At 61.7% G+C, this 57671-nt stretch carries 49 protein-coding genes and 1 other annotated feature (2 of these 50 cut by a window edge); of the genes, 24 read left to right on the plus strand and 25 right to left on the minus strand.

Going from position 1 to position 57671, the window contains the following annotated elements:
• Positions 1 to 249, plus strand: partial view of a GlcG/HbpS family heme-binding protein gene (locus GR212_RS20980; protein ID WP_163989013.1) — the 3' portion only. 240 nt of this gene lie to the left of the window's left edge; the window shows 249 of its 489 coding nt (coding positions 241–489); its start codon lies beyond the left edge, outside the window; the stop codon is at positions 247 to 249.
• A 62-nt stretch (positions 250 to 311) separates the two neighbouring features.
• Here the strand turns inward: GR212_RS20980 and GR212_RS20985 are convergent, their stop codons facing one another.
• The 11 genes from GR212_RS20985 to GR212_RS21035 form a co-directional block, all read right to left on the minus strand.
• Entirely contained in the window at positions 312 to 2498 is a 2187-nt protein-coding gene (locus GR212_RS20985) for a malate synthase G (RefSeq protein WP_348643495.1), read from the minus strand.
• A gap of 642 nt (positions 2499 to 3140) precedes the next feature.
• Positions 3141 to 3848 (minus strand): GntR family transcriptional regulator, encoded by a 708-nt coding sequence (locus tag GR212_RS20990; protein ID WP_163989017.1) that lies wholly within the window; start codon positions 3846 to 3848, stop codon positions 3141 to 3143.
• 674 nt (positions 3849 to 4522) lie between these two features.
• Positions 4523 to 5896 carry a serine hydrolase domain-containing protein gene (locus tag GR212_RS20995; protein WP_163989019.1) on the minus strand — a complete coding sequence of 458 codons (1374 nt, stop codon included), beginning with the start codon at positions 5894 to 5896 and terminating at the stop codon, positions 4523 to 4525.
• 116 nt (positions 5897 to 6012) lie between these two features.
• Positions 6013 to 7335, minus strand: a complete 1323-nt coding sequence (locus GR212_RS21000; RefSeq protein ID WP_163989021.1) for an amidase family protein — start codon at positions 7333 to 7335, stop codon at positions 6013 to 6015.
• A gap of 280 nt (positions 7336 to 7615) precedes the next feature.
• Positions 7616 to 8554 carry a transporter substrate-binding domain-containing protein gene (locus GR212_RS21005; RefSeq protein ID WP_163989023.1) on the minus strand — a complete coding sequence of 313 codons (939 nt, stop codon included), beginning with the start codon at positions 8552 to 8554 and terminating at the stop codon, positions 7616 to 7618.
• A gap of 22 nt (positions 8555 to 8576) precedes the next feature.
• Entirely contained in the window at positions 8577 to 9344 is a 768-nt protein-coding gene (locus GR212_RS21010; RefSeq protein ID WP_163989025.1) for an amino acid ABC transporter ATP-binding protein, read from the minus strand.
• 2 nt (positions 9345 to 9346) lie between these two features.
• Complete coding sequence (locus GR212_RS21015; protein WP_163989027.1) at positions 9347 to 10312, minus strand: amino acid ABC transporter permease; 966 nt, start codon at positions 10310 to 10312, stop codon at positions 9347 to 9349.
• Between the two features lie 273 nt (positions 10313 to 10585).
• On the minus strand, positions 10586 to 11116 hold the full coding sequence (locus tag GR212_RS21020; RefSeq protein ID WP_163989028.1) for a 2-oxo-4-hydroxy-4-carboxy-5-ureidoimidazoline decarboxylase: 531 nt from the start codon (positions 11114 to 11116) through the stop codon (positions 10586 to 10588).
• A 250-nt stretch (positions 11117 to 11366) separates the two neighbouring features.
• The gene (gene hydA / locus GR212_RS21025; RefSeq protein WP_163989030.1) at positions 11367 to 12827 is read right to left on the minus strand and encodes a dihydropyrimidinase; all 1461 of its coding nucleotides are present in this window, start codon (positions 12825 to 12827) and stop codon (positions 11367 to 11369) included.
• Positions 12828 to 12834: 7 nt separating this feature from the next.
• The gene (locus GR212_RS21030; RefSeq protein ID WP_348643496.1) at positions 12835 to 13686 is read right to left on the minus strand and encodes a GntR family transcriptional regulator; all 852 of its coding nucleotides are present in this window, start codon (positions 13684 to 13686) and stop codon (positions 12835 to 12837) included.
• Positions 13638 to 14708: an NAD/NADP octopine/nopaline dehydrogenase family protein gene (locus GR212_RS21035; RefSeq protein ID WP_163989034.1), complete on the minus strand. Its 1071-nt coding sequence runs from the start codon at positions 14706 to 14708 to the stop codon at positions 13638 to 13640. The genes GR212_RS21030 and GR212_RS21035 overlap by 49 nt, the downstream gene beginning before the upstream one ends.
• A gap of 522 nt (positions 14709 to 15230) precedes the next feature.
• Here GR212_RS21035 and GR212_RS21040 point away from each other — a divergent pair.
• The 10 genes from GR212_RS21040 (at position 15231) to GR212_RS21085 (ending at position 27942) form a co-directional block, all read left to right on the plus strand.
• Positions 15231 to 16157, plus strand: coding sequence for a transporter substrate-binding domain-containing protein (locus GR212_RS21040; RefSeq protein ID WP_163989036.1), 927 nt, complete (start codon positions 15231 to 15233; stop codon positions 16155 to 16157).
• A 75-nt stretch (positions 16158 to 16232) separates the two neighbouring features.
• The gene (locus GR212_RS21045) at positions 16233 to 17111 is read left to right on the plus strand and encodes an ABC transporter substrate-binding protein (protein WP_163989038.1); all 879 of its coding nucleotides are present in this window, start codon (positions 16233 to 16235) and stop codon (positions 17109 to 17111) included.
• Positions 17112 to 17192: 81 nt separating this feature from the next.
• Complete coding sequence (locus tag GR212_RS21050; RefSeq protein WP_163989040.1) at positions 17193 to 18536, plus strand: serine hydrolase domain-containing protein; 1344 nt, start codon at positions 17193 to 17195, stop codon at positions 18534 to 18536.
• Positions 18537 to 18960: 424 nt separating this feature from the next.
• The gene (locus tag GR212_RS21055; RefSeq protein WP_163989042.1) at positions 18961 to 20685 is read left to right on the plus strand and encodes a peptidoglycan D,D-transpeptidase FtsI family protein; all 1725 of its coding nucleotides are present in this window, start codon (positions 18961 to 18963) and stop codon (positions 20683 to 20685) included.
• Positions 20686 to 20932: 247 nt separating this feature from the next.
• On the plus strand, positions 20933 to 21931 hold the full coding sequence (locus GR212_RS21060; protein WP_163989044.1) for a LacI family DNA-binding transcriptional regulator: 999 nt from the start codon (positions 20933 to 20935) through the stop codon (positions 21929 to 21931).
• 42 nt (positions 21932 to 21973) lie between these two features.
• Complete coding sequence (locus GR212_RS21065; RefSeq protein WP_163989046.1) at positions 21974 to 23266, plus strand: ABC transporter substrate-binding protein; 1293 nt, start codon at positions 21974 to 21976, stop codon at positions 23264 to 23266.
• A 79-nt stretch (positions 23267 to 23345) separates the two neighbouring features.
• Positions 23346 to 24278: a carbohydrate ABC transporter permease gene (locus GR212_RS21070; RefSeq protein WP_163989048.1), complete on the plus strand. Its 933-nt coding sequence runs from the start codon at positions 23346 to 23348 to the stop codon at positions 24276 to 24278.
• Complete coding sequence (locus GR212_RS21075; protein WP_163989050.1) at positions 24271 to 25155, plus strand: carbohydrate ABC transporter permease; 885 nt, start codon at positions 24271 to 24273, stop codon at positions 25153 to 25155. The genes GR212_RS21070 and GR212_RS21075 overlap by 8 nt, the downstream gene beginning before the upstream one ends.
• 3 nt (positions 25156 to 25158) lie before the next feature.
• Positions 25159 to 26871, plus strand: coding sequence for a GH32 C-terminal domain-containing protein (locus tag GR212_RS21080; protein ID WP_163989053.1), 1713 nt, complete (start codon positions 25159 to 25161; stop codon positions 26869 to 26871).
• 18 nt (positions 26872 to 26889) lie between these two features.
• Entirely contained in the window at positions 26890 to 27942 is a 1053-nt protein-coding gene (locus GR212_RS21085; protein ID WP_163989055.1) for an ABC transporter ATP-binding protein, read from the plus strand.
• Between the two features lie 276 nt (positions 27943 to 28218).
• On the opposite strand, the gene GR212_RS21090 is transcribed toward GR212_RS21085, so the two are convergent.
• From GR212_RS21090 to GR212_RS21105, 4 genes are all read right to left on the minus strand, one after another.
• Positions 28219 to 28422: a cold-shock protein gene (locus GR212_RS21090; RefSeq protein WP_112804338.1), complete on the minus strand. Its 204-nt coding sequence runs from the start codon at positions 28420 to 28422 to the stop codon at positions 28219 to 28221.
• Positions 28423 to 28705: 283 nt separating this feature from the next.
• On the minus strand, positions 28706 to 30106 hold the full coding sequence (locus GR212_RS21095; protein WP_163989057.1) for an APC family permease: 1401 nt from the start codon (positions 30104 to 30106) through the stop codon (positions 28706 to 28708).
• Positions 30107 to 30165: 59 nt separating this feature from the next.
• A complete protein-coding gene (locus GR212_RS21100; RefSeq protein ID WP_163989059.1) occupies positions 30166 to 30651 on the minus strand; it encodes a hypothetical protein in 486 nt (161 codons plus the stop codon).
• 94 nt (positions 30652 to 30745) lie between these two features.
• Positions 30746 to 31936: a nitrilase-related carbon-nitrogen hydrolase gene (locus GR212_RS21105; protein WP_163989061.1), complete on the minus strand. Its 1191-nt coding sequence runs from the start codon at positions 31934 to 31936 to the stop codon at positions 30746 to 30748.
• A 310-nt stretch (positions 31937 to 32246) separates the two neighbouring features.
• On the opposite strand from GR212_RS21105, the gene GR212_RS21110 reads away from it, so the two are divergent.
• Complete coding sequence (locus tag GR212_RS21110; RefSeq protein WP_348643500.1) at positions 32247 to 32888, plus strand: response regulator transcription factor; 642 nt, start codon at positions 32247 to 32249, stop codon at positions 32886 to 32888.
• A gap of 62 nt (positions 32889 to 32950) precedes the next feature.
• Here GR212_RS21110 and GR212_RS21115 read toward each other — a convergent pair whose 3' ends face one another.
• Positions 32951 to 33931: an AraC family transcriptional regulator gene (locus tag GR212_RS21115; protein WP_163989065.1), complete on the minus strand. Its 981-nt coding sequence runs from the start codon at positions 33929 to 33931 to the stop codon at positions 32951 to 32953.
• Between the two features lie 149 nt (positions 33932 to 34080).
• Here GR212_RS21115 and GR212_RS21120 point away from each other — a divergent pair, with 149 nt between their 5' ends.
• From GR212_RS21120 to GR212_RS21130, 3 genes are read left to right on the plus strand one after another with little or no spacing between them, the layout of a single operon-like run.
• Entirely contained in the window at positions 34081 to 34584 is a 504-nt protein-coding gene (locus GR212_RS21120; RefSeq protein ID WP_163989066.1) for a flavin reductase family protein, read from the plus strand.
• Positions 34585 to 34637: 53 nt separating this feature from the next.
• On the plus strand, positions 34638 to 35423 hold the full coding sequence (locus GR212_RS21125; RefSeq protein ID WP_163989068.1) for an SDR family oxidoreductase: 786 nt from the start codon (positions 34638 to 34640) through the stop codon (positions 35421 to 35423).
• A 27-nt stretch (positions 35424 to 35450) separates the two neighbouring features.
• Positions 35451 to 36686, plus strand: a complete 1236-nt coding sequence (locus GR212_RS21130) for a styrene monooxygenase/indole monooxygenase family protein (RefSeq protein ID WP_163989070.1) — start codon at positions 35451 to 35453, stop codon at positions 36684 to 36686.
• A gap of 497 nt (positions 36687 to 37183) precedes the next feature.
• On the opposite strand, the gene GR212_RS21135 is transcribed toward GR212_RS21130, so the two are convergent.
• The 4 genes from GR212_RS21135 to GR212_RS21150 all read right to left on the minus strand — a co-directional run bounded on the left by GR212_RS21135 (position 37184) and on the right by GR212_RS21150 (position 43181).
• Complete coding sequence (locus GR212_RS21135; protein WP_163989072.1) at positions 37184 to 38467, minus strand: NAD(P)/FAD-dependent oxidoreductase; 1284 nt, start codon at positions 38465 to 38467, stop codon at positions 37184 to 37186.
• Between the two features lie 327 nt (positions 38468 to 38794).
• Complete coding sequence (locus GR212_RS21140; RefSeq protein ID WP_163989074.1) at positions 38795 to 39916, minus strand: siderophore-interacting protein; 1122 nt, start codon at positions 39914 to 39916, stop codon at positions 38795 to 38797.
• A gap of 18 nt (positions 39917 to 39934) precedes the next feature.
• Positions 39935 to 41056 (minus strand): ABC transporter substrate-binding protein, encoded by a 1122-nt coding sequence (locus tag GR212_RS21145; RefSeq protein ID WP_246725846.1) that lies wholly within the window; start codon positions 41054 to 41056, stop codon positions 39935 to 39937.
• Between the two features lie 10 nt (positions 41057 to 41066).
• Positions 41067 to 43181: a TonB-dependent siderophore receptor gene (locus tag GR212_RS21150; RefSeq protein WP_432444390.1), complete on the minus strand. Its 2115-nt coding sequence runs from the start codon at positions 43179 to 43181 to the stop codon at positions 41067 to 41069.
• Positions 43182 to 43438: 257 nt separating this feature from the next.
• Between GR212_RS21150 and GR212_RS21155 the strand changes: the two genes are divergently transcribed.
• Positions 43439 to 44026 (plus strand): TetR/AcrR family transcriptional regulator, encoded by a 588-nt coding sequence (locus GR212_RS21155; RefSeq protein ID WP_246725848.1) that lies wholly within the window; start codon positions 43439 to 43441, stop codon positions 44024 to 44026.
• 353 nt (positions 44027 to 44379) lie between these two features.
• On the opposite strand, the gene GR212_RS21160 is transcribed toward GR212_RS21155, so the two are convergent.
• The 5 genes from GR212_RS21160 to GR212_RS21180 form a co-directional block, all read right to left on the minus strand.
• Entirely contained in the window at positions 44380 to 45219 is an 840-nt protein-coding gene (locus GR212_RS21160; protein ID WP_163989078.1) for a ChaN family lipoprotein, read from the minus strand.
• A complete protein-coding gene (locus GR212_RS21165; protein WP_163989080.1) occupies positions 45216 to 45968 on the minus strand; it encodes a hypothetical protein in 753 nt (250 codons plus the stop codon). The genes GR212_RS21160 and GR212_RS21165 overlap by 4 nt, the downstream gene beginning before the upstream one ends.
• A gap of 23 nt (positions 45969 to 45991) precedes the next feature.
• Positions 45992 to 47707 carry an ABC transporter ATP-binding protein/permease gene (locus tag GR212_RS21170; RefSeq protein ID WP_163989081.1) on the minus strand — a complete coding sequence of 572 codons (1716 nt, stop codon included), beginning with the start codon at positions 47705 to 47707 and terminating at the stop codon, positions 45992 to 45994.
• A gap of 62 nt (positions 47708 to 47769) precedes the next feature.
• Entirely contained in the window at positions 47770 to 50025 is a 2256-nt protein-coding gene (locus tag GR212_RS21175) for a TonB-dependent hemoglobin/transferrin/lactoferrin family receptor (RefSeq protein WP_163989083.1), read from the minus strand.
• Between the two features lie 10 nt (positions 50026 to 50035).
• Positions 50036 to 50446, minus strand: coding sequence for a hypothetical protein (locus tag GR212_RS21180; protein WP_163989085.1), 411 nt, complete (start codon positions 50444 to 50446; stop codon positions 50036 to 50038).
• Positions 50324 to 50441, minus strand: a sequence feature (AL1L pseudoknot). (Overlaps the previous gene by 118 nt.)
• Before the next feature lie 176 nt (positions 50447 to 50622).
• On the opposite strand from GR212_RS21180, the gene GR212_RS21185 reads away from it, so the two are divergent.
• The 8 genes in view from GR212_RS21185 to GR212_RS21220 are tightly spaced (at most 58 nt apart) and all read left to right on the plus strand, a layout consistent with a single transcriptional unit that may run on beyond the window.
• A complete protein-coding gene (locus GR212_RS21185; RefSeq protein WP_163989087.1) occupies positions 50623 to 51711 on the plus strand; it encodes an ABC transporter substrate-binding protein in 1089 nt (362 codons plus the stop codon).
• A 1-nt stretch (position 51712) separates the two neighbouring features.
• Complete coding sequence (locus GR212_RS21190; RefSeq protein WP_163989089.1) at positions 51713 to 52765, plus strand: FecCD family ABC transporter permease; 1053 nt, start codon at positions 51713 to 51715, stop codon at positions 52763 to 52765.
• Positions 52762 to 53523: an ABC transporter ATP-binding protein gene (locus GR212_RS21195; protein ID WP_163989090.1), complete on the plus strand. Its 762-nt coding sequence runs from the start codon at positions 52762 to 52764 to the stop codon at positions 53521 to 53523. Before GR212_RS21190 ends, GR212_RS21195 begins: the two co-directional genes overlap by 4 nt.
• The gene (locus tag GR212_RS36870; RefSeq protein WP_204326689.1) at positions 53520 to 54824 is read left to right on the plus strand and encodes a hypothetical protein; all 1305 of its coding nucleotides are present in this window, start codon (positions 53520 to 53522) and stop codon (positions 54822 to 54824) included. The genes GR212_RS21195 and GR212_RS36870 overlap by 4 nt, the downstream gene beginning before the upstream one ends.
• Positions 54817 to 55329: a hypothetical protein gene (locus GR212_RS21205; RefSeq protein WP_163989092.1), complete on the plus strand. Its 513-nt coding sequence runs from the start codon at positions 54817 to 54819 to the stop codon at positions 55327 to 55329. The genes GR212_RS36870 and GR212_RS21205 overlap by 8 nt, the downstream gene beginning before the upstream one ends.
• 57 nt (positions 55330 to 55386) lie before the next feature.
• The gene (locus GR212_RS21210; protein ID WP_163989095.1) at positions 55387 to 56478 is read left to right on the plus strand and encodes an ABC transporter substrate-binding protein; all 1092 of its coding nucleotides are present in this window, start codon (positions 55387 to 55389) and stop codon (positions 56476 to 56478) included.
• Positions 56479 to 56536: 58 nt separating this feature from the next.
• Complete coding sequence (locus GR212_RS21215; protein WP_163989097.1) at positions 56537 to 57151, plus strand: hypothetical protein; 615 nt, start codon at positions 56537 to 56539, stop codon at positions 57149 to 57151.
• Positions 57148 to 57671: the 5' portion of a hypothetical protein gene (locus GR212_RS21220; protein WP_163989099.1), read on the plus strand. Its footprint extends 121 nt past the window's final position; only the first 524 of its 645 coding nucleotides appear in the window; it begins with the start codon at positions 57148 to 57150; the stop codon falls past the right edge of the window. The genes GR212_RS21215 and GR212_RS21220 overlap by 4 nt, the downstream gene beginning before the upstream one ends.

The raw sequence follows: 57671 nt of genomic DNA on the forward strand, positions 1-57671 counted from the left end.
ACCGCCAAGGCCTACACCTCCGCTTCCTCGCGCAACCCGACCAGCGGCATGGCCGAGACTGTTCAGAAGAACCCGGGCGCCGCGGGCCTGGCCAATATCCCGGGCTTCCTGGTGCTTGCCGGCGGCGTGCCGCTGAAGGTCGGCAAGGACACGGTCGGCGCCATCGGCGTCGGCGGCGCTCCGGGCGGCACCTTCGACGAAGCCTGCGCCATCAAGGCAATCGACAAGTTCGCAGACCGTTTGAAATAGGTTCTTGCCTTATAAAGATGAACGAGCCTGCCACTTGGCAGGCCCGTTCATACGGTTAGTCGCTAGTGTCGGCGTGCCTTGGCCTCGCGGCGGCGGGCATGCAGGATTGCCTCGGTATAGCCGTTGGGCTGCGTGCGGCCCTCGAATACCAGATCCTCGGCCGCTCTGAAGGCCGGGCCGTCGAAGGCCGGCGCCATCGGCAGGTAGTCCCTGTCACTGGCGTTCTGGCGGTCCACCAACTCCGCCATGCGACGCATCGCCTGCCGCACCTGCGTTTGGGTGACGATGCCATGCAGCAGCCAGTTGGCGACATGCTGGCTCGAAATGCGTAGCGTTGCGCGGTCCTCCATGAGCCGGACATCATGAATGTCCGGAACGGTCGAGCATCCGATGCCCTGATCGACCCAGCGCACCACATAGCCGAGAATGCCCTGGAGATTGTTCTCCAGCTCTTCCTCGATCTCCTCGGGAGAATAGGGGCGGGTGGCGAGCGGAAGGGTCAAAAGCCCCTCCAGCGTGCCGGCGCGCGGGCGGCCGCGCAGGCCGTTCTGCACCGCTGACACGTCGGCCGCATGGTAGTGCAGCGCATGCAGTGTGGCTGCTGTCGGCGAGGGAACCCAGGCCACGGTCGCGCCCGAGCGCGGATGGCCGATCTTTTCCGAAATCAGGTCTGCCATCCGGTCCGGCGCGGCCCACATGCCCTTGCCGATCTGAGCGCGGCCGGGCAGGTTGCGGGCAATGCCGACATCGACATTGTTGTTCTCATAGGCCTTGATCCAGGCGGCCTGCTTCATTTCCGCCTTGCGCACAACGGGGCCTGCTTCCATCACGGTATGGATCTCGTCGCCGGTGCGGTCGAGAAAGCCGGTGTTGATGAAGACGGTGCGGTCACGCACGCGGGACAGGCAACCGGCGAGGTTGAGCGAGGTGCGGCGCTCCTCGTCCATTGTCCCGATCTTCATCGTGTATTTGGGAAGGCGGACCAGCTCTTCGATGCGCTTGAACAGAAGGTCGGCAAGGCCGACCTCGTCGGAACCGTGCATCTTCGGCTTGACGATGTAGACCGAGCCGGCGCGGCTGTTGCGGATCCTGTTTTCGCCGCGGATGTCCTGCACGGCGCTGGCGACGGTGATGGCGCAGTCGAGGATCGCCTCGGGGACCTCCTCGCCGTTCTCGTCGAGGATTGCGTCTGTGAACATGTGGTGGCCGACATTGCGCACCAGCATCAGCGAGCGGCCATGCAGAGTCAGGTTGCCGCCGGCAGGGGTCGTGTAGTTGCGGTCGCCTTCCAGCGTCCGCTCGATCTCCGTGCCGTTCTTCTCGATCCGGGCAGTCAAGGCGCCGCTCATCAGGCCGAGCCAGTTGCGGTAGGCGGCCACCTTGTCATCGGCATCGACGGCGGCAACGGCATCTTCCAGGTCCATGATGGTCGAGACGGCGGATTCGACGATCACGTCGGCAATGCCTGCCTTGTCTGACCGGCCGATCGCACTTTCGGGATCGATGACGAGTTCGATATGAAGATTGTTGTTTGCGATCAGGATGGCGGTCGGCGCATGCCGCGGGCCGCGGAAGCCGGCAAGCTTGTCCGGGCTCTTCAAGCCGTATCTGCCGCCGTTCTCGGATATTGCCAGCAGCCGGCCGCATTCGATGAGGTAGGCGGTCGCTTCGCTGTGGCTCATGCCGTCGAGCGGTGCGGCCTCGTCGAGGAAGCTGCGGGCGCGTGCGGCGACGGCGGCGCCGCGCACGGGATTGTAGGCGGTGCCGCGCGCAGCGCCGTCAGTTTCCGGAATGGCGTCGGTGGCATAAAGTGCGTCGTAGAGGCTGCCCCAGCGGGCGTTGGCGGCGTTCAGCGCATAGCGGGCATTGGAGAGCGGCACGACGAGTTGCGGGCCGGCGAGGGTGCCGATCTCCGCGTCGACGTTCTTGGTCGCGACCTGGTAGGCGTCGTGCGCCGGCGGATCACGCAGGTAGTCGATCTCGCGCAGGAAAGCCTCGTAGGCGGCTGCGTCGTGCGGGTTGCTTCTATTCTGCCGGTGCCAGGCGTTGATCTTGTCCTGCATTTCGCCACGAACGGCGAGCAGTTCACGGTGTTTCGGAGCGAGGTCGCGAATGATCGAGGCAAGCTCCTGCCAGAATGGGCCGGGCTCGAGCCGGGCGCTGGGCAGAACCTCCTTCTCGACGAAAGCATGCAGGACGGGATGGACGGCGAGACCTGCGACGCGGTGATAGCTGTCGGGAATGGTCACGGAAGGAACTCCTCTGGTGGTTGCGGATGTCAATATCTGGCGCGCTGGAAGCGGGCCTACATCTGCTCCCGCGAAGTATGGCGCCCGCCGTTTGTGATCCATCTCATCGCAGATTTTGTATCCATTGACAATATAATCTCGATACAATATCGTATCCAAAATCGAAAACGGATGGGCTTCTCATTGCTTGCCGTGGAGGGTGGAAAAGGGCAAGCGAAGGAAGCGGACGAGGGTTGATGTCGGATCAACATGGATTTCGACGAGTGTGAGGCCAGCGCAGGCGAGGGCAGGCCCAGTCGCAGCTTGAATATGGCCGGTCGTTTCGACCGCACCGTCGGCACTCCAGGATTTTCCCAGCCTCTCCCGGCGCTCCTCGGTCGGGGGATGTTTCTATCCTGAGCGTTTTCTTGTTTCCGTCGGAGTTTTATTTCCGTCGGACAAGGAAACGCTCAGGAGCTTTTCTGCGCCCGTAGGATTCATTAAAAAACAAAGAGATAAAGCAGCCGGTCCGCTCCGGCGCCAGACGAGATCCAAATGAGCTTGGACTTAGAGGCTGGACAGGCTCAACAGCGCCACCCCACGCAGGCTCTCAACCCGAGCTTCCGGCGGTCGCCGAACCAACCCCCATTTGATCGGTGCAAGTCACGCGTAGCGCGACAGGATCTCGCTCAGATTGCGCTCGGCCCTCTTCCGCTGGCCAATATTGGCGCGGTCGAACACCTGTCCCAGGTGCTTGACGATAGCGGCGGCTGCGGCTGTCGGATTGCGGTCGCGCAGCGCGTCTATGATTTCGGCATGTTCGTCCACGCTGCAATCAGGCTCCTGATGCGTGCTGTGCTGGGCCAGAATCAGCGAGGTGCGCGAGATCAGCGTCTTCAGGAAACCGGCCAGAACCTCGTTGCCGGCCATGCGCGCCGCGAGAAGATGAAACTCCCCCGACAGCAAGATGGCGCGGGCATGGTCGTCGCCGTCGACCTTGTGTTCGTCCTCGAGATGCTGCTGCAGCGTTCGGAGTTGTTTGTCTGTGATTTGGGCAGCCAGCTTGTGGAAAACCTCCCGCTCGATGGCGTTGCGTGCCTCGAACACCTGGCGCGCTTCTTCCGGCGTGGTGGAAGCGACGAACGCGCCGCGGTTCTGGCGGAATTCGACCAGGGCTTCCGTGTGCAAGCGGTTGAGGGCCGCCCGCACGATCGTGCGGCTGACGGAAAAGAGCGTGCCGATGGTCTCTTCGCTCAGTTTCGTGCCGGGCACCAACTCCTGAGCCAGGATGGCTTGGAACAGGGCATTATAAACGGCATCGATCCTGGAGCCGCCTTTCTCATCCAGATCGGGGGCATTTGGGTTGTTCATCGTCGCATATCCTGCCGCGGCACCGCCATCGTGAATCTTTCTCTGTTCCCAATTGCCTTGGTGTTTTGAGAAAGACAAGGAAAATACGATAACGCAGGAGTTGTGGTCCGTATTGGCGCAAAAATGTGTCGGTTCGGCAGCAGCGCCGATACCGGAATGTATCCATCCGGCACCTTGTGCACTGCGCCTCGGCCAATAGCGACGCGAAGGGACGGCTCGCTGCTCTATGACAAACCGCCCGTCATCCTCTCGGGCGGGTGACGGGATGGGTACACTTGGGAATCATGGTTCTCGGCTTGCCCGAAAGAGTGCCGCCTCGCTGGTGTTGCCGGTCGATGGCGAAAACGGACATTTCGGATCAGTGATAAGCAGGCGCAGCAAGAGATATTTGAGAAAGATCGCTCAGCAGGATGGGCAAGCGAGCGTACACCGAGCCAGCTTGCCCATCCGCGGCCGCCTTTCTCGCAAACTTGAAATAGTCGCATAATGCGCCAATTAAGATTGTATCCATTTAATAAAATATTTGGATACATATTGGCGCGATATCGGCTTGAAATCCACCTGCACGATACTGCGCAGTTTTCGCAGGATCATCGATATCCCGCCTTGCGATGGTGACTATGCGGTGCCGGTGTTCAATGCCGGGGCAGCCGTTCGTGGAGTACAGCTCGATCTCAAGCCCATGGTCGCGGAGCGCGCACATTGGCGCGCATGCCGTTATGGACATAGAGGCGGGTGGAGTCGTCCGGATGCGACAGGAAATGAAGCTGCCTGGATGCGGACTCATAGGAATGCTGCCCGGCGCGCCGCAATTCGTCCCTGATGGGGCCGGTGCCATGTGGCGGTCTTCCCCCGAACCAGTTCTCTTCATCCTGGGGGGACGCGATTTCCTCGACGACGAGGCTGCCTTCCGAACTTGCCCGGACCTGCATGGTGGCGTTGAGGCGAAGGTAAGTTCCGGCGATATCGGTGCCGGCCGGCAGGCGCCATGCGGCGTAGCTGGAAAGGGCATCCGTCCGTTCGACGGGCTGAAGACGAACGGGATCGCTCAGCAGACCGGCGAGCACGTCTTCCGCCAGTTTTCCGAGCCGGCTGGCGGCCCAGACGGCATTGGTGGCGACGGACACCACTTGCCTGCGGCCTTCTGCGAGGCGAACGGCATAGGCTTGACCCGATGTCGTGCCATCATGTCCCCAACAGGCAAGGTCCGTGAATGTCCGGTACTTTGCCATGCCGAGACCCCAGCCGTCGTATCGCCAGCCGATCGTCGGTATCGTCGAGGAAGGTGATACCTCCGCCGCGCCGGCATCGAGCCCGAACCGATGCCGCATGGCACGCGTCAGCCGGGCGAGATCGGCCGTCGTCGCGACCAGGCCGCCGCCGGGCGAAAGTGCCAGCGGGGCATACCATCGCGCTGCTGCAACCGGCGCTCGACCGGCTTCAGGAGAAGCGACATAGCCCGTGGCCGACGGCTGCATCAGCACCTCCTCCGGCCGGGCGGTTATGGAGTGATCTCCAATATGGGCGGCGACGGTCATGCGCACCTGTTCTTCCCAGCATCTGCCGCAGAGCAGCTCGGTCAGGTAGCCGGCCAGGATGAAGGCCGGCCCGGAATAGGAAAACAGCTCGCCGGGCCGGGCAAGCAGAGGGGTCGCGGCGATAGCGCGGGCAGCCATCTTTCGCGCGCAGTCGCCACGCCCGAAATCCACCCACCATTGCGACTCCAGTCCGCTGGTGTGATTGAGGAGATGGCGGACCGTCATGTCGTGAAAGGCGCGCTCGTTGCTTGCCTTGAGGTCGGGGGCGATGGCGATGACGGGTGTATCGACCGAAAGGCCGCGGGCAGCCATCACCTCGAGCAGGACGAAGGCGGTAATCACCTTGGAGACCGAGCCGAGCTGAAACGTGGTTTCCTCGCCGACCGCGATGCCGGTGCGCACATCCGCCACGCCCGCGTTGAAAGAGCGGATGGTGTGGCCATCATCGATGGCGAGCGAAATGCCGGGGGCCTTGGTCTCTTCCAGCCAGTTCGTCAAAACATCCTGCATGGTGGTGCGGTCTCCTTGGTTGGTTTCGCAAGGTTGCGATGGATTTCTGCCCTTTCCCCGGCCGCCTTCTGCCCGCTGGGGACGGGAGGCAGAAGGCGGCCGCCCTGCGAGCCCGGCTATGCTGCGTCGGCGCGGCGCAGGTCGACGATGCTCGCGGTCGTCAGAAGGCGAGACAGGGGAACAGTGAGCCCTTGCAGCATGACGGAGCGTGCCCATCCGCCAGGCTCCCGCTCCGCCGGCACGGAGAGGCTGTCGAGATCGTAGATGTTCGAAAGCACCGTAAAACGCCCGCCTTCGGCCGATAGTGCCCGCGGTGGGCCGGCGTCACTGCGGATATCGGGCCAGGGGATGCTCGGCGTGAGCAGGATGTCGAGGCCTTCCGCATTGGCGCTGTCGAGGAAACGCCGCCGGTGTCCGGCCAGCCGCCGCCGCGCCGCGCCGGCCTCCTGCGGCTCTATCGACGCCCCGGCCTGCATCACGCGATAAACGTCGGGATGATAGATGTCGGCATGCTCGACCATCAGACGCCGATGGAAGAGCCAATTCTCGAAATTCATGACGAGGAAAAAATCCTCCATGGCGTCCGGCGTCAGCCAAAGCGCGGTCCGCACGACCTTATGGCCCGCATCTGCAAGCCGCGAGGCGGCGAGACGCAGGGCCGAGGCAGCTGCCGGATCGATATTCATCCAGCCGATCTCCGGAACGCCGATGGTCGGTCGATCCCGGTCGACGATCGCCCGGTCCTGTGGGGTGGCAAATAGCGACGGACATTGCTCGAAGACGGTGACGAGGTCTTCGGCGCTGCGTGCAAGCAGACCGGTGCTCTGTCCGGAGAGCGCGCCATTGACCTGACCTTCGTCGGAAAGCACGCCCTCGCGCGGCCGCAGCCCCGCGACGCCGGCAAGCGCTGCGGGATGGCGGATCGAGCCGGCGGCGTCGCTGCCGAGGGCAAGGCGGGTAAAGCCGGCGGCAACCGCCCACGCCCCGCCAACCGTCGAGCCGCCGGCAAAGAATTCCGCGCCGCGCAGGGATTGCGTCGCCGCCGGGCCGGCGCTGGAACAGAACTGATGCGTCGCCTGCTTGCCGACGATCACCGCGCCCGCCTCCTGCAGCCGCGTCACGGCCGGGCTTTGAGAAAGCCCGAGAATGTGCCCGACATCGGCTGACGTACCGGCTTTCGTGGGCAGGCCGGATACGACGATCGTGTCCTTGACCCCGACCGGCACGCCGAACAGGCCCGCCTTCGGCGGCGAAACCGAAATCTTGCCGATCCGGTCGAGTTCGCTTGCCAGCCATTCCCGATTGATGGCGCAGAAGGATTTTAGCGTGGCGTCTCGGCGTTCGATTTCGGCCAGCAGCGAGGTGTAGCGCGCTTGCAGCATATCCGGTCGGGATACCGCTTCCTGGATGAGTGCTGTCAGGGCCTGGTCAAAGAACATCGGGATAATCCGTCATCTGTCTCTCGGGAGGGTGGCGATGCCGTGCATGGACTGCGCTTCGTTGGCTCGCCGGGTCAAAACGCGCCGAGCCGGGAGAGGCCGCATCTGCCGCTTGTTATGTGCAGCGCTCATCCGCTCCGGCGAACCGCAGGACATGGATGCAACCGGCGGGGAGAAGATCGGCGTCGTTTCTGTCGAAGGCGCCGGTCGTATTCGCATCCGGTTGCAATCCGCCGCCCGTCGTGTAGTGGATGACGAGCGGCGGCACACGGTCAGGGCATCATTCGATATTGCCGATATCGCCGGCCGGGGCGGGCATGTTCACGACGATGTCGTCGATGATGACGTCGGGATAGCCGTAGTGAGCGGCGATAGCCTGCAGCGTGCCTTCGGCCTTCATCGACTTCAGCGCGGTTTCGATCGCCTTCGTGAGTTCCGTCTCGCCCTTCAGCACCGCAAAGCCGCCATTGGCGAGCTTCCAGCCGCGCGGGCTGTTGTCCGGGCGGATGATGCGGAACTGACCGGCATTCTCCTTGCTGTTGAGGACGGTCGTAGCCGAGACGAGGCCGGTGATTTCCGAATTCACCGATCCGCTCTTGACGGCCAGCAGCGCGGCGTTCGGATCGGGAAAGGTCCTGACATCGATCTTCTTCTTGCCGAGCGAGGCGCACTTCGGCTGCAGCTGCTCTTCGACCCAGGGGCCGAACACGTCGCCGTTGATGCGGCTCACGGACTTGCCGCAGAGATCCATCAGGCCGTTGATCGACGTATCGTTGTCGCGGACGAGCACGACGAGGCCAAGCGTGGTGTAGTTGACGAAGTTGAGGAGTTCCTCGCGCTTCGGGTTGTCGCCCATGCCGGCGGCGATCATGTCGTCCTTGCCTGCCTGCAGGCTCGGGATGGTGCCTTCAAACTTGAGGTTGTCGAAGGTGATGCCGACGCCCAGCTTGGCTGCGACGGCCCGTACGACGTCGATCTCGATGCCGGTGAGCTCGTTCTTGTCGTCGAAATACATCCACGGCGCATAGGGTGCGGAGACGGCGAGCCGGAGCTTGCCGTTGAACTTGGCGGGGACGAGGGCGGCTGCCGCCTGGTCCTTGGTGATGGTCTTGTCCAGTACGACCTGATCGGTCGTCTCGGCGCGGGCCACTCCGGCGAAGGCCGCGCAGGACAATGCGGCGGCAACGAACGGGGCGAGAATCGTTTTCGAAATATGCATGCGAGTGCCTTTCCGTGGACTGTTAAAGGAGCCTGCGAAGAAATTCCCGGGTGCGGTCATGCTTCGGATCGAGCAGGACTTCGCCCGGTGGGCCCTGCTCGACGATCTCTCCATCCGCCATGAAGATCACGCGATCGCAGACCTCCCTGGCGAAGCCGATTTCGTGGGTGACGACGATCATGGTCATGCCTTCACGCGCCAGGGTCCGCATGACTTCGAGCACGTCGCCGACAAGTTCGGGATCGAGCGCGCTGGTCGGCTCGTCGAAAAGCATGACGCGCGGCTTCATCGCCAGCGCGCGGGCAATCGCGATGCGTTGCTGCTGGCCGCCGGAAAGCTGCGCGGGATAATGGTCGGCCCGGTCGCGGAGGCCGACGAGATCGAGCAGGCGCCGCGCCTCCCGCTCCACCTCGGCGCGCGGCTGCTTGAGGACGAGGGTCGGCCCTTCCATGATGTTTTCAAGCACGGTCATGTGCTGGAACAGATTGAAGCCCTGGAACACCATGCCGATCGAGCGGCGCTGGAAGGAGAGGAGCTTGTCCGAAACCTCGTGCAGCTCGCCGTCCCGCAGCGTGTAGCCGACAGGCTCGCCGGCAACGAGCACGCAGCCGCTGTCCTGGCCCTCCAGCCGGTTCATGCAGCGCAGAAGCGTGCTCTTGCCCGAGCCGCTCGGCCCGATCAGCGCGACGACCTCGCCTTCGAGCACATCGAGATCAATGCGCTTGAGAACGACCTTGTGGCCGTAGGATTTCGTGAGGGTTTTCACCCGAACGAGAGGATGAACGGTCATGGTCAAGCCTTTCCGGCGATGGCAGCGAGGCGCAGGCCCTGGCGGCGGCCCGGCAGGCGGCGGACGCGAGGGCGGGCCACGGACTGGCCGAAGCGGCGCTCGAGCCACGACTGGGGAATGGTGAGAAGCGAGACCAGGGCCAGGTACCAGATGCTGGCCACGATCAGCAGCGGGATGATCTGGAATGTCTGCGAATAGACGTTCTGCAGGTTGGTCATCAGGTCGTTACCCGCAATGACCGAGACCAGCGAGGTGCCCTTCAGCATGGCGATCACCTCATTGCCCATCGGCGGGATGATGACCCGCAGCGCCTGCGGCATCACAACCCGGCGAAAAGCCTGCGACCGCGTCATGCCGACGGAGCGCGCCGCTTCGAGCTGCCCCCGAGGCACGGAAAGGATGCCGCTGCGCACGATCTCCGCCGAATAGGCGGCCGCATTGAGCGAGAGAGCCAGGACCGCAGCCACCATGGGTGTGACGACATCGGAAGTCGGGACGGAGAATATGGTGCCGAGCCACGGCAGGCTCAGCGAGATATCCGGGGTGAAGATGCCGAGATAGCCCCAGAAGATGAGCTGTACGAGCAGCGGCGTACCACGGAAGATCGAGATGTAGAGCCGCGCCAGGCTCGACAGAACGATATTGTCGGACAGGTTCATGACAGCAAGCAGGATCGCGCCGGCGATGCCGGCGACCATGGAGATCGCCGTCAGATAGAGCGTGACGCCGACGCCCCTCAGGGTCACGTCCTTGAAGAGGTACTCCCAGATGACCGCCCGGTCGACCACCGGATTCTCCAGGAATCGCCACAGGATGAATGCGAACAGAAGGATGCAGACGACGGCCGCCACCGGTGTCCACGGCTGCGGCCGGGGGATGACGGGTGCATCGTCGGGCAGGTCGGGAACATCCCAGCTCCGGGTGTCCGCGGGGGTGCCGCTCGGGCTGCCTTGTGCCGGTCCTATCATTGATGCGGCCTCCCCGATGCGTGAAGATTTGGATGTGGCCGTTCCATCCGGGCGGCTTTACTGGGGCATTGAAGCATCGGTATCCTCCAGATCGTCTGTGCGATATTGAACGCATTCAGCTTTTCCAATGAATGCAATTTTCAATATTTTTGTGTACAATATTTGTGTGTGGCAGACGCGCTTACCCAGGCGACGCAATCCGATATGGATGCGGCGCGTTCGCATGGTGTGTTGAAAGTCACATTGGAAGGCGGGCGGGTGTGCCGGCTGCGATTACGAGAGCCGCGACCTGACGAGGATCTCCGCCAGTTGCTCGACTTCCCGGTATGTCGTTCTCAATTCCGTCTCGTAGCTATCGAGTATGCGCTCTTCGAGCGAGGCGAGCAGAGAAGCGGTAGAGTAGTTGCGCACCACGAAGATAACGTCGAAGCCGAATTTTTCGGCATAGCGGGGCAGGAGGTCGAGCAGCCTCGCCTGCTGGCCTGCCGTCATGGCACGCAAGCCGGAGGATTGCTGTTCGTTTTCGACGATTTGCACCGCTTTTACGGCCGGATCGAGTGGCGTGTAAGCCTTCAGGACCTCCAGGCGCTCCGCAACGCTGGCCGCGTGAAACTGGTCCCGCAGGGCTGCATAGATGCTGTCCGGCTCCGTGAGAGGCACCGTCGCGCTATCGAAGGCTCGCCCGGCGAGAAATGCTCCGTTGCGAAAGCAGGCTCCGAAGGCTTCGATGAAGCCCGCCCGGTCGAAACCCGGGCTTTGCGACGCCTTGCCGGCGTCCGGCGCAGTCTGATCTATCGGCATCATGTCTCCTCCCTCGGCTGTAGCGCCCGTTGGGCTACCCCGATCCCTTCTTCTCACTGCAGCTCATAGCGCCGCGCATTGCATCCACCTCAGCCAGAAGTGTCGATGCACAATGCTCCCAAAGAGCCGCAAATATCGTATTCGGGTGTGACAGCCTCCTCAAGCTTGTCGACAATTATGTATACGATATTTGAAAGAAAATGTATAGTCATTATATTCGTAGTGGATACGATTTCTGTCGGCAGAGAGCCGGCTATCCATATAGGGGCGATACGCCCAGGTTCGACAGCTCGACCTCGGTCGGCGTCGGGGTTTTCGCGCGACTGCGCTTTTCGGCGGGCAGGAACTGGCCTGCGTCCGTCCTGCCGCAGAAAGAATGGTATTCCGCAATGACTTCGCCGCGCAGGATGGTCATCGCCGGCCAGCCCTTTATGAGCATCCCCTCGTAGGGCGTATAATCGACCGCGTGGTGGAGGCGGCTGTTGGCGATCGTCGTCTCGTACTGGTCGTCCCAGATGCAGAGATCGGCGTCGCTTCCGATGGCGATGGTGCCCTTGCGTGGATAGAGGCCGTATATCTTGGCGGCGTTGGTCGAATTGAGCGCCACGAACCGGTTGATGTCGATCCGTCCCTTGACGACACCTTCGGAGAAGAGAATGGGCGAGCGGGTTTCCACGCCGGGCACGCCGCTTGAGATGCGGTTGAATGGCACGTCGCTGCCATGCGGAAATTTTCCCGAGGAGTCGAAGCGGTAGGGGCTGTGATCGGAAGAGAAGACGTCGAAGAAGCCGTTCTCCAGTCCTTCCCAGATCGCCGCTTCATTGCCGGGCCAGCGCGGCGGCGGGCTGCACTGCGCCTTGGCGCCCTCCAGGCCGGGCCGATCGAGATTGGTCGAATCGAGGGCGATATATTGCGGGCAGGTTTCGGCGTAGACTTGAACGCCGCGGCGGCGTGCGCTCTCTATCAGGCCGATGGAGTCGCCGGCAGAGACGTGGACGACCATCAGCGGAACGCCGGTCAGTTCTGCAAAGGCGGTCATCCGGTAGATGGCCTCCTGCTCGATGATGGCGGGTCGGGCGGCCGGATGGTATTTCGGCGCGTGAAGATTGCGCTCCAGCAGCTGCTCCGTCATCCAGGCGACACCGGCGGCATTCTCGCAGTGAACCATCACCATTGCACCCTCGCGGCTGGCGGCAGCCATCGCATTCAGCAACTGGTGGTCCTTCAGCATCACGTCGTCATAGACGGTGAAGAATTTCAGCGACGTACAGCCGCCGGCGATGATGCCGGGCAGTTCCTCGCGCAATGCGGCCGTCGTCGGGTCCGCGATAATGAGGTGAAAGTTGTAGTCGATCGCGGTCTTGCCGCCGGCGCGCTCGTGATACTCCTCGATGGCCCAACGCAACGATTGCCCGCGGTTCTGCGTCGCGAACGGGATCATCGTCGTCGTCCCGCCGCAGGCGCCGGCAATGCTGCCCGTTGTGAAAGTGTCGGCCGTCAGTCCGCCGCTCGTCTGGCGCTGGTCGACATGGAGATGGCTGTCGACGCCACCCGGAAGCACCCAACGCCCGCCGGCGTCGATTTCCCGGCGGCCGGGCCCGATCGACTGGCCGAGCGTATGGATGCGACCGTCAACGATGCCGATATCGGCGACAAAAATATCCGATGCCGTTGCGCAGCGAGCGCCCCGGATGACGAGGTCGAATTGGGACATGGGAAACTTATTTCCGATCTTTTGAAAGAGGAATGATCTGCGGCGCCGTTCCCCCGCGTGGCACGATGTCCGCCGTCAGCTGATAGCGTTCGGGGTGGTAGAAGCCACTGATGAAGGCGACAGGCGCGCCGCGGTCGTCGAAATACAGCCGCTCGACGGCGATCACCGGCGTTGCCGGTGCCAGTTCGAGGTAGGCGGCGAAGTTTTCCGGTATCGCCGCCGCAATGATGTTCTGTTCGCCGGAAGCGATGCGGACGCCGGCGCGACGCAGGATGCGCTCGGTCGGCTGTTCATGGCTGGCAAAGTCTTCGGGGTTAATGGCGGAGACCAAGCTGGCCGGGAAATGGCCTTCGCCCACCATGAAGGGCTGATCGTTCTGGAGAATGATCGTGTTCTCATGGCAGACGCCGGCGCCGACAGGAATGCGCAGGCGCTCGGCGACCTTGGCGGAGGCGGGGATGGTTGCGGTGTTCAGCAGCTTGAAGCTCAGGTGCCGGTCCAGCGCGAGAATGTCCTCCAGATAGGCCCGCAGGCGGACCGATTGGAGCGCATCGCGCAAGGCGGCGACGAAGGTGCCGACGCCTTGGCGCCGCACCACGAACAGATCGGCCACCAGCCCGTCGAAGGCCCGGCGCAGCGTGATGCGGCTTACGCCATATTCGCGGCAGAGCTGCTCTTCGGTCGGCAACAATTCACCTGCCTTGAACTCGCCCGACGAAATACGGCGTTGCAGATCGTACTGCACCTGCATGTAGAGCTTTCCGGCTATCGGTGATCCCATCATTCGCCTCGTCCCAGTTTGATGCGGCGCTAGCCGGCAATTGTCTTCGTCACCGTCGGCGCCTGTTCGGCAATCCATTCGATTCCCAGTTTCTCCACGGTGCGCCCGGTCTCGCGAAAATTGCAACGGAATCCTGCGTTGACAAGATCGATCATCGCCGTCGTCAACGGTGTCGGGCAGCCGACGAGCCGCGCCAGATCCTCGAAGGGCACGAGGTCGCAGGGCAGGTCCTCGGTAAGGTAGCGCATCTGCAGTTTCGGTCCGAAGCGCAGCACCTCCTCCAGCCGTGTGCCGGGCGGATAGGCAAGAGCGTCGAAATCGGCGACCGGCAAAGGCGTGAGGCCGAGCGCCCGAACCACCGCCATGCGCTCCTTTTCGAAGGCCTGGGCAAGATTTACGATATGATCCGTATAGGCCTCACTGAAATGCAGCACCCCGCAGGTGAGGTCGCCGTGATCCGAATTCAGCAGGCCGAGATGGCCGAGCATGACCGGCAGGTGGCCGAGGCTGTTCGGATTGTTAAGGCCGCATTGCAGCGCGTTCGGACCGATTTTCAACTCCGGCCACAGGGAGCCGATCCGCTCGATCGCGAATTCCGCATCCCCGCTTGCGACCCCTGAAAGTTCCAGCCACAGCTTGTGGCTGCGCGCGACGACGTGGGCCGGGCTTGGGCGGCCTGAAAGATGGAGCGAGTTGATCGTCTCGACGATTTTCGGCCGGGCCGTGCAGCCGGCAGCGCGCAGGGCCTGCTGGAAGACGCGTCCTCCGCCGACATAGCCGCAATGCAGGACGACCAGGTGACGGTCGGTGAGCACGCTTGCCAGATAGCGCGCGACGTTCTCATGCTGATCCGCCGTCACGGAAACCATGATCGTCGTGGCGCGCGCCAACTCTCCCGGTTCGCTCGCCATGGGCGGCAGGGCCAGCAGGCCTTCGCCGAAAATACCGGAATAGAGGAAACCTCCTTGAGTGCGCACTGCCGCCTCGACGGCGGGATCAACGTCATACCACGCGTCGACGTGCATGCCGCGAAGCGTGGCATGTGCTGCAAGCCCCGCGCCCGAAGCGCCCATTCCAACAAACGACCATCTATCCTGCATCAAATATCCTCTTGCGGCCAGGTTTGATTTGTGATGTCATCATAACAACATGACAACTCGAGCTGTCAAGACTCGAAATAGGAGGAGGAACACGATGCAGCGGCGTCTTGAATAAGCTTGCTGACAGGAGTGCGAGGGAGGGCTCGCACGGCAGCCATGGCGAAAAATCGGGAGAGGCAAGCTGATGAACTGAAAGGTTCATAAGCGGGTCGCTGCTCGCGATGCTATTGCCGCACGGAAAGGAAATAGCCGGCCGACGCTCGGCGGTCTGTTTCCCCGAGCCGCTCCCCCTTCTTCCCCGGCACCAATCCAGTTCTTGCAGCGACCTGCCTCTTTGCCTTCGGCTTGCGCCTTGGGAGGTTCGCGCAGATTCCGGTCATCGACCGGGCTCTTCAATGTCTCTTCATGGCCGATGGGCAGGTGGTCGAAGAAAGTGTGTCAGGCGAGCTTCTCGCCGATCCGAAGCATGAGCCATCCAGGAATTTCTCCGCAGACTTCTCCAACGACCAGAAAGAAGCTCGCATGAAACTGCACAGACACGCATTCCTCGCCGTTGCCTTCGTGGCCGGGACTTCGGCCTTCGGCAGCGCCTTTTCAGCCGCGGCTGCCGATGCCACCGATCAGACCGTGGTCGGCAAGACCATAGCGAAGGACGAGGCGATCGCCGCCCTCGTTCCCGCCAAGTTCAAGGGCGCATTGCGCTTCGTCACTTCGGCCCCCTATCCGCCCTTCGAATATTATGACGAAACGAACAAGCTGGTGGGTATCGATATCGACGTGGCACACGCCATCGCCGCGAAGATGGGCGTAGCGATCACCTTCGACAATACGCAGTTCGACGGCATTATCCCCGGCATCCAGGCTCGCAAATACGAAGTCATCGCCTCCTCCATGGGCGATACGGTGGAGCGCGAGAAAGTGCTCAACTTCATTGACTACACCACGCTCGGCAATGTCGTCCTCGCGCGGGCGCATGACCAGTCGATCAACGATCTCACCGATTTGTGCGGCAAGATCGTCACCCGCCAGAGCGGGGACGTCTTCGCCACCTTCATCGACAAAGTTCAGCCCCAGTGCAGCAACGCGGGCAAGGCGAAGATCACCATCAAGACGCTGCCGGATTCCAACGCCGCGTTGCTTGCAATCAAGAGCGGCTCGGCCGATGCGCAGATCGTCAATATGTCGGCGGCCGAAAGCCTCGTTGCCGCCAAGGAGAATGCCGGTCTGTTCCGCATCGTCAAGTCCGCGAACAGAGCCTATGGCTGGAGCCCGCAGAACGGTGGTTTCGGTGTCCTGAAATCGGAAACCGGCCTTACCGCGGCCATCGAGGCGGCGATGAAGGCGATCAAGGCTGACGGCACGCTGGCGGCTATTGCCGAATATTACGGCCAGCCCAGCGTCATCATCGACAAGGTGGGCGTCAATACGCCGACAGACGGCGAGATGTGACCGGCTGACGGCGGAGTATCCCGCGGGAGGGCGGTTGCTTGCCGCCCTCCCGCAAATGGAGGAACAGGGCATAGAATGATGGATAGTTTGAGAATTTCGTGCGCGCACGATCTTGCCTATGTCCCGCAATATGCGGGTCTGGCGACGGGGCGGTTTGCGGGTCGGTCGATCGATCTGGTTTTCTACAAGAGCAACGGCACGGTCGAAGACACGGTCGGCGCGGTCAACAGGGGCGATGTCGATATCTTGCTCGGCAGTTGCGTCTACGGCTTGCGGCTGGCGGAAACCGGCATGAGCCCGGTTATCGTCGCGCAGAGCAACCAGCAGACGCGGCATGTGCTGGCGCAGCGCAAGGACGGGACCAAGGCGTTCGGCTGGTCCGACCTGCGCGGCAAGAGCATCGTCGTCTATCCGGGCGAGGCGCCGACGGCATGGGCTGCCTTTACCTATGCGCTCGCGCAGGCGGGCCTTTCGCTCGGGGACGTCAAGCTGATATTCGGCTTCACCGCCAAGGACGCCGTTGCCGAGTTCATTCGCGGGGTCGGCGATGTGTTCTTCGTCGATGGCGAGGTGGCGCTCCACGATGCGTTGCGCGTGGTTCTGCCCGTCTGCCAGCAGGCGGGGCGTCTTCCCTGGAGCGTCTATATGGCAGATCGCTCGCTGCACGAGCGCAAGGGGTCAGTCCTCGACCGCTTTGCCACGGCGTTGGACGATACGCAGAAATGGCTCGCCGCCCAGAGCGCGGATACGGTCGCCCGTGTCGTTGCGCCTTACTTCCCGCAATACACGCCCGAGCGCCTGGAAGCGATCGTCGCGTTCTACCAGTCAATCGGCCTGTGGGCGACGACAAGTACGGTGCAGCGCGATCAGCTGGCACGCTGGTCGCAGGCCCTGCAGCTCGGCGGACTTCTGGCATCGGACAGGCAACTGACGGATTATCTCGGTGTTGTCTGATCGACCGTTGCACGACCTTCACGCCTGCGTGCAGCAAACGAAAACCATCGCGCGCCGAGCGCCGGAAGGGAGCGTCTTTTCATGTTGAACCTGCTTCAGGATTGGCTTGACGCGACCGGCGCGCCCGGCGTTTCCGTCGCGATCGACGATGGCCAAACAATCCGCTGCTTCTGCGCCGGGATGGCGGATGTGCGCACCGGCGCAGCCGTCGTCGAGGAGACCGCCTTCCAGCTCGGCTCCGTTTCCAAGTCGATCACCGCTTTTCTCCTGGTGGAAGCCCTGTCGGACAAGGAAATGAAGCTCGATACGCCGGTCGTGGACATCGCGCCGGATCTCAGGGCGAGCAATGAATACGCCTTCCACGACACGACGGTCGGTCACCTCCTCAGCCATACCTCGGGTCTGGATTCCCAATGGTGGGTGGATATGGGGCAGGGGGCGGGCGCCCGCCGGGCCGCCGCCCGTGCGATCGTCTCTCTGCCCTTGATCGCGCCGCCGGGCGAGCTCTTCTCCTATTCCAACTCGGGATATGTCCTTGCAGGATATCTTACCGAGATCCTGACCGGCCAGCGCTGGGAGGAGTTCGCAGAGGATCGTATCGCCCGGTTCCTCGGGTCGCACTCCATTTCGGCGCGCCCTGACCGTATCCTGATCCGACCGATAGCTGCCGGATACGCCGCGCCGCCGGATGGCGGGGAAGCGCGCCATACGGCACATTGGTATGCACCCGCGGCGCTGTCACCCGGCGGAGGACTTGCCGGGACTCCCGCCGATATTGCGAGGCTGATGCGGCTCATACGAGCGCGTTTGATGGCGCCTCCGTTGCCCATCGTACCAACCGTAGGATGGCGTTACGCGGGCTGGGGACCGGGGTTGGCGCGCTATCGGCTTGGTGAAACATCTTATTGCCGGGGGCACGATGGAACCACTGCCGGCCAGGTATGCGCCGTGCGGCTGCGCGAAGATCACCCCGGTACGGTGGTCGTGGCAGCCAATGCCGTCTGGGCAGCGTCACAGATCGGCGCGCTGGCCGAAGATATCCTGCGAGCGACCTGGGGGCTTGCCGATCCGCCGCCTTTGCCGCAGTCCGATCCGCTGTCAGGCTATGCGCATTGGCAGTTGCCCGCGGACACGAATTTGGCGGGTCGATATACCCGCCTGAACGCAACGATGACCATAACGACTGCACCGGACGAGATCGCTGTCGAGGAACTGTATTCGCCGCAGGACGCCATGAACTGGTTCGGTGTAGAAGCCGGCGGCGGGACGAAGCCGGTCCGCGAGCGGTTGCGGCGAACGGCACCATATTCCTATGCTTCGACCGGCAAGGAGCTCCATTTCCTCCGTCATCCCGACGACCGCGCTCGGCTTTATGTTCATGATGGAATGCGCGCAAGCGTAAGGACCAATCGGTCCTGGACATAAGGCTTGAGCTGAAGCGTGCATTTTTGGCTGGCGACCTGTGACCATCGCAGACCCCCACGAGCCACCTCCGACGATGGTGACTTTCCGGATCGTCACGTCATGGCGGATGGTGCAGCCCCAGGCAAAACCGGCATCGCCGCCCAGATTGAAGACATGGAAGAGCCAGTGCCCGATTGCAGGCGCGCGGACGAGCGCAATGCGAGGCGGCAGCGTCGTTCTTGGGGGGCGACCGTTGCGCTAAGCGCGGATTTTGCAATCGAAAGGCCCCCGTTCCATCGGGGTGAACTCGGGCGGCAAAGCGCCTGTTTTTGAAGGTGCTGAAGCTAAGACGAACTTAGCATTAGGTGCTTGTTAACCAACTTAAGTTTAAAGATTCTTAATCGAAGGGCACACCGCTCTTCCAATCTTTGCGAACAAATCGGTAATGTCGATTATTCACGCTCTAAGTGCAAACAGCGGTCGCCTTGTAAGGCTCACCTTTGGTCCCGGAGGCCGCCAACGCCCGCCTGCGCGGGTCACAGGCAAATCCAAGCTTGCCAAGGCCCGTATCATGATGCTTGGCGGCGGACTGGTTGTTTGCTATGCGGCGATCTTCGCAAGGCTCACCTATTTCGATCTGGAGCCAAAGGCCGATACCTCATCGATCCCGCCCGATCATGTGACTGCCGCGCGTCCCGACATCGTCGATCGAAATGGCGAGCTGCTCGCGACCGATATCCGCACCGTCTCGATGTTTGCCGAGCCGAACCGTGTGGTTGATCCGGACGAAGCGGTGGAAAAGATCGCCTCGGTTTTCCCCGACATCGATCGCAAGTCGCTGTACAAGAAGCTTGCCGACAGCCGCTCGCACTTCGCCTGGCTGCGGCGCCAGCTGACGCCGAAGCAGCAGAGCGATATCCTCGCTCTCGGCATACCGGCGATCGGATTCCGCCCGGAAGTGAAGCGCTTCTATCCGGGCGGCCGCACCGCCGCCCATATCCTCGGCTATGTCGATATCGACAATCACGGCGTTGCCGGCATGGAGAAATATCTCGACATGCAGGGCCTTTCGGATCTCGATTCCACGGGCCTGACGAGCCGCGACACGCTGGAGCCGGTAAAGCTTTCGGTCGATCTGCGCGTCCAGAACGTCGTGCACGACGTCGTCACCAATGCGCTCGATCTCTATAAGGGCAAGGCGGCGGGCGCCGTGGTGCTGGATATCCATACAGGAGAGGTTCTGGCGATGGCCTCGGCTCCTGACTTCGATCCGAACGATCCGCAGGCGACAGGCAGCGACGGCTGGCTCAATCGCATGTCGAACGGCACGTTCGAAATGGGTTCGACGTTCAAGACCTTCTCGATGGCGATGGCCTTTGACGTCGGTGCCGTGAAGATGACGGATACGTTCGATGCGTCTGCCCCGCTGCACTATGGTGGCTTCATCATCCACGACGACCACGACGTGCCGCGCCGATGGCTGACCGTACCGGAAATCTTCCGCTATTCCTCCAATATCGGCACGGCCAAGATGATGGATCGCGTCGGCATGGACAATCAGAAGGCCTATCTCACGCGCTTCGGCCTCTTGAGCAAATTGCAGACGGAATTGCCTGAGGTCAAAATGCCGACCCAACCTCGCGTCTGGAAGAAGATCAACTCCATTACGATTTCCTTCGGCCATGGCGTCGCCACGACACCGTTGCAGACTGCGGTCGCAGGGGCCGCGCTTATGGATGGCGGCGAGCTGATCGAGCCGACCTTCCTGCCCCGGACGATCGAGGAGGCGGAAAAGGTGGAAACCCCGATCGTCAAGCCTGGCACCAGCGATATCATCCGCTCGCTGTTCAAGCTGAACGGCGAGGAGGGTTCCGGTAAGCCGGCTAACGTTCCCGGCTATCATGTCGGCGGCAAGACGGGCACGGCCAACAAGGTCATTCACGGCGTCTATTCCCACAAGCTGAGCTTCAACTCCTTCCTCGGCGCCTTCCCGATCGAGCATCCGAAATATGTCGTGCTCGCCTTTGTGGACCAGCCGCTGACCGGCGAGCATAACCTGACCTTCGCCACGAACACGGCGGCGCCGATGGTGCGCGACATCATCAAGCAGGCTGCCCCCATGCTCGGCGTCGAGCCGGATTTCGGGACGAATGTAATCGCCTCCTATTAAATTCGCCGCGCCCAATTAGTCCTTTGGAAATCGGCGTTTCCCCGTATGAAATGCCGGAGCCCGCTTTCGATGAACGGTCTGTAGCGGGCCCCAGGATTTCATCGGACAGCAGCATGGCGGTTCGTTGGTTGATACCCCGCGCGTCCGGTCGCCGAACGAGGGTAGAGCCGTCCCAAACGACAAAGATGGTTGACAAGGAAGTTCGGGTGAATGTATTGGGTAATCGATAACCCAAGGAGGGGTGCGGTTGGCAGCTTCATTATCGGATATAGCGGAAAGGGCGGGGGTCTCCATCAAGACCGTCTCCGGCGCGCTGCATGGCGGCACCGCCCGCATGTCCGAGGAGACGCGGGCGAGGATCAAGGAGATTGCCGAAGAACTCGGCTACGTCACCAACCTGGCCGCGCGCGGCGTGCGGCAAGGGTGGCTGCCGCTGATCGGCGTCGTTGCCGACGAGCTTATCACTTCACCCTTTGCCACCGAAATCATTCGCGGGCTGGATGGTGCCGCGCGAACGGCGGAAATGGCGGTATTTGCCATGAACCTCAGCGGAAACCGCGATGTCGGATCGGTTCTGGAAGAGGTGCGCCGGTTCCGTCCGCGTGCCATCGCCTATGCCGCAATGTACCACAAGACAGTCGAGCTGCCGCCGGAACTTTCCAAAAGCGTCGGCGTCATGATCAATTGCCGGGAAGCCAGCGGGCGGGTGATCTCGCTGGTGCCGGACGAAGAGGCGGCCGCGATCGAAGTGACGCGCCATCTGCTCGCGGCGGGCCGGAAGCGTATCGCCTTCATCAATCTGCCCGGTCTTCTGGCCGGCGAGTTGCGTGAGCAGGGCTTTCGAACCGTGTTGAATGACGCAGGCCTTTCGCCGCTTGCCGTTCTTCCCGCTGTCCGGCGGCCGACATACAGCGATCGCGCCCCCAGCCTGGTCCTGGCACATGTCACGGCATTGATGGCCGCGGCCGATCGCCCGGATGCCATTCTCTGCGGCAACGATCGTGTCGCCATGGAGGTCTATGCCGCGCTCCGGCGCGTCGGGGCTGCGATTCCGGATGACGTGGCCGTAGCAAGCTTCGACAACCAGGTCGAAATCGCCTCCCGCCTCGACCCGCCATTGACCACGATGGCGCTGCCGCACCGCGCGATGGGGCGTCTTGCCGCGGAAATTCTACTGACCGGACCAAGCAGCCCGGCCAGACTGCTGAAATTGCCGTTCCAGCTCATGGAACGGTCTTCCGTCTGAAAATTTAGCTGAAACTATACCTGTCAAAAGGAGGAGGGTACTATGGGTAAACGTTTACTTAGATTGCTTCTGGCTTCTGCCACGCTGATGGCAACTGCTGCGCTCGCCGATGCAAAGACCGTCATTCACATGATGCATCAGGGCGACCCGGGCTGGGTCAAGACCTATGCGGATGTCGCAAAGCGTTTCGAAGACGCCAATCCCGACGTCGATGTCGAGTTCATCTACGCGCCGCACGATGCCTACAACGAGAAGTTCAGCGCTGCCGTCATGGCCAAACAGCTTCCCGACATCATGGAGATCGACGCTCCCTTTCTCGCCAATTATGTCTGGTCCGGCTATTTGCAGCCGATCAAGCCGCTGATCGACAAGGACATCATCGACGACATGACGGCGTCCAATATCTCCCAGGGAACCTATCCGATCGACAAGGCTCTCTATGCGGTTGGCCTGACGGACTCCTCCGTCGTGCTCTACGGCAACAGGAAGTATCTGGAGGCGATCGGCGCCCGCATCCCGAAATCGGTCGATGATGCCTGGACCCGCCCGGAATTCGAAGGCTATCTCGAAAAACTCTCCAAGCTCGATGGCGTGAAATGGCCGATCGATATCTTCCGCGGTTATGGCATCAAGACGGAATGGGTGACTTATGCCTATGGTCCGCTGTTGGAAAGTGCCGGCTGCGATCTGATCGACCGCAAGACCTGGAAGGCGGCGGGCACGCTCGACAGCGATGCATGTGTCGGCGCGCTGACCATGATGCAGAGCTGGGTAAAGAACGGCTGGGTCGTTCCGGGATCGTCGGGGACCAATCAGTTTTATGCCGAAGGCCGTCCTGCCGCGCTCGCGCTCGGTGGCCACTGGTTCTATGCCGAAGCCGCCGCCGCCATGAAGGACGATATCGTCGTCCTGCCGCTGCCGAAGCTCGGCGACAAGGGCGCCAGCCCGAATGGCACCTGGATATGGGGCATTACCAAGACATCCGAACATCCCGATGTCGCCGGAAAGTTCCTGAGTTTCCTGCTGAAAGACAAGGAATACCGAGACTTTGCCAAGCAGGAATCGGCCTTTCCGGGGCTGAAAAGCTTTGCGGCGGACTCGCCGCTCTACGCACCGGGCGGCGCCATGGCGGTCGCCTTCGAGCAGGCTTCGAAGACGGCGGTTGCCCGTCCGCCGCACCCTGCCTACCCGGCGATCACCTCGGCCTTCATGACGGCCGTCGACAAGGCCTTCAACGGCGGTGACGTCAAGGATGCCTTGTCCGAGGCTGCCCGGAAGATCGACGAGGATATCGACGACAATGCCGGCTATCCGCCCTTCGACGCCCAGCAATGATCCCTGATACCCGGGGCCGGCGCTTCAAGCCGGCCCCGAAGAATGACGCCGTGAACCCGACCATTGCGAGGAGGAGACCATGACATTGCAACAATCGTCCGTTGCCGGTCGATCGCGTCCCGGCACGCGCCGCGATCCCGGACGGCTGACCCAGGAAATACTGATGATTGCGCCGGCGGTTCTGCTGCTGGCCTGCTTTCTGATTGCCCCTTTCCTGTTGTCGTTCTGGACGTCGATGACCAACCAGCCGCTGGTGCCGAGGCCGACGCCGGTCCGCTTCATCGGCTTGCAGAATTTCATCCGCATCTTCAACGACCCGTTGTTCTGGACCTCGCTGTGGAACGTGTCGCGGTTCACTCTTTGGGTGCTTCCGGTTCAGTGCGGCATGGCCTTCGCCACCGCATTGCTGCTGCATCAGAAGATTCCCTGCCGCAATCTGCTTCGCAGCATGTTCTTCCTGCCGGCCATCACCTCCATGGTCGTGGTCTGCGTCGTCTGGAGCACGCTATTTCAGTATCCGAGCGGACCGCTCAACCAGATCGTCGGCTTTCTCTCCGCCGGTCACATAAAGCCGATCGATTGGCTCGGCGATCCCAGCTGGGCGATGTTTTCCATCGTGCTGCTGTCCGCCTGGCAGGCTTACGGCTTCCAGATGATCATCTATCTCGCCGGGCTGCAGGGCATACCCGACGAACTTTATGATGCCGCAAGGATCGACGGCGCCAACGCTTTGGGCCGCTTCTGGCATGTGACGATGCCCGGCCTCAGGCCAACCCATGTCTTCGTCCTGGTCATCACCACCATCCAGGCCTTCAAGCTCTATACCCAGGTCGCGATCCTGACCCAGGGCGGCCCGAAGGGAAGTACGGAAACGGTCGTCCATTACATGGTGCGATCCGGGTTTGGCGAGCAGAAGCTCGGTTATGCCTCGGCCGTCTCCGTCATCCTGTTTGTCATCGTGCTCGCAATCGCGCTGCTCCAACGCCAACTGCTGAGGCGCTTCGATGTCTGATATCGCTCTTCCCCAGTCCCTGTCCGTCGTGCGTTCCGGCAGGAGATCCCTGCGCATCGTGCAGACCGTCTGTATCTTCATCATTGCGCTCGTGGTGATCTCGCCGCTGTTCATGCTGTTCATAGCCAGCCTCAAGGAGGATCGTTTCCAGATCCTCGCGGACATGGGCAGTTTCCGGGCCTTCTGGGTTTCGAAGCCGACGCTGGCGAACTTCCAGGAGATCGCCCATTTTTCCGGCGAGCTCGCATTCGGGCGTTATCTCGCCAATTCGCTGTTGATCCTCGTGGTCACGGTCGGCTCGGGCCTCGTCATCAATTCCATGGCCGGTTTCGTCCTGGCGTGGGGATCGTTGCGCGGAAAGGCGATATTGCTGTCGCTCGTGGTGGCGCTTTATATCATCCCGCAGGAGAGCATCATCATGCCGCTTGTGGTGATGATGTCGCGCGCCGGGATGACGGATACCTTCGCGGTGCAGATCCTGCCGTGGGTGGCAAGCCCGCTATACATTTTCCTGTTCTACCAGTTCTTCGCCCAGCTCCCGAAGGAGCTCTACGAAGCCGCCGAAATCGATGGTGCGTCGGTTTTTCGCATCTACCGCTCGATCTACCTGCCGCTCAGCCTTCCGGCGCTTGCGACCGTTTCCATCCTGATGGGCATCGAGAGCTGGAACCAGTATCTCTGGCCGACGCTGGTGACGCAGACGGACTATGCGCGGCCCATCTCCGTCGCCATCGCCACGTTCTTCGGCCAGGACAACATCTACTGGGATCGCGCCATGGCGGCCTCCGTCCTGATGATGCTTCCTATTCTTGCTCTCTATCTGGCGTTCCAGCGCTGGTTCGTGAGCTCATTTATCGGCTCCGCCGTAAAAGGTTGATTGATGACTAGCCAGGCAATAACCACACCACCCGCATTGAAGACGATAGACGCCGAACTTGGCGCAGGCTCCGTCATTCATCTTTGGCTGAAGGCGCGCCGATCTGATCGGACGGCCACGCTCTCGATAAATATCGACGGCGTGAGCATTGTCGATATCGTCGTGGTTCGAACGGAGGAGTTCGAATTCCACGAGGTCACGCTGTCTGTCGGAGGACGAGCCGAGCTCGGTTACAACAGTTCGGATGTCGCCATCTCGGTCATCTATGCCTTCCATCCGGCGCGGGTGCTCGAAGAGGGCATCGAGGTTCTCCATCATGCACCGGAAAATGCTGCGCCCTCCCTGGCAAACGGCTATCATTTCCGACCGCCTTTCGGCTGGATGAACGATCCCAACGGTTTTGGCCGCTTCGGCGGGCTGGCGCATCTCTTCTACCAGCATTATCCGCACAGCCTGCGCTGGAATACCATGCACTGGGGGCATGCGGTTTCGAAGGATTACCTTCGCTGGAAGCACCTGCCGGTCTTCCTGTTTCCATCGGCCGAGCTTTCCGAGCGTGCCGACGGCCGCGGTGGTGCCTTCTCCGGTTCCGCAATCCCTGTTGCCGGACAAGGCGGGGAGGCGATCCGCATCTTCTTCACCGAGCAGATGCGTGACCGCAAGCCGGAGGAGCAGATCCAGCTTTCCGCTCTTTGTAGCGACGAACTCTCGACGCAAACGCCCGCGATCATCCTGCCGGAGCGTCCTGAGGGATTGGGCCTCACGCAAGATTTTCGGGATCCCTATGTGTTCAAGGGGCCGGACAGCGTTTGGAAGATGTTGCTCGGCAGCCGCGACAAGGCAGGCGGTGTCGTGCTCCTCTATGAAACGTCGGACCCGCAGGGGGCGAATGGATGGGTCTTTCTGGGGCCGCTGCACCGCGAGGACCGGTATGGCATGACGGCGGCGGAATGCCCGTGCATGGTGCCGCTGGGCGCCGTGGATGCGGCGCAGACGCGCTGGGCGCTGATTTTCGGGCTTTTGACCAGCCGGGATCCGGCGACGGGCCGGCGCAACATGACGTCCGCGACGGTCGGCCGCTTCGACGGACGCAATTTCCAGCCGGAGCTGGAACAGGAGCTGGATTTCGGCTCCGACGCCTATGCGTTCCAGGCTTTCGTCGACGGGGACGAGCCGGTCGGCATCGCGTGGTTGGCGAACTGGACCGACGTTTCGAAGAGAGAGGACTTTCCAACAGCAATGACCTTGCCGCGCCGCGTCCTGTGGAACGGCGAAGCCGTCCTCACTCCGCCGGTCGAAAGCGCCGAAGGACTTCGTCAATCGTTGCTCGACGATCGCCGGCTGGCCGGCGGCGATCGTCTGGAATTCGAAAACGGCGCAATCGAAATCGAGCTCGACCTGTCCGTTGCCGGCGGGCCGTTCGAACTGCTCTTCGAACATCCGGAGGTCGATCTCGGATTGCGGCTCGGCGCCGATGGCCTGGAAATTCTCTTCGATCGCCGGAATGGCAAGACATCGCCCCGCTATCTGGCGGCCGGTGCGCGCCCTTCGCATCTGCGTATCTTCCTGGATGCCGGATCGATCGAGGTTTTTGCCGATAACGGCCGCTGGACCGGAACGAAGCGCCTGCCGGACTTTGCCGAGATGCGCGCCGCGCGCCTGTCGGCCGCCGAAGGCGTCGTCCTTTCTGCCCGCGTCTGGCAGCTCAAACTTTAACCGGGAGGAGATACTATCATGGCATCCGTCGCAATCGATCAGGTCCATAAACAATATGGCGCCGCATCCGTGATCCACGGCGTCTCCGTCCACATCGAGGATGGCGAGTTCGTCACCCTTGTCGGTCCCTCCGGCTGCGGCAAGTCCACCCTGCTGCGCATGCTGGCGGGACTGGAGGACATTAGCGGTGGCCAGATCATGATCGGGGGCCGCGTCGTCAACGATGTACCGCCCAAGGAGCGCGACATCGCCATGGTTTTTCAGAGCTATGCGCTCTATCCGCATATGACGGTTGAGGAAAACATGGGCTTCGCCCTGAAACTGCAAGGCCAGGGCAAGGCGGCGATTGCGAAACGTGTTCGCGAGGCGGCCGGCATTCTGGCTCTTGAGCCGCTCCTGGGCCGGCTGCCCAAGCAGCTTTCGGGCGGTCAGCGGCAGCGCGTCGCGATGGGACGCGCCATCGTGCGCCACCCGAAGGTATTTCTGTTCGATGAGCCCTTGTCCAACCTCGACGCCAAGCTCCGCGTGACCATGCGCGCCGAGATCAAGCAATTGCACCAGCGTCTGAAGACGACGACGGTCTACGTCACCCACGATCAGGTGGAAGCCATGACGATGGCCGACAAGATCGTCGTCATGCGAGCCGGTCGCATCGAGCAGGTAGGCCGGCCGCTGGAGCTTTACGATCGGCCGGCGAACACCTTTGTCGCAACGTTCATAGGCTCTCCCGCGATGAACCTTTTTGAGGGAAAGGTCGATGACGGGCGCTTCGTGCTCGATGACGGTACGGTATTTCCCTTGCCTGCCGGCACACACAATGCCCAGATCCGCAGCTATGGCATCAGGCCCGAACATCTGGCCATTTCCGATGGCGAACCGGGCGTTGCCGCGACGGTTCAACTCGTTGAGCCAACCGGCGCGGAAACGATGCTGGTCGCGAAAATCGGCAACCAGACCGCGACGATCGTACTTCGCGACCGCATCGACGTCCGATCAGGGCAGAACATCACGTTGAGCGTCGACCAGACAAAGGTTCATCTGTTCGATGGCGCTGGAGCCAGAATATCGTAGGCTATTGGAGCCTATGAGGCGTGAGCGGAGGAGTTTGGGAGAGGCTCCCTGAAATTCAGGAGCATGATCGATGCCTTCCGCAATGCTGAAGGCTGCAGGCCGGATTTGAAGAGTGTGAGTTTCATGCCGGACCGCGACCTGCGCGCGGATCGAGCCAACCGGCATATCTCGTCTGCAAGCGCGGTCTCTTGCGGAAAATCCCGGCAGGCGCTCCATGGCCAAGGCGCTTGCCCGAGAGCACTACCCGAGAATCGGGTAGTGCCTTGTCTACGGTAATCAGAGCGGCCTGACGTTTTCCGCCTTGGACTTGCCGGTCTTGCGATCCTGACCCAGATCGTAGGAAACCGACTGTCCCTCTCTCAGCACGTCGCCATATTGCAGTGCGGAGACATGCACAAAAACATCAGCTCCTCCGGTTTCCGGGGTGATGAAGCCAAAGCCTTTGTCGGTGTTGAAAAACTTAACCTTGCCAGTCGGCATGAGAATCCTCTTGTTCTTCTCGTTAATCGCGTCGGCAATCTAGCGGTCAGCTATCGATGGATCAAGCTGATCTGCGGCAGACGCCGGGGGAGATCTTAGGATTTATTGCATGAAATGGGTATTCGGGGGCATTTTTCTCTGTCGCTCCGTTGCGAGCATATTCAGTGCGCAACCCGCGCGACGGCGCTCGCCGCTCCTTTCCAGATCATATCGTGAAGGTCTCGTGTTGCTGCCGGTCGGGAGGATCGAGCCGTATCTTCATCCGTCCCCTCCCATTTTTCCATCAGCCTACGGCCGCCATCTTGCCTGTCTGCTTCGAGCCGCGGGCCACGATCATGCCGATCACTGCCGCGATCGGGATAAGCCAGGGCGCGTAGTCGAGGAAGCCGAGGCTGCCTGTGAGTGTCGAATAGTTGATGATGATCAACACTGCCGCCGCCACGAGGCCGGCGCTCGCAAGGATGGCGATCAGCAGGTTGAGCGTTGACCCCGGTTCCTTGCTCGTCCGCCAGGTAAACACGCAGACGGACACGGAGGTGGCTGCCTGCAGCAGGATGATGCCGAGTGCGGCAAGGCCGAAGGTGCTGGACAGCACGGTCATCAGCGGATCGGCCCCGCCGATCGCAAAGAGCGCGACCAGGAGCGATGTGATGACCGTGACCACGACGCTGGCTATATGCGGCGACTGCAGTCGCGGATGCAGGTTGCCGAGCATCCCCGGCAGCATGCCTTCACGACCGAGCGAGAAGAGATAGCGTGAGGCGGCGTTGTGAAGCGCGATCGTCGCAGCCAGCGCGCTGGTCACCATCAGAAATTCGACCGCAACGGTAAACACCGGATATGTGTATTGGCCGAAGGCCCTGAAAACGAGCGTGCCGGGATTTTCGCCGGCGGCGGCCACGACCTTGTCGTCACCGAAAGCGACAATGACGCTCCACATGGCGATAGCATAGAAGACCGCGATGAAGATGACGGCTGCGATCAATGCCCGGCTGACCGTCTTGTGCCCCTCGCGCGCTTCCTCGCTGTAGATGGCAGCGGATTCGAAACCCAGGAACGACACGAAAGCGAACATCAGGCCGACGCCGAAGGAGCCGCTGAAGATGGTGGAGGGGCTGAAGGACGTATAGGTGACATGCGCCGGGCTGCCGGGAGAAAAGACGGAAATGGTCAGAACCACCAGGATCAGCACTTCGAGCGTGAGGAACACCGCCAGCAGGCGGGCGCCGAGCGTGATCTCGCGATAGCCGATCAGCGCCACCACTGCCAGGGCAAGCGCTGCCCAGACCACCCAGGAAAGATCGACATGGAGGTTTTCGGCGAAAAATACATTGGCGAAAAAGCCGAAACCGGCGGCGCTGCCGACCACCATCATGCCGTAGACGACGATGGCGACGAAAGCCGCCGCACCGCCCGCATAGGGACCAAGCCCGTGCCGCACATAGGCGTAAAACGCGCCCGAATGCTGGATGTGCGGGCTCATGCGCACGAAGCCGACTGCAAACAGGATCAGCACCAGACCGGCGATGAGATAGGACCCTGGCATGCCGACGCCGTTCCCGAGCAAGACTCCGAGCGCGCCGTTGCCGGCGACGGCGGCAAGCGGCGCGGCCGCGGCGACGACCAGAAAAAAGATATCAAGCGTGTGCAAGGTGCGCTTGGGCGCAGTTGAAAATGTAGACATGACTTGGTGTCCGAATAGGGGCTGGGGGAACGGTTGGCCGCAGTTGGCGTGACATCTGCTCACGGCAGCGTGACGCGCCTTCCTTCGAGCGCGGTCGGAAAAGGACCGCGCAGCACCTTGTCATTTTCGTCGTAGAACTTGGCCGAGGCGGTTCCGGTCAGCTTGTCGCCGGCAACGTCGATCTCGTAGGAAATCTCGCCGCGGGTGGCAAATTTGTGCGTCGTGCGATCGGCGGTGATCTCGACGAACTTGCCGATCACCTTCTTGCCGTCCTTGCGAACCCATACACCCTTGCCGTCGCTGTCGCTGGTATTCTCGTCGCCGGCGTCGGGGTTGGCCTGCTGCATCGTGCCGTCGGCATTGAAGACGAACATGTGATATTGGAAGGGGGCATCGGGCGCCTTGACGATCCAGGTGCCGACGATGCCGTCGGTGTTGGCCGCAGCGGCCGGCGCGACCAGACCGGCGGCCGAAAGAAGTGCGGCGAAGGCCGGCGCGGCCAGCTTTCGCGGAAGCGGCATCGCGGAAAATTGCAAAGCAAACATGGTAGTCTCTCCCAGTTGAGTTTGGTGTTACCAGCGACGGTTTCCGTTCCGAAACCCCTTTTGTTTTCTGTCGGAACGGAGGGCGCCGATGAGATCAGCTGTTGTGCCAGGGTCGCCACATGACCTTGGCTTCATTCCAGTCGTCCTCGCCATCCGGTGAAGACGGCGTGTAGCGCGCGCCCGGCACCTCATGCGCGGGCAATGTCCATGATCCGCGCTCGACAAGCCTGCCGATATTGGCGCGGTAGACCTCATCCACAGCGGCATGGCGCTCCGGATCCTTGTCGAGCCAGAGGTTGCGCGGATGGATCGGCTTTTCATACATGCGAGCGAAGAGTTCGGTCCTCAGATCTTTCATCCAGTTGGAATTGAGATTCATGGTGCGGAACTGGCGCAGCGCCTCGATGTCGATGAGGCTGGCCACCATCGTGTTGGCGCCGCTGGCGGCATAGGATGCAATGTTGCCGCGATAATCGACGATGTGGCCGTTGCCGCCAGCAATGTCGATCGGATGTTTCGAGCTTGGCGACAGGTAGACCGGGCCGATATTGGGGCACAGCATGTAGACGCTGTTGAACTCCGCATGCGCCCGGTTCTGGATCATCCAGCTGCCGCCGCCGGGATAGCCCGAGCCGGTCATCGGCATGGCTTCCGACGGACGATAGACCACCTCGGCGCCGTTGAAGGCGAGTGCGCGCACCGCCTCCGGATATTCGCCGTCGGAACAGCAGATCGTGCCGATATTGCCGATGTCATTGGTGCGAAGCACCGGGTAGAAGGCCTCGATCCCGTCACCGAAGACTTCGACCCAGCGATCGTAGATATCGTGCGGCGTGCAACTGCGTTCGCGGCACCAGAGATGGTTCTTGGCGGCGCGGTGGACGATCTCGCCCTTGCGGTCTATGACGAACAGCGTGTTGAAGAAGCGGTCCTTCATGATATCGGGCCAGCGCGCCTTGCACTGGCCGATGATGTAGGTGTCATAATGCCTTGCCAGCTTGCCGAGGGCTTCCGTTTCTTCGCCCGGAAGGTCGATGAACATTTCCTTGGCGGCCGTCACATGCGGGACATCGAAAATTTCGTCGGTGAAGCCGGTGAGAGCGCCCTCGGCAAGTGCGATGACGCGCACCGGCGCATTGATCGAGCAGATCGACACGGATGCATGGATCGCTTCCTCGATCGTTTCGAGATTGTGGCGAATATGCCTCCGTTCGGCGATCCCGGTGACGATCGTCGAGAGACCGATCGCCATATAGGGGGCGACATATTCAGGACGCATGCTCATTTCGAACTCCGCTGGATGCCGGTGCAGAGGGCGGGGGCGATCGAAATCGACCGGTCATGCCCGCCCGCCGTACTCATGACAATTCAAGATCTGCCGGACGTTAGGAAAGTTGTCGGGTCATGGCTATGATACCGAGGTATTATGCCCTGGTGCCGCACAGGAGGCCGCCGCGCCAACGGTTCGGGCAGTTGACAATCGTCCACGGCTGCTGCTTCAATGCAGAAATGTGACATATTCATCGGCTTTTCCCATGGTTGGAGCAGCAAGCTCATTCGGATCGCGCAGCTTCGCGGAACAGTTCTTGGGTGTCGTGGCATCGGTCATGCCGCTGAGCGGTTGTTGCTTTTATCGGGTCAATGACGGCCGCCATGTCATGGACCATCAGCTGTTCAATCTCTCGCCCTACTGGGAGCAGCGCTACTATCATCATTTCTGGCGCATCGATCCGCTGCATCCGCGGCGCGTCACGGCCGGGACATCGCGGCTGCGGATGCTGAGCCGGGAGAATGCCGGCCGGGATGAGGGCGGCACGGAATATTTCGAGCAGTTCCTGCAGCCCCAGAACACATCCTTCCAGACGGAGCTCTACTTCTGGACCGGATCGCGGATCGTTGCGGGCGCGTCATTGCTGCGCAGCGACGCACAGGGGGCGTTCACCGAGCAGAATGCCAGTTTTCTCGACAAGCTCGTCGAGTTCACCGCGAGCAGTTGCATCATCGATGATTGCAACAGCACGGGTTGGAACGGACTGCAGACCATGACGCCCCGCGAGCGCGAGATTGCCTATCTGGTCGGCGAAGCGATCTGCAACAAGGAAATCGGCCGCCGGCTGAACATAGAGCTGCCGACGGTCAAGGCGCATGTCAGCCGGATCCTGGCCAAGACCGGCGCCAGCAGCAGAGCTGAATTCATAAAGAAAATGCAGTCGCGCCAGCTTGATGTCGTGAGCTGAACGCTCGCCCGGCACCTGAGTGTCCCGACATTTGACGGCATCGCGCAGCACCGGCGCCGCCGTCATTTGCGTCGGCGCAGCGTCTCGGACGGTGTTTCGCCGAAGCAGTCACGGTAGGCTGCGGCCGCGCGCCCGAGATGGCCAAGGCCAGCGGCAAAGGCGGCTTCGGCGACGGAGCCGGCACCCCCACAGGCAAGCAGATTGCTGCGGAACCGTGTAAGGCGCAGGGCCTGCAATCCATCGCTCAGCGTCATGCCCTTGGCCTTGCGGTAGGCATTCTGCAGCGAGCGCAGCGAACCACCCGACGCTTTTGCTATTTCCGCCATGGCGATCGGCCGTTCGGCATGGGCCTCCATGAAATCCTGCGCGCGCCGCACGGCGACCGGATCGGCCGATGGCGCGGGCCGCGACAACAGCATCGTCTTGTTGCTTGCAAGTCCCGTCAGCAACAACGTCGTTATGCCGTCGCGCAGGGTTGTCTTGTAGGCGTCGGCAATGCCGTGGCTTGTTTCTGCGGCGCCAAGCATCAGTTGCGCATGCTGCCAGATTGCCGCTCCGACGGGAATGGTAAGATCGACGGCGGCATCGAACTCTATCGCCCGGCAGGCCTGATGCGTCAGGCTTTCGAACTGCGCCTCCAGGGCCTCGCGCCGGATGAGGATGATGAGCTTCTGGCAGCCTTCGTTCCAGACCATGCGTGAGCCGAGCGTGGGCGATAGCACCGAGCCTCGCAAGCCCGCGCCGACATCCGCGATCTGAGTGCCACAACGCACCGTGGCCGCCCCCGCGATCGGCAACTGCAACAGGAAGAAGCGCGACAGCTCGCCCGGATCGATTTCCACCGCGGAGCCATAGGCGACGAAATTAACCGAATAGTCCGCCTGCTCCACCGTATGGTGGCGGGCATGGAACGAGACCGGATTACGCTCCAGCGGGTTGAGGAAATGCGGGCAGAATATCCGGCCGATCGCTTCGCGCGCCGCTTCGGGCGAGCGCGTATTCACGGCTGCGAAACGGGAAAGCGGCACATGCTCTGTCGGCATCGGGTTTCCTTACGCCCGGTGGAAAGCTTCGGCGCATTCTTGCCGAATCCGGATAATCCTCGCGCGATCCGGATTGTGAAAGCGCCTTTCCGAGCGGAACATCAACTTACTTTAAATCTAAAGCGAATGGAAGTCTGGGGAGTTTGACGATGGACAGGGATGAGTTCCGTTCAGCGATGCGCCAGGTGGTCGGCGCCGTGACAGTGGTGACGACGCGCGGCGTCAATGGCGAACCGCGCGGCGTTACGGCCACCGCCGTCTGTTCGCTCACGGTCGAGCCTCCCTCGGTGATCGCTTGCGTTCACCGTGACACCTGGGTCGGGCAATTCGTTCCCGAGAGCGGCAATTTCTGTGTCAATGTCCTGACGCGCGAGCAGCAGCCGGTCGCCGAAACATTCGCCGGCCGCACCGGCCATGCCGCCGCGGACCGCTTTCAGGTCGGCGCCTGGGCGGATCATGAAACCGGCGCACCCGTCCTTCAGGATGCGGTGGCCAGTTTCGACTGCGACCTCGACCAGGCCGTGGAATTCGCCACGCATGTGATCCTGATCGGCCGTGTCCGCAAGACGGTGAGCGGCGGCGGTAACGCCGAGCCCCTGGTCTATGTCGATGGCGGGTTCACCACGACGCAGATCGCGCCGGCGACGGTTTAGGTCTCGATATACCAGCTTGTGCACAATCCTTAAGAAACGGAGTGGGGACTATCATGCGGGGATTGAACGGAAAAACAGCGATCATCTCGGGTGGCGCGACGCTGATCGGCCAGGCCGTGGCCGAAATACTGATCGGCTACGACACCCGGGTGGTGATTGCCGATATCAACGAGGCGGATGGCGCAGCGGTCGCCGCCCGGCTTGGCGACAAGGCGACCTTCATCAAGACCGATATCACCAGTGACGAAGAGATCGCAGCGCTGGTGGCGAAGACGGTGGAGACGACCGGCAGGCTGGACTTCCTCGTCAACGTTGCCTGCACCTATCTCGACAACGGCGCCGAGACCAACCGATCCGACTGGCTGAAGGCGCTGGACGTCAATATCGTCAGCTCCGTCATGCTGATGCAGGCAGCGCACCCGCATCTCAAGGCCAACAAAGGCGCGATCGTCAATTTCGGGTCGATCTCGGCGCGGGTGGCCCAGACCGGGCGCTGGGTCTATCCGGTCTCGAAGGCGGCGATCCTGCAGCTTACCCGCAACCAGGCGATGGATCTGGCGCCAGACGGTATTCGCGTCAACGCCGTCTCGCCCGGCTGGACCTGGAGCAACATCATGGTGCAGCTCACCCATGGCGACCGGGAGAAGACGAACAGGGTGGCCGCGCCCTTCCATCTGCTCGGCCGCACCGGCAATCCGGAGGAGGTCGCCGAGGCGGTCGCCTTCCTGCTTTCCGACAATGCCAGCTTCGTCACCGGCACCGATATCTGCGTCGACGGTGGCTATACCGCGATGGGGCCGGAGCAGAATGTTCCGGCCATTCCGAAGCTGATGGACTGAACGACAACAAGAACGGGGAACAAAACAATGAGCAAACGCAAGATCACCATCGTCGGCGGGGGCCAATCCGGCCTGCAGCTTGGTTGCGGCCTGCTTTCCAACGGTTACGACGTCGAGATTGTCCAGAACCGGACGGCCGATGAAATTCGAGCCGGCAAGGTCCTGTCCAGCCAGTGCATGTTCGGCGAGGCGCTGGCAAACGAGCGCGAACTGGGCCTGAACTTCTGGGATGCGGAGTGCCCGACGGTCGATTCGATCAATTTCTGCGTTCCGGCGCCGGACGGCTCCGGCAACAAGGCGATCGACTGGAACGGCAAGTTGGACCGTGCCGGCCGGAGCGTCGACCAACGCGTGAAGATTCCGCGCTGGTTGACGGAATTCGAGCGTCGCGGCGGCACGATCACCATCCGCGATGCCGGCATCGACGACCTCGAGGCCTACGCGAAATCATCCGACCTCGTCATCGTGGCGGCCGGCAAGGGCGAAATCGCCAGGCTTTTCGAACGCGATGCGGAGAAATCGCCCTTCGACAAGCCGCAGCGGGCGCTGGCGCTGACCTATGTCAAGGGCATGCTGCCGCGCGCCGACCATTCGGCGGTCAGTTTCAACCTCATCCCGACAGTCGGCGAGTATTTCGTTTTCCCGGCCCTGACGGTAAACGGCCCCTGCGATATCATGGTGTTCGAGGGCATCCCCGGCGGCCCGATGGATTGCTGGAAGGATGTGAAGACGCCGGCCGAACATCTGGCCAAGTCGCTCTGGGTCCTCGACACCTTCCTGCCGTGGGAGGCCGAGCGCAACAGGAACGTGACGCTGACGGACGACAATGGCATCCTCGCCGGCGCCTTTGCTCCAACGGTGCGCAAGCCGATCGGCAGGCTTCCTTCCGGTGCGCCCGTGCTCGGCATGGCCGACGCCGTGGTGCTGAACGATCCGATCACCGGACAGGGCTCCAACAACGCCTCAAAGGCGGCCAAGGCCTATCTCGACGCGATCCTCGCTCATGGCAACAGGCCCTATGACGCCGCCTTCATGCAGGCGACCTTCGACGGCTACTGGAACTACGCGCAATACGTCACCGGCTGGACCAACGCACTCCTGCAGCCGCCGCCACCGCATGTGCTCAATATCATGGGCGCCGCGCAGGCCTATCCGGAACTGGCCAAACGCATCGCCAACGGTTTTGACAACCCACCCGATTTCTTTCCGTGGTTCGCCATCCCGGAAGAGGCCGATGCCTACCTGAAGAAGCTGGCCGCCTAGCTGTTCTGGCCCGGCATTTAGCGGTGTAAAATTGCTTTCGTGAGACCGGAAGAGCCTATGGCACCGGTTCTACACGCCGGCGCCCCGGCAACACGACGCCATTCGAGAAGGGCCGCAGCGACCAAAAGCTGCGGCCCCCTCAAGATCAGCCGCGCCATCGCTATCCGCTACGATCAAGGCACATTTTGTATAGCCAAATAGCCGGCTCAAATTCGTCCACACGGCCTAGCCGCATCCAAACTTGAATCATTATCCAAAGATGATGATGTGGGTCGGATAGGAAGTGCCTCGCGCGGAGAAAGGTGGCTAATGACCCATCATCCAGATACCTTGGCGTCCAAAGCAGCCGGTGGCCTTTGTCGGCGTTGTCGGGCTCCTGCGATGCAAGGTTGGGGGCTGCGGCGGTCAAGCCAGGGGCATTGATCGCAAATGTCGGAAATATCGCAAAACGAGGACATGACGGCAAGGAGCGGCGAGGGGTCTGCCCTCGCCTGTCCTTAGAATCGGGCATCCGCGAGGTGAGCGATTTGTGCGCCGACCTCGTAATATGCCTCCTTTACGGATCTGAACGTCTCGGTCTTCGGCTCGCTGACCGGCAGCGGCAGGCCGGCGTCGTTCATCTCGCCGGAAATGTAGGAGGCGAGAACCTTTCCGAAGGTCGTGCCTGGAGCGATGCCGCGTCCGTTATATCCGCTGAACCCGATGACGTTCTCGTCGAACTTGTGGAAGCGCGGAACCGCATCCGATGTCATTCCGATCTTTCCATACCAGGCGGTTTCAAATTCGACGTTTCCGAGCTGCGGAAACAAGCGCTTCAGCGATCTCTTCGCCCAGGATTGATGAATGGCGTGACCCGAGTTTCGCAGCGCTCCAACGCTTCCGAAAACCAGCCTGCCGCGCTGATCCATGCGGAATGACGAAAGGATCTCCTTGGTATCCCAGCATCCCTCGCGGTTCGGGAGGATCGTCCTGCGCAAATTGTCGGAAAGAGGGGCTGTCGCGAGATTGAAATAGGGCAGGTGAACCTGTTCCTCCCTGACGATTTTCCAAGGGCCTGTCGAATAGGCATCGGTGGCGACGATGATCCATTTGCTGGATACGGAGCCGCCGGCGGTCTTGACCAGCCATCCGGCGCCGCTCCTGTCCGCGGAGACGACCGGGCTATTGGTGAAAATCTTAACGCCTTCTCTGATCGCCGCAGTCGCGAGGCCACGAACGTAGGCAAGCGGCTGCAAAGTACCGGCCCGAGGGTCGAAAAGAGCGCCGGAATACGCGTCCGATCCCACGCGGCGGCGCGTCTCGTCCGCATCGAGCCGCTCCAAAGGTGCGCCGCGCGCAACCCATTGGCGGTGACGGGCATCAAGCTCCTCGACGCCGCCTGCGCCGACGGCAAGATGAAGGGTTCCGTTTCTCTCGAGCTCGCACGGTATGGCGTATTCATCGATGGTGTCGCGCACGACCACCGGGGCATCCGAGAGAAGCTTCAGGCACTTCTCGCCGTATTCGGCGCCCAGCACGCCGGGAATGTCGTCGGGCATCACCCACATGCCGCCATTGATCAGGCCGACGTTTCGGCCAGACGCTCCGAACCCGATTTCCACTGCCTCCAGAACCGTGGAGGTGATGCCTTTCCGCGCCAGGTGAAGTGCGGCGGACAAACCGGTGAACCCGCCGCCGACAATGGTCACTTCCGTCGTCGCTGCCGTGGAAAGCACTGTCGTTTTCGGCGGGGCTGGCGCAGTTTTTTCCCAAAGCCCATGGGACAGCGGATTGTTTTGCATCACGGTTTCTTCCAGGCAGACAGAGGATCAAGCCAAGATAAGCAAAATAGGGGCAATGAGAAATTGCGTGTTCCTCAACACGTTATTCCGAGACGGAATGAAGTGCCGTCCTGCCTTGGCGGCCGCCGTGCGGAGCCGGCGTTGCAAATCCCGATGCGTGTCCCCCGCCTAACGAGGTGCGCGGCCCGTAGAAATGGCCGCCGGCAGCCATGTTCATAAACCAGCACATACCGAGAGGGCTGGTCACGAATGGCGGATCAGACCAAAAGTCCATCGTGCATCCACCGTTCCGCCAGACGAAGCGAGCGGTTGGCTGCATGCGCCCTTTCATTGCGGCAGGTATGCCTCGGCGCCCGTTGCAATGATCTGCTCTTCGCTGAGGGATCTATGCCAATGCGAGTAGAGCACGAAGCGCTCTTTCGAAAGCTCGATTTCTTTTCGCAGATGACGATAGATTGCGCTGAACGCCTTATGCTCGCACCCGCCCCAGAAGAACGCCTCTCCCCGGTTTTTCGGCCATAGCACCGAACGGACGGCATCCGGCAGCAAGGTCGTCGTACCCGCAGTGGCGCCATTGCGGTGAAGCCAATGAACCGTCACGCCCGAAGGGCATTCCAACGGCAACTCGTCGGCCTTGCCGTCCACCTCGACAAACGCATGGCCCGTGGCGTCGCGGGAAAGAGATTCAAGGATTCTCGCAATCCCCGGCAAGGCCGTTTCGTCTCCGGCGAGCACATGGAATTTTGCGGGCTTCGGTCCGTTGGCGGCAGGTCCCAGAATGCCGACCAGGTCTCCCGCACGGGCATCCATTGCCCATTGCGTCGCGGGGCCTGCATGGGCATGGAGCGCGAAGTCTATTGTGATCTCCTGCCGGCCGGTGTCGATGCGCCGGATTGTGTAGACGCGTGTCGGAACGGCGGAGTTCCTCGGCCAGACGACATGGCCCAGATGGTCGAGCATCGGCCAATGCGGCGTGGCAATGCCGCGTGGCTGGAAGATGAGCCGACAGTGCAGCTGGTCGTCGCGGTCATAGCGCTCGAGGTTCTCGCCCTTGAAGGTTATCCGGCGGAAACGGGAGGTAATATCTTCGATCGATCTTACATGCAGCAGCCTGAGATCCTCGGGAAGAGTGGGCGCCGTGTGGTCGCCCTCCCACCGGATATCCAGTTTTTCGCGTGCGGCAATGAAACAGATCGGGCCGACCAGCGCGTGCTTCAAACGGTTGATCCCGCCGGGATCTGCGGCTTCGACCGTCAGTTTGAAACCGCCCTGCCTGGCCTCGAATGTGGCTTTCCCGAACGGCGATCGGATGTGGTGGACTGCGCCCCGCTTTTCGATGGTCATGTCGTGGGTTGCGATAGCCTCCACGATCGGATCGACATATTCGTCAATCCTTGCAAATTGCACCGCTGCGCTTGCGCTATAGCGTCTATTGGCAGTTGAACTCATAGAAACCGGCTCCATAAATCAGATCGAGACCCAAAGCGGCCCCTCGATCGGGAACGCCGCGAAGTCCTTGTTGATCGCTTCCAGCATCGCGTCGGGATCGAGGTCGGCGGATAGTTCGGGATGAAGCCATTTGGCGGCCAGGGCCACAAACAGGGCATTCAGTGGCAGATTGGAGATCAGCCCTGTCCAAATCCCGTACACGCGCTTGTTGCGGACGCTCGAGAGCTGGCTGAAGCCCGTTCTGCCATCGACCAACCGTTGCAGGCCCTCGCGGCCGAGCTTCGGATCGATACCGGGACCGATGGCGGGACGGCTGCCCGAGGCCCAGCCGCCGCCCGAAGCGATATAGACGTCATGCGGCGTGGCCAGGACATATTCAAGGGCGAGTTGCTGGAACCATGGTGCTGTCACGCCGGGCAGGGGTTGACCGCCGGCCCGCGCCAGCAACTCGCCCCAGACCTTGCGCCCTGCCGCCCAGCAGCAATCGTCCACTGTGGACTGGACTTCCAGATAGGTCGTCACCGGCGGCCTATTCTTGACGAGAGCAGCGATCTTGGTCAGCTCCTTGTCGAAGAAGGAAATGAAAGCCTCCGCCTTGTCCGGCGCATCGAGAAGCGTACCCCACATGCGCATGGACGCCGTGAGTTCGGCGACCGGGTCGCTTGCCTGCCCGCCGGTTTCGCTGTTGCTCGCGGCGTCGCTGTACGCCACCGCAATGCCCAGCTGCCTCAGCTGCTCCACCATAGGATTGTTGTCGCCGTCGGGCGTCATGAAGGCATTCGTCACCACGAGATCCGGCGAGAGACCGATCAGTCCTTCCAGGGATATGGTGTCGGGTGTCTGCTTGCCGACGACACTGGGCGAATGACCGTTCAGAAGGCGTGTCTGCAAAAGCTCGCTGTCGATTCTGTCCACAGCGGCCCAGCCGACCACCAGCGAGGCCGGATCGGGATGCAGCAGGGACATGGTCAGCAGATCGTGGGCTTCGAGCAGGATGATTCTTTTCGGCGGGGCGGCGAGCTGCAACTCGCGCCCCGCCAGATCGACGACCTTGAGCGATGGCTGCGCCAGGGCGGGCTCGATCCGCGAAAGGATCGCGGCGGCGGCAATGGATGTGCAGAACCGGCGTCTCGTTATCATCGGGGCCGCCTCACCACTTATACCGCAGGCCAGCCAGAACCGTCCGTCCATTGCCGTACTGGCAATAATAGTTGGAGCTGCAGCTGGAGTAATAGTCCTTGTCGAGCAGGTTCGTGACGTTCAGCGTGGCTTCGAGACCCTTGAACTTCGGATTCTTCGCGCCGAAATCATACTTCAGTGCCGCGTCGAGCAGGGCATAGCCTTCGGCTTTCACCTTGTTGGCATCATCGGCATAGCTGGAGCCGACGAAGCGGACGCCGCCACCGATGCTCAAACCTTCCAATGCTGCGTAATCGAAGGTGTAGTTTGCCCAGAGCGAGCCGTAGTAACGCGGCACGGCCTGGGGACGATTGCCGATGATCGACGTGTCGGTGGATTTCGAGACCTCCGTGTCGAGCACGGATATCGCGCCGATGAGTTCCAGGTTGGCGGTGAGGTTGCCACGCGCTTCGAACTCCAGCCCACGGGAATGAACCTCGCCCTGCTGGACGGAAAAGCCGGGTACGGTGCCGGGAGACAGGGCGTTTTCCTGCCTGATGTCGAAGGCGGAGAGGGTGAAAAGCGCATCGATATCGGTCGGCTGGTATTTGATGCCGACCTCGTATTGCCGCGCTTTCGTGGGCGTGAACGGATTGCCGCTGGCATCGGTGCCGATGACCGGCTCGAACGACGTCGAATAACTTGCGTAGGGTGCGATGCCATTGTCGAACAGATAAAGCAGACCGGCGCGGTAGCTCGTCGCATTGCTCGATTGATCGGACGAGCTATGTGCCAATAGATTGTCCGAATCCTGGTCCGTCCAATCGTGACGCACGCCCAGAACGGCGCGCAGTTGGCCGAATTCGATCTGGTCCTGAAGATAGATGCCGGTCTGACGGAGAGATTGATCGCTGTTGATCACGGTCGCGAACGGGCCGACGGGCTGGCCGTAGGCAGGGTTCGTGACATCGATGGAAGTCGCGCCGCCCATCAGGTATTCCCAGCTGCTGGTCGAGTGCTGGAGATCGACGCCGGCAAGTAAGGTATGTTTGGCGGCGCCCGTGTCGAACTTGAACTCGGCCTGGTTGTCGAAGGAAAAGCCCCTGGCATCCTCGATCGAATGGAGGGCATACCGGGGGATGAGGCCTGCGGCGGATATCGGGCCTGCCATCTGGAGCGAGCGCATGTCGACATCCAGGCCGGAATAGCGGAAATTCGAGCGGATCGTGACGTCATCGTTGAAGTTGTGCTCGAACCTGTAGCCGGCGCCATATTGCGTGCGCTCGAAGGAATCGTATGACGGGTCGCCGATGTTGAAGTCCGGCCCGAGGAACCGGCCCAGGTTTCCCGGAGCGAGGAACTTCGGGTAGACCGAGTTGAAATAGCCGCCTTCCGGATCGCGCTGATAATAGCCGGAAATGACCAGCGACGTATCCTTGTCCGGCTCCCATTTCAGCGATGGCGCAACGCCGATGCGCTTTTCATCGACATGGTCATAACGGGTGCCGGCGGAGCGACCGACGACCGAAACGCCGTATTGCCAGGCGCCGTCGCTCGTCAGCGGCCCCGTCGAGAAAAGCCCGCTTTGAATTCGTCCGTCGGTTCCGCCCTCGACGCGCAGCTCGTTCGAACGGACATCCGACGGTTCACGGCTGACCTGGTTGACGAGGCCGCCTGGGCTGATCTGTCCGTAGAGGAGGGCGGACGGTCCTTTCAGGACTTCGATACGATCGAGAAAGAACGGATCGATCGATGGCGTCCCGAAGGCTTGTCCGCGCGGCAGCTTCAGTCCGTCGAGATAGTTGACGAAATTGGTCGAGGTGCCAAATCCGCCAAAGCCGCGCAGGAACACGGAATCGTAGCGGGAGTTCGTATCCCTGTCCGAAAGGACACCGGCCGTATAGCGAAGCGCCTCGCTGGCGGTCTGCGGGTTTTGCTCATCGATCTGTCTGCGCGTGACCGTCGTGATCGATTGCGGCGTCTCGGCGACCGGTGTTGCGGTCTTTGTTGCGGTTCGAGCCGATTTCGCAACGATTTTCGTGGATGTGTCGCCGGCATTCCCTGCGCCCTGGACGACGATCGGCGCCAGTTGCGTGCTGCTCTCCTGAGCGGCTGCTTGTGTGACTGGAACGAGAAAAGTGGATATCAGCAAAATATGCTTCAATGAAAGGCTGTGCTTCACGAATTATCCCCATGGTCGAAGCTCTCAAGTTTTGATAGTTGATTAAATCAAACGGGTACGTCCTGTCCAGTTAATATGAATGCGTTCGTCAACTTTTATGTTGGCAAGGGCGTGCAACGTTTTAAGACTGGTTGGGAGGCGAAAAGACGGAGGAAATGATGGTTGCAAGAAGCGTGAGCACGGTTGCGAGAATAGGCCGCCCTCCGAAGGCGGACCAGGATATGGCGGCGGAAAGAATCATCGTTGCCGCTACCGAGCTCTTTGCCGGCAGGGGATTCGCCGGGACCTCGATGGAACAGGTCGCTTCACATTGCGGAGCAGGCAAGGATACCGTCTATCGCCGCTTCTCCTCGAAGGTCGCGCTGTTTGAAGCGGTCGTGGATCATGCGCACAAGCGGGCCGTTGCAAGACTTGAGAAGCTGCCACCGGTCACCGGAGATTCGCTTGAGCGCCTGAAGTCCCTGATGCTCGAGCTTCTTCGCGTCAACATGGAGCCGGAACTGATCGCATTGAAGCGCATCACCTTCAGCGAGGCCGTTGTTTTTGAGAAGAGCGGGCCGATACCGCCGCAGCCCGACCCGATCATGGCGAAGCTGGTCGAAGCGGTTGCGAACGCGCAGGAAGCGCGGGAGATTTGCGCGGGAGACTCGACGGCGATCGCCAGTCATCTGATTCACTGTATGGTCGCGTTGCCGACGGCCGCGGCAATGATGGGCAGCGACGCGTTCAACTCGCGGCAGAGTATAGAAGCGCATTTTGACAGGACATGGCACTGGTTGATCAACGGATTGAATGGGGAAAAGATCTAGCCGTCAACGTGCCGGCGCCGCGTTTGCATCGAAGTGACGAGCGTAAGACTTACATCGGCATCGAGGCTGGTATCCCGCTTACGGATGTGCGGGTTCGTGCGTGTGGGATCGGGCGCGACAGCAGGCTCAGCCATCCGCGCGGCGCGCCAGTCATGCGGGTCGTCTTAACGTGAGCCCGGTCGGCCAGCGGCTTATCGCTGCGGCTGGCCCCCGGATACGAATCTGATCACACGAGGATCGACAAGACGATTTCATGCCAGCTTGCATGGCGGCATTGTTCAGATGCAGGAACCAACTCTTTCTCCGATACCGGCCAAAGCAGGCAAGCCAGTTTCTCGCCCGTGACAAGCGGGTCAGTCCCTCTCGCGGCCGGTATCAAGCCGAAAGATCGCATCTGCAATCGCGCCGCGCGATGGATCGGCATCGGCCTGGAATGCGGCGTCGCTGGGAAGCAAAACCGCGACGTCTTCAAGGCCGAGGTCCGCAAGTTGAAACGGCGTGCCGTATCCATATTCCAGATGGCCGCGCCCGATGATCCCGACGACGAGGGGCATATTCGCCGTCCTGTGAGCTTCGGCCATATTGCATGCGAAGGCGCGGTCCCAGGTCTGCTGAGCGCGCACAAAGCGGTCGAACTCCGGATCGTCCGCCGAGGCGGCCTTTCGGTCCGGTCTGGCGCCACCCGTTATGTCGAACAGATACTGGCGATAGGCCGGCGTTGCAGGTTTGGCGGGGGAAACGCTATCGCGATCCGTCAAGGGAATGGCATCCCAGCCAAGTTTTCCAACCTCCGTCACCAGCGCGCGCTGGCAGTTGAGAGCCTTCATCGGCAGCTTGAACTGCCGGCAGAAATGAAAGATCGGCAGGTAGAGCTCCGGCGCGAACCCCCAGACCGATTTCCATTCCACCTCCTCAAGAAAACTCTGCGTATCGAGCCCACCGGCGACCCATTTGTCGAGAACCGGCTGGCACCGGCGCGGAAACATCTCGAAGCCGACGACGATCGCGCTCTTGTGGGCGTGAAGACCGGCAAGTATGTGCAGTTGCCAGCGGTGAATGTCGTATCGGTCATGGGTCTCCCCCAGGAGCACGGCCTGCTTGCCGGCCATGCCGCTCATCAAGGTGCCATGTTCGATGGCCACACCTGTTGCCGGCACCAGCCAGCTTCCCGCCGCATGAAATGATCCGCTCATGCCAATTGCTCCGAGGCCGTCGAATGTGCCGAGAACGCCGCGGCGGTTTCGGAGGAGAGGGTGAGCCCGGTCGGCCTGCCCTCTGGGTCGAGCGCTCGCATGAGGGCGCCATCGCCTCGTCTTTCCTCCTGCCAGCGGCCAACCGTCGAACCCAGCAGATGCAGATGAAAATCCTCTGTCATGACGTTGATGAAACCCATGCCGGGACTGACCTTTGGTACCACGCCAGTCCAGCGTTGGGAAAAGCCCGTCGCCTCGAACGCAATCGTAATCGGTGCTCCTGACGAAAGCGCGGCGTTGAGCGGCGCCAATGCTGGATCCTCCGGCGAAACCGGAGCACGCTCAGGCCGTTGCGGCCTTGTCGGGATGCTTGCGTCCGCAGTCATGACCAGTCCTTCCAGCGCGGCCTCGAACGGCTCCAGGCCGCCGAAGCCGACCACGGCGAAGACGGGCAGTCCGTCCGCGCCGTTGAAATCGATGCGGGGATAGACCTTTTCGTTCATGATGCTCGATGTGTCGATTACGATCTTCGTGATCGACGCCGGGTCGATGCAGCTGTCCTGAGCCACGCCGCCGCAGCGCAGCAGGCCATTGTCTTCGGTCACGCTTTCGACAGTTCCAATCCGCTCGTGCGTCGCGCCGTGGCGCTTGCCGATAATCATCAGATTGCCGATCCCCGGCAGTCGAAGGATGACATCTTTCGGGTCGTTGTCGATATAGCGGCGAGCCGGTGTCGGCGTCTCGGTCATGTCAATCGTTCCTGCTGTTCGGTTCATGCGGTTGCAACGAGCTTTTCGGTGTCGTTGTCGAGATTGATCAAACGCGCGGCTGCCAGCTTCTCCGGCAGGCGATGCGTTATGAGGATGAGCGTGGTGTTTTTCAGCCGCTCTCGAACCAGAGAAAGGAGTTCGGTCTCGGCCGCGTCGTCAAGGGCGCTGGTTGCCTCGTCGAGCACCGCCCAGTCCGGCCGATGCAAGAGCAGTCTGGCAATCGCCAATCTCTGCAGCTCTCCGCCGGACAAGCTGTCGGTGCCGTCGCCTTGAGCGCCGGGCTCAGGGCCCTCGCCGACGAGGCGGGACAGGCCGACAGCGCCCAGGACTTCCGCGATCGCATGCCTGTCGAAGCTTGCGACGGGATAGGGATAGGCGGCACCCGCGAAGGGGCCTCCTTCCGGCATATAGGCTTTTTGAGGCAGGAACATCCATCCGCCGGCGGGGAAGGCGACATCGCCGCTGCCGTGGCGCCACAGGCCGGCAAGTGACTTGGTCAGTATCGTCTTGCCAATTCCCGACGCGCCGCGAAGGCAGACGGTCTCTCCCGGCCCGATCGTCAGTTCACGCAGTGACAGTAGCGGCTTGCCGTCGGGGGTCCGCAGAAAGACGTTTTTAAGACGGAGCGCGTCGCCGCTCTTCGACCGGCGGAAGCCGGCCCGGTCGTGTGCCGCCTCGGCCTGGGCCGCCTGCATGAATCTGTCGAGACGGGACGACGTCGCAACAAGCTCCGACAGATCGCGATATGAGAAGATGAACCAGGAAAGGTCGGTCACGACGTTCGAGAATGCCATGCTCAGCTGCATCAAGCCGCCGAACGCGACATGGCCGGCAATATAGCCCGGCAAGGCGACGAATAGCGGGATGCGCAAGACCGTGTGCTTGAATGGAAAGGTGAATGCTCCAAGCGCGAGCTCACGTCTCATCAGCTTCAGCCAGTTGTCGGCGATATCGTCGAAACGCGCGCGAAGCGTCGCCTTCTCCGCCGCTTCCCCATTCGCGAGCGCAACCTCGTCGAAGGCCGTACGCCATCGGGCCATCGAGAAGCGAAAATTCGCCTCCCGGCGCTGCTGCTCGGAGAGCAGGCGTTTCAAGGGCTGGCCGAGAAAATGCGTGATGGCGGTCGACAGGGCAACGTAGATGAAAGCCGCCCAGATCATGTATCGCGGGATCTGGAGATCGATACCGATGAATCCCAGTGACAGAGGAAAATTCGAAAGGCTCCACAGGATTGCGAGATAGGAAGCCAGGCCGACGATCCGGCTGATGAGATCCAGCGCTTCACCGAGGATTCTGTTGATGAAGATGCGGCAATCGTCGGCGATACGCTGATCCGGGTTGTCGATACGGTCGGTCGACGACTGCGCCAGATGCCAGTATGCCTTGTTCGTGGTCCAAAGATCGATGGCGTGATCCGTAAGAGCGCCGCGCCAGGCGATTTCGAGTTTCTTGCGCAGGTAGTCCGCCGTCAGTCCGCGAACGGAGTTCAAGGCGACGATGATCGCGAAAACGCCGATCTGCCGCACCGTTTCCGGCCCGTCGATCTTCTGGATAGCGGCATAGAACGCGCCGGTCCACTGGACAAGACGGACGCCGACATAGACCGAACCGAGTTCCAGGGCGACGATGATGGCAAAAAGCGCCACCTGCGCCTTGCCGCCGGGCGCTCGGATACATATTCCGAGAAGCCTGATGAATTGCCTGACAATATGAAGCATGCGCTCTTCCAGGTTGGAAAGGACATGCGGGCAGGCAGTGCCCGCATGCTGCCGGGTGATGACTAGAACCTAACCGTGGCGCCGACTTTGAAGACACGGCCCGGACCCGTCTGGAGTTCCAGCGGATTGACGTTCGCGGTGGCGGCCGATGGTGCAACGGTGGCATATTCCGTGACGCTGCTTGGGAAGTAGCGGCGGTTGAATATGTTCTCGACGCCGACGGTCAGTTCGAAGTTTTTCCGCGGTGTCCATTTTGCGTAGGTATCGAACACCGCGTAGCCGGACGGCAGGAAGTTCGTGGCCACCGCGTTCTCGGTCCGCCCCGCCGCAAAGGTGCCGAACACCTCGAATTGCAGATCGTACTCCGGCATCACATGCTTTAGCCCGATGACCGCATTGATCGGCATCGCTCCGTTGAAGGCCGTCTCCGCGGCCGTTGCGGCGACACGCTGGCGTCCCTTGCTCCAGGACAGGCTTCCGGAAATCGTCGTATCGGTCATGACCTCGTATTCACCGCCGAATTCGATACCCCAAAGACGCACATCCTCGACATTGTCAGAGGTGTATCCAACAACCGGGACGCCGCCGTCATCGATGATCGTCGTTGGCTGCAAGCCGCGAATGAAGTTCTTGTATTTCGAGTAGAACGTGGCGACCGTGAAGTATCCCCTGTCCAATTCGCCCCGGAAGCCGACTTCATAGCTGTCGACCGACTCGGGCTTGAGGTTCGGATTCGGAATGATCGACGATCCGGAGAAAGGATCGTCGCTGGACTGGAACAGCTGCGCCGAGGTCGGCATCTTGAAGCCCTCGCCGTAGCTGGCATAGACCGAGTAGCTGTCCGTCAGTTTGTAGATGGCGCCGGCGCGCTTGATCAGTTCGAGATTGTCCTGCTTTTCCGGACGATAGCCCGGCAGCCCCGGGTAGCTCGCATCGCCTGTCGGGTCGATCGAATAGTATGCGAGCCGGACGCCCGGCGTCAGCGTCAACCGGTCATCCAGCAGGCTGATCTCGTCCTGAAGATAGAAGTCAGCGCGTTCCGTGGTAACGCGCGGGAAACTGAAGCCCTGATTGATTGCCTTCGTCGTAACGTTCGTCAGGGAATTGTAGGTGGTGTTGATGCCGGCATAGTCGCCCTTGCTTCGGTCGCCATCGAAACCATAGGTCAGGGTGTGCTTGCTGTCGCCGAGGTCAAAGGACGACTGCATCTGGATGTCGAGTTCGAGGAAGTTCTCGGAGTAGTCGCGATACTGGTTCTGCAACTGATAGCGGTTCGAGTAGATCCGGCGCTGGTTGCTGTCGGTTTTGCGGCTCTGGTCGGAATAGGAGAGTTTCCAGTCGATGCTATCAAGCCAATCGGTGCCGACCTGCCATTCATGCTCCAGCGCAACCCGCTTGCGGCTCATTTCAAGGTCCCGCTTGTATGCATCGCTGTTGTATGCCGTCTTCGTCGGCACGCCCGTGGCGGATGCTCCGGAATCGTAGAGCTGCAGAATGTCGGTATCGCGTCCGAACAATTCGCCCGTCAGTTTGACGGTATGGTCGCCATCCGGCGTCCACACGATTTTTCCGAGTGCGTTGTTGACGGTGGTATCGGCTGGGAAGAGACGATCGCAACCGAAGTTGAGGCGGGTGCATCCCCATGCGCCGCCGTCGGCGCGCGCATTGCTCAATCGCGCCTCATGGCCCGATACCTGGCCATAGCTGCCGAGGACTTCCACGTCGCCGAAGTCATAAGCGCCCGTCACCTGCTTGCGCCAGCTTCTATCGAAGCTGTTGAAATCCGTCTTGACCTGCAAAGCCCACGGCCTGCTCGGGTCGGTCAGGAGGTCGGAAGGATCGAGCGTCTGGAACATCACGGCGCCGCCGACGGCGTCGGCGCCCCAAAGGACCGAGTTCGGACCTTTCACGATCTCGACGGCTCTGAAATTGCTCATGTCGAAAAAGTCGCGACTTCCGTCAGTGATTCGCTCCTGCACGCGCGATCCGTCGACGGTCAGCTGAACGCGGTTGCCGCTCATTCCACGAATGCTGAAGCTGTTGAGCTGCCCCCATGGATTGGTAATCGAGGTCGTCCGGTCGACGGTGACGCCGGGTTCGTGGCGGACGAGATCCTGGATGTCGCGAACATCGTGATCCTCCAGTTCCTCGCGTGTGACAACGGAGATGGATTGCGGGACGTCAAGCACGCGCTTCGTCTTGCGCGTCGAGAGAATGACGATTTTGTCGAGAACCGTCTCGCCCTCCCTGGGTTCAATGGGCTGCACGTCCTGAGCGAGCGCAGCGGAGCCGGCGGTGGCCAGAAAGATCGTCGTCAATACCGTTATGTTACTGAAATTGAATGAGAAAGAATTGTTCTTTCTTTGGGTCTCGAATTGCATTTGTTGACATTGCCCCCAAGTCAAAATCGACTGCGGGCAAACCGTTATAAAACATGACTAAAAGAATCAAGTTAAAATGTGGCGAATAATCGGCGGGAATGTTTCTAAACATTGCGCCCCTCCAAAGGAGGGGCAATTTTGGAAAAATCCAGCGGCTGCCCTCCTGTTCAGGCTGCTTCCTCGGCTCCCTGAAGGCCGTGAATGCCATGGTCGAGCAACGGCGCATTTCGATTTTCGGGGCAATTGGTCGCAGCCTGCAGACCGGCTCGAACTCCGGGCATCGAGTGATGTTCGCCGACGAAGGAAACCATCGTTTCAGCGGGTAGCCGAATTCCGCCATCACGAAATAGGCGGACATCTTGTGCGCCTGCCGCCACCCGTCGTTCTCCGGCTCAGGAATTCGCCATCTTCGCGGCCAAGGCGCGTTCGCGGGTGCTTCGGTGTCGTCTTCAATCGTCGATTTCTTGACAGTTAAACTCATGTTTGAGATGAAGCGTAAACAGGACTATTAAACTCATATTTTAGGATATTTAGATGTCTGCTGTTCGCAACGCCTTTCCAGCCTTCCTGTTGCTTGTCGGTACCTGTGTGGCGGGAGCGGCGTTGGCCGATCCGATCCGAATCACCGATCAGGCGAACCGCGTCGTCAGCCTGAAGGAGCCGGCCGCGCGGATCGCCTCGATCCCGATCCCGATGGCTTCGACCATCATCTCCATGGATGGGGGCACCTCGCGGCTGGTGGGTATGAACCCGACGGCGAAAAGCGCGATCGTCGAAGGCGTTCTCGGCAGGATCTTTCCCGAAGCCAAGGATATTCCATCCGGCATCACCGCCCCGAATTTCATCCCGAATGTCGAGGAACTTGCCGCCACCAATCCGGATCTCGTGGTCCAGTGGGCCGATTATGGCGCCAATATCGTCGATCCGATCACCAATGCCGGCCTGACCGCCATGCTGATTTCCTATGGCACGGAACAGAAGGCGCGCGACTATCAGTCGATGGTCGCCACTGCCATGGGCAAGCCGGAACGGGCCGCGATGCTCAACGGCTGGCGGGCCGATGTCGAGGCCGCGATGCTGGAAAAGGGCAAGGCCATTCCCGCCGAGAAGAAGCCGAAAGTGCTCTATCTCGGCCGGGCGCTCGAAGCACTGTCCGCCTCCGGAAACGAGGGGAACTACAACGCTTATTCCATCGAACTGGCGGGCGGCACTTCCGCTTCGGCCGATGTCGTCGGGCAGGGGACGACGATCAGCCCCGAGCAGGTCGCCGCATGGAACCCGGATGTCATCCTGCTCAACAGCTTCGAGGCCAAGCTTTCGATCAGCCGCATCCACGACGATCCAATCCTGTCGCTCACCAATGCGGCGCGCAACAACAGGGTCTACAAGATGCCGCTTGGCGGCTATCGCTGGGATCCGCCGAGCCAGGAAAGCCCGCTGAGCTGGATGTGGCTTGCCGATCTTCTGCACCCGGACGTCTTCTCCTACGACCTCAGGGCGGAAATGAAGAAGGCCTACGCGACCCTCTACGGCTATCAGCTGACCGACGCCGACATCGACGGCATCCTGTGGATCGGCATGCAGGGCGATACCGCCAACTATGCCCAGTTCAAGGCGAAGTGAGATGAGCCTGGCCGTAGCGGAAGCCGGGCGCCGGCGGATGACAAGCGTCCGTATCGGCGTCTTCGGCGCAATGATCGTCGTGCTCGTTGCCTCCATGCTGTTTTCGATCGGCGCGGGACGCTTCTCCGTCGCCATACCGAGGATCGGCGAAATCCTGCTCGGCGCGCTGAGCAATCCCCACGCCATGCCGGCGCAGATGGATGAGCGGATCGTTCTCCTGGTTCGTTTGCCAAGGGTGTTGCTGGCGGCCCTGTCCGGAGCAGCGCTTGCGGTCGGCGGCGCCGCGCTGCAAGGCGTATTCCGCAATCCGCTGGTGGCGCCGGAGGTGCTCGGCATCAGCCAGGGAGCGGCCTTCGGCGGCGCGCTTGCCATTCTGTTTGGCTATGCGGGCGTCGAGATGCTCGGCATGGCCTTCGTGCTTGGCCTGTCGGCCCTGGTGCTCGTCGGGATGCTGGCGCGCATCAACGGACGCACCGAAGTCATCACGGTCATTCTCTCGGGCATGGTCGTCGGCGCGCTGTTCGCGGCCCTCGTCTCCGTCGTTCAGTTCGTCGCCGATCCCAATACATCGCTTCCCGCCATCGTCTATTGGCTGATGGGATCCTTTTCCACCGCGACCTGGGCGCGGCTGGGTCTTGCCATTCCCGGCATGGCGATCGGTCTCGGCGTCATCTTCCTGCTGCGATACCGGCTGAACCTTTTGGCGCTTGAAGAACAGGAGGCGCGTTCGCTTGGAGTCAATCCGGACCGCGAGCGCTGGTATGTCTTCGTCGCCATTGCCCTGATGACGGGCACCTCCGTGTCCATCGCCGGCATCATCGGCTGGATCGGCCTCGTCGTGCCGCATGCGGCACGTATCCTCGTCGGCGAAGATCATCGTGCCCTGATTCCGGCGGCGGCCTTGCTTGGCGCCGCTTATCTCACCTTCATCGACACGCTGGCGCGAACGCTAACGGCGGCGGAAATCCCGCTCGGGGTTCTGACCGCCCTGATCGGCGCACCGGTTTTCGGCTACTTGCTGCGTCGCCACTTCAGGGAGGCAAACCGGGCATGATCGGGCTCAACAATGCAACGGTGGCATTCGGTAGCCGGACACTGTTTTCCGGTATCTCCTTCACCGTACCCGTCGGACGTTCCATGGCGATCCTCGGCCCCAACGGGCGCGGCAAGACGACCCTGCTTCGGGGCCTTCTCGGCTTTCAATCATTGGCAAGCGGCACGCGGCAGGCACCCGATGTCGCCGGCTATGTGCCGCAGCATGGCGCTTCGCAGGCCAAGCTGACCGGCCTCGAGGTGGTTGTCATGGGCCGTGCGGCCCGGCTTGGCCTGTTCGGCCAGCCGAAAGCGGCGGATCGGATGGCCGCACAGGATGCGCTCGCGGAAGTGGGCGCCGGCGAGCTGGTGGACCTGCGCTACGACCGCATGTCGGGCGGCCAGCGCCAGATGGTGCTGATTGCCAGGGCGCTTGCGACCGGATCGCCGGCACTGGTCTTCGACGAACCGACCTCGGCGCTCGATCTCGGCAACCAGTCGCGAACCCTCGATCTTCTGAACACGCTGAGGCACCGGCGCGACAAGGCTATTCTGTTTACCACCCACGATCCGAACCATGCGCTTGCCACGGCCGACGATGTCCTGCTGATGATGCCGGGCGGGCGCGAAATCAGCGGCCCGGTCGCCGACATGATCGAACCGGAAAAACTCTCGGAACTCTATGGCGTGCCCATGCGCTGGGTCGATGTAACGAGTGCGGGTGGCAAGACCCGGAAAGCCATCCTTCCGGCCTTTGCCGGCATCGAGGTGGCGGCATGAGCGTCATCTATCTGAAATCGGCCTATGACGCCCCGTCGGAAACTCTCATGAAGGCCGCAGCCGCAGGGGCAATCGAGATCGTCGAGCAGACGGATCTGACGCACGCGCGGCTTCTCGCCAGCTGTGGATTGGTCACCGGCAATCAGCTGGACCAGAACGCCATGCTCACCATGAGGGATACTCTCGCGGCCTTCCTTGATGCCGGCGGCCGCTGGTTCCTCAACGGCCATATTGTCCGCCCGCTGCTTGACGGCATGGCGCAGTATCGTCCGATCGACACCCCGAAACGGTCCGATTTCGCGCTGACGTCGGTCAATCCGCATCCGATCTTTGCCGGCATCGATCTCAAGCAGATCGAGACGAACAAGGGGGTTGCCGGCTTCTACGGCCGCGGCTGCAATCCGCTGCCGATGGGCGCCGTCGCCGTCAACGGTCTTGGCGAAGCGCAGGTGCCGGTCGACTGGGTCTGGGCCCGACCCGGCGGAGGGCGGGTCTTCTCCCATGCCGGCAACGATCTCGGCGCGATGGGTCAGGATTGGGGGCTTTCGCCCGAACTCACGCGGCGGATTCTCGACTGGACCGCTGGCGGAGCTTGCCTCGACCCGTGGCCCTCGGATGCCGTGCGTCCTGCCGGTGGCCGTATCCTTGAGGAGCCGGAGACCTTTGCCGGCGCGAAGTCGGCGCCCGTCAGAGCGGGTCGCATCATCGCTCCTTCGGTCGGCTCCTACTATATCGTCCGCAGCCTCGAGGGGCCGCGCTATGCGGACGCCTTCGATGTGATTGCGGCGCCGGAAGAGCTGGCGGACGTGCTCCAGTCGGCCGATACCCTCTGGGTTCCCTGCCGCACGCCGGCCCAGCGGATGATGCCTCAGCGTGAGGTCATCGCCAGCCATCTGCAGGCCGGTGGCACCGTGGTGGCGCTCGGCGAAAGCCGTTCCGATCTCTGGCTTCCCTCGATCGATTTCACCGAGACGCCGACGAACTGGTGGTGGTGGCGAGACCCTGATGCCGATCTTGGCGTCTCGATCGTCGCGCCCGATCATCCGCTGATGCGCGGCATGGTCAAGGAAGACGTCACCTGGCATCTGCACGGCTGGTTCGTACCGCCCGATGGTGCGGAGGTGCTGGCGACCGACGCGGAAGGCCGCGCCATTCTGTACGTCGACGAGGCTTCGACGCCGGGGCGGATGATCCTCTCCACGCTCGATCCGATGTTCCACCACGGCTCGCATTTCATGCCCGCCACGACGCGGTTTCTCGACCGCTTCGTGCCCAACCTGAAGGCCTATCTCCATGCATGACACGATCACCGTTCGCGAAAACGGCAAGGACCTCGTCTTTTCCTTCGATGACATCAATAGCTTTCACGGCGGCGGCTTTCCGGGCGGCGTCGCGCATGGCCTGAAATCCATGCAGGCGGCTTTTCCGCTGCTTTCGGACACGCCGCCGGAACGTCGCGAGATCTCCGTTCTGACGGCGTTTTCAGGCCCCGGCGGACGTGATGCGATCGAGATGGCGACCCGCGCTCTGACGGACGGCCGGTTTGTCGTCGACCGTTCGATCGGCGGCAGGGACGTCATCAGCGAGCCGCCGGGCCCCTATGTCTTCCGCTTCACCTATCGCGGCAGAACGGCCGAAGCCGTCATCAAGCCGGGTCATGTGCGCGAGGAGTTCGTGGTGCTCGGCGCCAAGACGGACAGGACTGCCGAAGAAGAGGCCCGGCTGGAGGAGCTGAAGGCCGAGATGGCCGGGCGTTTGCTACCGCTGCCGGCCACCGACATCTACACGGCGCGATTGCTGCCCTGAGCGATCCGAGAACCCATGACATTGCCAACACACTCACCAAGGAAAGTCGAAACGAATATGAGAAAGCTGGGCTTTGCCGGATTGCTGGCCACCCTGTCGCTGCTTGTCGGGACATGTGCCCATGCCGAGGAGATCAAGGTCACCGATCTCACCGGCAAGACCATCACGCTCCAAAAGCCGGCCGAGCGGATCATCGCCTTTCCGGTGCCGATGGCATCGATGGTGATCGCGCTGGACCAGAGCGCCGACCGCCTGATCGCCGCCCATCCCGAAGCTTATTCGGCTATCGAACAGGGTATTCTCGGCGAGTTCTTTCCGAAGGCCAAGGCGCTCGGGACCGGAATTCTCGCCGGTGGTGCCGCCCAGGGCAGCAAGCCGAATGTCGAGGCGATTGCGGCGCTGCAGCCGGATCTCGTGTTGCAGTGGGCCCATGCGGGCAATGACAATATCGCACCGCTGGTCAATGCCGGCCTCAACACCGCCATCGTCATCAGTGGTGACGACGACACCTATGTTCAGCAAAGCTTGACGATGCTCGGGCAGGCGATCGGCAAGCCGGAACGCGCCAAGATGATCAACGACTGGCACAATGATGTCATCGGCAAGCTGCAGGCCGGGCTGAAGGGCGTTGCCGAGGACAAGAAGCCGAAGGTCGCCTACTTCTTCTACTCCGTCGACAAGCTCTGGACCGTCGGCAACAACTACCACGACGGCTGGCAGATCCTCCTGGCCGGCGGCCGCAACGCCGCCGCCGATATCGACAAGTGGAAGCAGGTGAGCGTCGAGCAGGTCGCCGAATGGAATCCCGAAGTGATCTTCATCAGCACCTTCGAGGACAAGGCCAGCGTCAAGCGCTTCTATGACGACCCGGTGCTTGGCCTGACCGACGCGGCAAAGAACAAGCGCGTCTACCAGATGCCCATGGGTGGTTATCGCTGGGATCCAGGCAGCGCGGAATCGCCGCTCGGCTGGATGTGGCTTGCCGATATCCTGCAGCCCGATCTGTTCAACTTCGACCTGCGTGCCGAGGTCAAGAACTGGTATCCGAAGCTCTATGGACAGACGCCGACCGACAAGCAGATCGACGCCATCCTGCGCATGGACATGAATGCCGGCGCCAAGGGCTACGAGCGCTTCGCCGCCAAGTAAACCAGGGAATGGGAGGGTCTGCCACGGTGGACCCTTTTGCCGAAACAGGACGCGAGCAATGACCATGGCCGACGCTCTCTATATCCGCAGTCGCAACGAGGACGAGCCGCCGGCCGAAGCCTATCGGACGGCGCCTTTGACGCTGGAGATCGTTCACGTACGCGATCTGCCGGACGCGCCGTCGCCGCTCCGCCATCGGCTGATCATCATCCCCATGCAGAGCGACGAGATCATGCTGTCGCGTAAGGCGGCCTGGCTGGAGGACGCCTGGCTGAAAGGGACGTCGATCCTTGCCAACGACATCGTCGCTCGTCCCTACATGTCCTTCCTGCGGCCGTTCGAGCCGATCCCACAGCCCGGCCTCGGGGACTATTCGGTCGAACGCCACAGTTCTCATCCCGCTTTTGATCGGCTGCCGGTCGACCGGTTCCATCTGCTCGAGGGCATGGCCGGCGTCTATGGGGTCGGCCACAATCCGCCGCCGCCTGGCGCCACGGTGGTCAACACCATCGGACGCGGCGCCTATGCGATCGACTGGTATCTCGGAAATGACGCCGGCGGCATTTTCTTCTGTCACGGCGGCCCGGACATCTCAGCCTTTCACAGCGGACCGGAGGATACGCCGAACCTGACGCATGAGCTGATCGACTGGCTGGCGGAGGCGCGGTCATGAGCGTCACCGTGATTCACAATGGGTTGCCGCAACATCTCAATTTTCTGCGCGACTATGGCAGGATGATCGACCGGACGGCCTACTTTCCCGAACTGGTCGAAGACGATCTCGCTCACAGCAAGGCCGTGGTGATCGCCTGCCGCTCCGACAACGACCAGCTGAAGCGCCACGCGAGCCGCCTGCGCGCCTTCCTTGACGATGGTGGCCTGCTGGTGGTGATGGGCGGTATGCGCGCCGACATCATCGATCCCAGGCTCACCTTCGTGCCGACGCCGACCAATTTCACCTGGTTCATGCAGGAGGATCCCGACAGCGGTCACCGCCTGCGAACCGCCGATCACAGCCTGCATCGCTATATCGGCCTCAGGGACATGCAGTGGCACCGGCATGGCTACTATCTGAAAGCTGAGACGGCGGACACGGTCGTCGAGTTATGCCGGCCGCACAGCGAGGAGCGCGTCGGCGATATTCTCCTTGATGACAGGCGCGGCTTCCGCGGCCGGCTGATCGCGACGACGCT

Source organism: Martinezella lusitana, assembly GCF_010668395.1.
Lineage (GTDB): Bacteria > Pseudomonadota > Alphaproteobacteria > Rhizobiales > Rhizobiaceae > Rhizobium > Rhizobium lusitanum_A.

Bases quoted from the DNA above. Each gene is read 5' to 3' on its own strand.
- GR212_RS21065 (WP_163989046.1), top strand. From the start codon at position 21,974: ATGGGTAAACGTTTACTTAGATTGCTTCTGGCTTCTGCCACGCTGATG.
- GR212_RS21140 (WP_163989074.1), bottom strand. From the start codon at position 39,916: ATGAGTTCAACTGCCAATAGACGCTATAGCGCAAGCGCAGCGGTGCAA.
- GR212_RS21210 (WP_163989095.1), top strand. From the start codon at position 55,387: ATGAGAAAGCTGGGCTTTGCCGGATTGCTGGCCACCCTGTCGCTGCTT.
- GR212_RS21170 (WP_163989081.1), bottom strand. From the start codon at position 47,707: ATGCTTCATATTGTCAGGCAATTCATCAGGCTTCTCGGAATATGTATC.
- GR212_RS21105 (WP_163989061.1), bottom strand. From the start codon at position 31,936: ATGAGCATGCGTCCTGAATATGTCGCCCCCTATATGGCGATCGGTCTC.
- GR212_RS21035 (WP_163989034.1), bottom strand. From the start codon at position 14,708: ATGCAGGATAGATGGTCGTTTGTTGGAATGGGCGCTTCGGGCGCGGGG.
- GR212_RS21075 (WP_163989050.1), top strand. From the start codon at position 24,271: ATGTCTGATATCGCTCTTCCCCAGTCCCTGTCCGTCGTGCGTTCCGGC.
- GR212_RS21040 (WP_163989036.1), top strand. From the start codon at position 15,231: ATGAAACTGCACAGACACGCATTCCTCGCCGTTGCCTTCGTGGCCGGG.
- GR212_RS21185 (WP_163989087.1), top strand. From the start codon at position 50,623: ATGTCTGCTGTTCGCAACGCCTTTCCAGCCTTCCTGTTGCTTGTCGGT.
- GR212_RS21030 (WP_348643496.1), bottom strand. From the start codon at position 13,686: ATGGATTGCCGAACAGGCGCCGACGGTGACGAAGACAATTGCCGGCTA.
- GR212_RS21015 (WP_163989027.1), bottom strand. From the start codon at position 10,312: ATGATAGGACCGGCACAAGGCAGCCCGAGCGGCACCCCCGCGGACACC.
- GR212_RS21080 (WP_163989053.1), top strand. From the start codon at position 25,159: ATGACTAGCCAGGCAATAACCACACCACCCGCATTGAAGACGATAGAC.
- GR212_RS21085 (WP_163989055.1), top strand. From the start codon at position 26,890: ATGGCATCCGTCGCAATCGATCAGGTCCATAAACAATATGGCGCCGCA.
- GR212_RS21130 (WP_163989070.1), top strand. From the start codon at position 35,451: ATGAGCAAACGCAAGATCACCATCGTCGGCGGGGGCCAATCCGGCCTG.
- GR212_RS21045 (WP_163989038.1), top strand. From the start codon at position 16,233: ATGATGGATAGTTTGAGAATTTCGTGCGCGCACGATCTTGCCTATGTC.
- GR212_RS21215 (WP_163989097.1), top strand. From the start codon at position 56,537: ATGACCATGGCCGACGCTCTCTATATCCGCAGTCGCAACGAGGACGAG.
- GR212_RS21100 (WP_163989059.1), bottom strand. From the start codon at position 30,651: ATGTTTGCTTTGCAATTTTCCGCGATGCCGCTTCCGCGAAAGCTGGCC.
- GR212_RS21055 (WP_163989042.1), top strand. From the start codon at position 18,961: ATGTCGATTATTCACGCTCTAAGTGCAAACAGCGGTCGCCTTGTAAGG.
- GR212_RS20990 (WP_163989017.1), bottom strand. From the start codon at position 3,848: ATGAACAACCCAAATGCCCCCGATCTGGATGAGAAAGGCGGCTCCAGG.
- GR212_RS21095 (WP_163989057.1), bottom strand. From the start codon at position 30,106: ATGTCTACATTTTCAACTGCGCCCAAGCGCACCTTGCACACGCTTGAT.
- GR212_RS21090 (WP_112804338.1), bottom strand. From the start codon at position 28,422: ATGCCGACTGGCAAGGTTAAGTTTTTCAACACCGACAAAGGCTTTGGC.
- GR212_RS21020 (WP_163989028.1), bottom strand. From the start codon at position 11,116: ATGATGCCGATAGATCAGACTGCGCCGGACGCCGGCAAGGCGTCGCAA.
- GR212_RS21205 (WP_163989092.1), top strand. From the start codon at position 54,817: ATGCATGACACGATCACCGTTCGCGAAAACGGCAAGGACCTCGTCTTT.
- GR212_RS21010 (WP_163989025.1), bottom strand. From the start codon at position 9,344: ATGACCGTTCATCCTCTCGTTCGGGTGAAAACCCTCACGAAATCCTAC.
- GR212_RS21195 (WP_163989090.1), top strand. From the start codon at position 52,762: ATGATCGGGCTCAACAATGCAACGGTGGCATTCGGTAGCCGGACACTG.
- GR212_RS21165 (WP_163989080.1), bottom strand. From the start codon at position 45,968: ATGACCGAGACGCCGACACCGGCTCGCCGCTATATCGACAACGACCCG.
- GR212_RS21005 (WP_163989023.1), bottom strand. From the start codon at position 8,554: ATGCATATTTCGAAAACGATTCTCGCCCCGTTCGTTGCCGCCGCATTG.
- GR212_RS21135 (WP_163989072.1), bottom strand. From the start codon at position 38,467: ATGCAAAACAATCCGCTGTCCCATGGGCTTTGGGAAAAAACTGCGCCA.
- GR212_RS21115 (WP_163989065.1), bottom strand. From the start codon at position 33,931: ATGCCGACAGAGCATGTGCCGCTTTCCCGTTTCGCAGCCGTGAATACG.
- GR212_RS21155 (WP_246725848.1), top strand. From the start codon at position 43,439: ATGGCGGCGGAAAGAATCATCGTTGCCGCTACCGAGCTCTTTGCCGGC.
- GR212_RS21180 (WP_163989085.1), bottom strand. From the start codon at position 50,446: ATGTCCGCCTATTTCGTGATGGCGGAATTCGGCTACCCGCTGAAACGA.
- GR212_RS21120 (WP_163989066.1), top strand. From the start codon at position 34,081: ATGGACAGGGATGAGTTCCGTTCAGCGATGCGCCAGGTGGTCGGCGCC.
- GR212_RS21190 (WP_163989089.1), top strand. From the start codon at position 51,713: ATGAGCCTGGCCGTAGCGGAAGCCGGGCGCCGGCGGATGACAAGCGTC.
- hydA (WP_163989030.1), bottom strand. From the start codon at position 12,827: ATGTCCCAATTCGACCTCGTCATCCGGGGCGCTCGCTGCGCAACGGCA.
- GR212_RS21145 (WP_246725846.1), bottom strand. From the start codon at position 41,056: ATGATAACGAGACGCCGGTTCTGCACATCCATTGCCGCCGCCGCGATC.
- GR212_RS21070 (WP_163989048.1), top strand. From the start codon at position 23,346: ATGACATTGCAACAATCGTCCGTTGCCGGTCGATCGCGTCCCGGCACG.
- GR212_RS21125 (WP_163989068.1), top strand. From the start codon at position 34,638: ATGCGGGGATTGAACGGAAAAACAGCGATCATCTCGGGTGGCGCGACG.
- GR212_RS36870 (WP_204326689.1), top strand. From the start codon at position 53,520: ATGAGCGTCATCTATCTGAAATCGGCCTATGACGCCCCGTCGGAAACT.
- GR212_RS21050 (WP_163989040.1), top strand. From the start codon at position 17,193: ATGTTGAACCTGCTTCAGGATTGGCTTGACGCGACCGGCGCGCCCGGC.
- GR212_RS21160 (WP_163989078.1), bottom strand. From the start codon at position 45,219: ATGAGCGGATCATTTCATGCGGCGGGAAGCTGGCTGGTGCCGGCAACA.
- GR212_RS21000 (WP_163989021.1), bottom strand. From the start codon at position 7,335: ATGTTCTTTGACCAGGCCCTGACAGCACTCATCCAGGAAGCGGTATCC.
- GR212_RS20995 (WP_163989019.1), bottom strand. From the start codon at position 5,896: ATGCAGGATGTTTTGACGAACTGGCTGGAAGAGACCAAGGCCCCCGGC.